At 41.0% G+C, this 42151-nt stretch carries 37 protein-coding genes (1 of these 37 only partly in view); 20 read left to right on the top strand and 17 right to left on the bottom strand.

All coding sequences use genetic code 11. The annotated features are described in order from the left end of the window. Nucleotides 1-357: 357 nt before the first annotated feature. Nucleotides 358-1338, bottom strand: coding sequence for a Tim44 domain-containing protein (locus F993_RS08920; RefSeq protein WP_004654688.1), 981 nt, complete (start codon nt 1336-1338; stop codon nt 358-360). Nucleotides 1339-1433: 95 nt separating this feature from the next. Next, complete coding sequence (gene radA, locus F993_RS08925) at nt 1434-2822, bottom strand: DNA repair protein RadA (protein WP_004654686.1); 1389 nt, start codon at nt 2820-2822, stop codon at nt 1434-1436. Nucleotides 2823-3180: 358 nt separating this feature from the next. Here radA and F993_RS08930 point away from each other — a divergent pair, with 358 nt between their 5' ends. The 5 genes from F993_RS08930 to dapF all read left to right on the top strand — a co-directional run bounded on the left by F993_RS08930 (nt 3181) and on the right by dapF (nt 8921). Continuing rightward, on the top strand, nt 3181-4689 hold the full coding sequence (locus tag F993_RS08930; RefSeq protein WP_004654685.1) for an alanine/glycine:cation symporter family protein: 1509 nt from the start codon (nt 3181-3183) through the stop codon (nt 4687-4689). Between the two features lie 304 nt (nt 4690-4993). Next, nucleotides 4994-6406 carry an amino acid permease gene (locus tag F993_RS08935; protein WP_004654682.1) on the top strand — a complete coding sequence of 471 codons (1413 nt, stop codon included), beginning with the start codon at nt 4994-4996 and terminating at the stop codon, nt 6404-6406. Nucleotides 6407-6547: 141 nt separating this feature from the next. Then, nucleotides 6548-6787 (top strand): LPS translocon maturation chaperone LptM, encoded by a 240-nt coding sequence (gene lptM, locus F993_RS08940; protein ID WP_004654681.1) that lies wholly within the window; start codon nt 6548-6550, stop codon nt 6785-6787. 22 nt (nt 6788-6809) lie between these two features. Beyond that, nucleotides 6810-8060, top strand: coding sequence for a diaminopimelate decarboxylase (gene lysA / locus F993_RS08945; protein WP_004654680.1), 1251 nt, complete (start codon nt 6810-6812; stop codon nt 8058-8060). Nucleotides 8061-8066: 6 nt separating this feature from the next. Continuing rightward, on the top strand, nt 8067-8921 hold the full coding sequence (dapF, locus tag F993_RS08950) for a diaminopimelate epimerase (protein ID WP_004654678.1): 855 nt from the start codon (nt 8067-8069) through the stop codon (nt 8919-8921). Nucleotides 8922-8970: 49 nt separating this feature from the next. On the opposite strand, the gene F993_RS08955 is transcribed toward dapF, so the two are convergent. Then, complete coding sequence (locus tag F993_RS08955) at nt 8971-9582, bottom strand: LysE family translocator (protein WP_032812720.1); 612 nt, start codon at nt 9580-9582, stop codon at nt 8971-8973. A 162-nt stretch (nt 9583-9744) separates the two neighbouring features. Here F993_RS08955 and xerA point away from each other — a divergent pair, with 162 nt between their 5' ends. From xerA to gyrA, 4 genes are all read left to right on the top strand, one after another. Beyond that, nucleotides 9745-10632: a site-specific tyrosine recombinase/integron integrase gene (gene xerA / locus F993_RS08960; protein ID WP_171066052.1), complete on the top strand. Its 888-nt coding sequence runs from the start codon at nt 9745-9747 to the stop codon at nt 10630-10632. Between the two features lie 438 nt (nt 10633-11070). After that, entirely contained in the window at nt 11071-11820 is a 750-nt protein-coding gene (locus F993_RS08965; RefSeq protein ID WP_004654672.1) for an electron transfer flavoprotein subunit beta/FixA family protein, read from the top strand. A gap of 17 nt (nt 11821-11837) precedes the next feature. Further along, nucleotides 11838-12773 carry an FAD-binding protein gene (locus F993_RS08970; RefSeq protein ID WP_004654671.1) on the top strand — a complete coding sequence of 312 codons (936 nt, stop codon included), beginning with the start codon at nt 11838-11840 and terminating at the stop codon, nt 12771-12773. A gap of 778 nt (nt 12774-13551) precedes the next feature. After that, nucleotides 13552-16281 carry a DNA gyrase subunit A gene (gene gyrA, locus F993_RS08975; RefSeq protein WP_004654670.1) on the top strand — a complete coding sequence of 910 codons (2730 nt, stop codon included), beginning with the start codon at nt 13552-13554 and terminating at the stop codon, nt 16279-16281. 46 nt (nt 16282-16327) lie between these two features. Here the strand turns inward: gyrA and F993_RS08980 are convergent, their stop codons facing one another. From F993_RS08980 to F993_RS09015, 8 genes are all read right to left on the bottom strand, one after another. After that, nucleotides 16328-17974, bottom strand: a complete 1647-nt coding sequence (locus F993_RS08980) for an ArnT family glycosyltransferase (protein ID WP_004654668.1) — start codon at nt 17972-17974, stop codon at nt 16328-16330. Between the two features lie 14 nt (nt 17975-17988). After that, nucleotides 17989-18372 (bottom strand): GtrA family protein, encoded by a 384-nt coding sequence (locus F993_RS08985; protein ID WP_004654667.1) that lies wholly within the window; start codon nt 18370-18372, stop codon nt 17989-17991. Further along, nucleotides 18372-19352 (bottom strand): glycosyltransferase family 2 protein, encoded by a 981-nt coding sequence (locus F993_RS08990; protein ID WP_004654665.1) that lies wholly within the window; start codon nt 19350-19352, stop codon nt 18372-18374. Before F993_RS08990 ends, F993_RS08985 begins: the two co-directional genes overlap by 1 nt. Continuing rightward, nucleotides 19349-20143 carry a ChbG/HpnK family deacetylase gene (locus tag F993_RS08995; RefSeq protein ID WP_004654663.1) on the bottom strand — a complete coding sequence of 265 codons (795 nt, stop codon included), beginning with the start codon at nt 20141-20143 and terminating at the stop codon, nt 19349-19351. The genes F993_RS08990 and F993_RS08995 overlap by 4 nt, the downstream gene beginning before the upstream one ends. 117 nt (nt 20144-20260) lie before the next feature. Continuing rightward, entirely contained in the window at nt 20261-21349 is a 1089-nt protein-coding gene (locus F993_RS09000; protein ID WP_004654660.1) for an ABC transporter permease, read from the bottom strand. After that, nucleotides 21346-22476, bottom strand: coding sequence for an ABC transporter permease (locus F993_RS09005; protein ID WP_004654658.1), 1131 nt, complete (start codon nt 22474-22476; stop codon nt 21346-21348). Before F993_RS09005 ends, F993_RS09000 begins: the two co-directional genes overlap by 4 nt. Before the next feature lie 3 nt (nt 22477-22479). Continuing rightward, the gene (locus tag F993_RS09010) at nt 22480-23643 is read right to left on the bottom strand and encodes an HlyD family secretion protein (protein ID WP_004654656.1); all 1164 of its coding nucleotides are present in this window, start codon (nt 23641-23643) and stop codon (nt 22480-22482) included. A 12-nt stretch (nt 23644-23655) separates the two neighbouring features. Further along, nucleotides 23656-25152: a TolC family protein gene (locus F993_RS09015; protein ID WP_004654654.1), complete on the bottom strand. Its 1497-nt coding sequence runs from the start codon at nt 25150-25152 to the stop codon at nt 23656-23658. Between the two features lie 349 nt (nt 25153-25501). Here F993_RS09015 and serC point away from each other — a divergent pair, with 349 nt between their 5' ends. Continuing rightward, nucleotides 25502-26581 (top strand): 3-phosphoserine/phosphohydroxythreonine transaminase, encoded by a 1080-nt coding sequence (serC, locus tag F993_RS09020; RefSeq protein WP_004654653.1) that lies wholly within the window; start codon nt 25502-25504, stop codon nt 26579-26581. Nucleotides 26582-26928: 347 nt separating this feature from the next. Here serC and F993_RS20525 read toward each other — a convergent pair whose 3' ends face one another. Continuing rightward, nucleotides 26929-27072 carry a hypothetical protein gene (locus F993_RS20525; protein ID WP_004654651.1) on the bottom strand — a complete coding sequence of 48 codons (144 nt, stop codon included), beginning with the start codon at nt 27070-27072 and terminating at the stop codon, nt 26929-26931. A gap of 36 nt (nt 27073-27108) precedes the next feature. Further along, nucleotides 27109-28047 carry a hypothetical protein gene (locus F993_RS09025; protein ID WP_004654650.1) on the bottom strand — a complete coding sequence of 313 codons (939 nt, stop codon included), beginning with the start codon at nt 28045-28047 and terminating at the stop codon, nt 27109-27111. 231 nt (nt 28048-28278) lie between these two features. Between F993_RS09025 and F993_RS09030 the strand changes: the two genes are divergently transcribed. Further along, nucleotides 28279-28749, top strand: a complete 471-nt coding sequence (locus F993_RS09030) for a YaiI/YqxD family protein (protein WP_004654648.1) — start codon at nt 28279-28281, stop codon at nt 28747-28749. Nucleotides 28750-28756: 7 nt separating this feature from the next. Continuing rightward, nucleotides 28757-29650 carry a DMT family transporter gene (locus F993_RS09035; protein WP_004654647.1) on the top strand — a complete coding sequence of 298 codons (894 nt, stop codon included), beginning with the start codon at nt 28757-28759 and terminating at the stop codon, nt 29648-29650. 14 nt (nt 29651-29664) lie between these two features. On the opposite strand, the gene F993_RS09040 is transcribed toward F993_RS09035, so the two are convergent. Continuing rightward, complete coding sequence (locus F993_RS09040; protein WP_004654645.1) at nt 29665-30246, bottom strand: PilZ domain-containing protein; 582 nt, start codon at nt 30244-30246, stop codon at nt 29665-29667. Nucleotides 30247-30271: 25 nt separating this feature from the next. On the opposite strand from F993_RS09040, the gene F993_RS09045 reads away from it, so the two are divergent. The 4 genes from F993_RS09045 (at nt 30272) to F993_RS09060 (ending at nt 35932) form a co-directional block, all read left to right on the top strand. After that, nucleotides 30272-31507, top strand: a complete 1236-nt coding sequence (locus F993_RS09045) for a lipoprotein-releasing ABC transporter permease subunit (protein WP_004654643.1) — start codon at nt 30272-30274, stop codon at nt 31505-31507. Beyond that, the gene (lolD, locus tag F993_RS09050; RefSeq protein ID WP_004654642.1) at nt 31500-32189 is read left to right on the top strand and encodes a lipoprotein-releasing ABC transporter ATP-binding protein LolD; all 690 of its coding nucleotides are present in this window, start codon (nt 31500-31502) and stop codon (nt 32187-32189) included. Before F993_RS09045 ends, lolD begins: the two co-directional genes overlap by 8 nt. Continuing rightward, nucleotides 32182-33417, top strand: a complete 1236-nt coding sequence (locus tag F993_RS09055) for a lipoprotein-releasing ABC transporter permease subunit (protein ID WP_004654640.1) — start codon at nt 32182-32184, stop codon at nt 33415-33417. The genes lolD and F993_RS09055 overlap by 8 nt, the downstream gene beginning before the upstream one ends. Nucleotides 33418-33505: 88 nt before the next feature. After that, entirely contained in the window at nt 33506-35932 is a 2427-nt protein-coding gene (locus tag F993_RS09060; RefSeq protein ID WP_004654639.1) for a DNA internalization-related competence protein ComEC/Rec2, read from the top strand. Between the two features lies 1 nt (nt 35933). Here F993_RS09060 and F993_RS09065 read toward each other — a convergent pair whose 3' ends face one another. After that, nucleotides 35934-36890: a lysophospholipid acyltransferase family protein gene (locus F993_RS09065; RefSeq protein ID WP_004654637.1), complete on the bottom strand. Its 957-nt coding sequence runs from the start codon at nt 36888-36890 to the stop codon at nt 35934-35936. Nucleotides 36891-37029: 139 nt separating this feature from the next. On the opposite strand from F993_RS09065, the gene sppA reads away from it, so the two are divergent. Then, complete coding sequence (gene sppA / locus F993_RS09070; RefSeq protein WP_004654636.1) at nt 37030-38052, top strand: signal peptide peptidase SppA; 1023 nt, start codon at nt 37030-37032, stop codon at nt 38050-38052. A 157-nt stretch (nt 38053-38209) separates the two neighbouring features. Continuing rightward, nucleotides 38210-39001 (top strand): alpha/beta fold hydrolase, encoded by a 792-nt coding sequence (locus F993_RS09075; RefSeq protein WP_004654635.1) that lies wholly within the window; start codon nt 38210-38212, stop codon nt 38999-39001. 36 nt (nt 39002-39037) lie between these two features. On the opposite strand, the gene purN is transcribed toward F993_RS09075, so the two are convergent. Both purN and purM read right to left on the bottom strand, forming a co-directional pair. Further along, nucleotides 39038-39667, bottom strand: coding sequence for a phosphoribosylglycinamide formyltransferase (gene purN, locus F993_RS09080; protein ID WP_171066051.1), 630 nt, complete (start codon nt 39665-39667; stop codon nt 39038-39040). Then, on the bottom strand, nt 39664-40734 hold the full coding sequence (purM, locus tag F993_RS09085; RefSeq protein WP_004654631.1) for a phosphoribosylformylglycinamidine cyclo-ligase: 1071 nt from the start codon (nt 40732-40734) through the stop codon (nt 39664-39666). Before purM ends, purN begins: the two co-directional genes overlap by 4 nt. A gap of 133 nt (nt 40735-40867) precedes the next feature. Here purM and cxpE point away from each other — a divergent pair, with 133 nt between their 5' ends. Both cxpE and F993_RS09095 read left to right on the top strand, forming a co-directional pair. Continuing rightward, entirely contained in the window at nt 40868-42061 is a 1194-nt protein-coding gene (gene cxpE / locus F993_RS09090) for a chloramphenicol efflux transporter CxpE (protein WP_004654628.1), read from the top strand. A 20-nt stretch (nt 42062-42081) separates the two neighbouring features. Next, nucleotides 42082-42151: the 5' portion of a DnaA regulatory inactivator Hda gene (locus F993_RS09095; RefSeq protein ID WP_004654626.1), read on the top strand. It continues 629 nt past the right edge of the window; the window shows 70 of its 699 coding nt (coding positions 1-70); the start codon lies at nt 42082-42084; its stop codon lies off the right edge, out of view.

Below are 42151 nucleotides of genomic sequence, written 5' to 3'. Positions count from 1 at the left end.
GCTGAATGGCTGAATGGCTGAATGGCTGAATGGCTGAATGGCTGAATGGCTGAATGGCTGAATGGCTGAATGGCTGAATGGCTGAATGGCTAGATAAGAGGTGAGGTAGGGATAAATGATCGCAATAAAGTTGCTTTTATTCCCCAAAAGAGGAATAGTTTTTCCATAACTATATCCGTTAATATCAATAAACTGATCGTGCTAGGTTGTGTTTTCACACTTATAATAAGCATAAAGTATGGTTCTATTTACACTCCGCCATTCTCCGATATAGAGAGTGGCTTTTTTTATATGTATAAAGTAACAGGCAATAAAAAAGAGCTGTCGAAACAGCTCTTTTAGAATCAATAAAACAGGTTAAGCTTGTTGAATACCTGCAACAACCCAATCTTGCTGTGAACCAGCAGGCTTCACAAAATGCCAGATTTCAGCAAAGGGTTGAGGCAAGCTATTTAAGTCTTCGCTGACTGTACCTGTAAAGCGAACGCTCACGATGTATTGACCATTTTCAGTCGAACTTTCTACAACCATTGCATTGAGATTACTAAATTCAGCAACATCTTGGTCTTGGTTCGACATAATGTCGTTGTACATTGAGCTATATAGCTCAGGTGTTAAGTAACGGCGAATTTCTTCGACATTGCTTGCACTGTTCACTGACTGAATGTGGTTAAAACGTTGACGTGCAATACGCAAGAATGCAGCAGGTTCTGTACCATCTGGTAATTGATTGCCACTGCTCATTGACGCGCCACCAAATGGTGCTTGGGTTGGTGCACCACCACCGACAGACTGACCAAAGATATTGGTGTTGTCGCCAGTCTGGCGAGCAGTCGGTTGAGGTGGAGTTTGACGACCAAAATTATTTTGACCGCCATTGTTTGGAGCGTATGGGTTATTGGCTGCTAATTTTTTTTTTGCGCCTAATTTGCGGAAAACAAAGAAGGCGATCGCTGCAGCAAGAAGTACCCAAAGCCAGCTAGGGATGCCGCCTTTTTCTTCCTGTTGTTGCGCTTGTTGAGCTGCTTGTTGCTCAGTTGCAGTTGGGTTCTGTTGTTTGTCATCTGCCAACGCATTCGCTGCTACAGCACCGACTGCAGCACCTGCGACACCCGCAGCAACCATTGTACCAACCCCTGGACCAGATTTCTGTGGTGCAGTTTGTTGTTGAGGTGCTGGAGTTGCTTGGCGTGATGGTTGGTAAGATTGGCTAGATGAACTAGATCTGCTCATGCCGTGGCTTTTACCGCCACCTGCACGTTTTGCTTCCGCAAGCGGTGCAGCAACCAAAGTTGCCATTAAAAGAGCTGCCATCAAGCCACGCTGGTGTACTTGCATCGAAAATTCCTATTTAAATCCAATTTGTAAATGTATTTATGCATGTATTTCGATGCAATTTCAATAACAAAAGTATGTTTTTTTATGTCAAGCGATTAGCCTAACTCATCACTTAGCTGCATGGCTTCCGTTAGGGCTTCATGCAAACGCGCTACCGCAATGATTTGTACACCATCAATCGACTTCTGTGGTGCATTTCCTCGAGGTAAGATCACATACTTAAAACCATGTTTTGCCGCTTCTTTTAAGCGTTCTTGACCATTCGGTACAGGACGAATTTCACCTGAGAGCCCGACTTCACCAAACACAGCCAATTGCTGCGGTAAGGCTTTACCTCTTAAACTGGAAGCACATGCCAATAGCACGGCTAAGTCAGAACCCGTCTCTGTAATTTTTAGACCACCGACCACATTGACATAGACATCTTGTCCCGAAGTTTGTACGCCACCATGTCTGTGCATCACAGCCAGTAGCATATTTAAACGGTTTTGTTCTAAACCGAGAGCGACTCGACGAGGTTGCCCGTGTGCATCATCAACCAGTGCCTGTACTTCAACCAAGAGTGGGCGAGTCCCTTCACGGCTAATCATGACGATAGAACCGGGAATGGCTTCATCATAACGACTCAGGAAAATCGCCGATGGATTGGCAACTTCACGTAAACCTTTGTCAGTCATACCAAACACACCGAGCTCATTGACTGCACCAAAACGGTTCTTCACTGCACGGATCATGCGATAACGTGAATCTGATTGACCTTCAAAATACAGCACACAATCGACCATATGTTCTAAAACACGCGGACCTGCCAGAGAACCTTCTTTGGTGACGTGGCCGACAATGAATAAGGCTGTACCGCTATTCTTGGCGAAACGGGTCAGTAAAGCTGCAGACTCCCGAATCTGTGAAACACCCCCAGGGGCAGATTGTAACGTTTCGGTATAGAGCGTTTGAATTGAGTCGAGGATGGCCACTACAGGACGCTCTTGTGCCAACACTTCACAAATACGTTCGACACAGGTTTCGGCCATCACTTTGAGTGAGTCCGTCGGTAGATCCAAACGCTGGGCACGTAAAGCCACTTGCGAAAGTGATTCCTCACCTGTGACATAAAGGGCTGTGCTTTTTTTACTAGCCATATGAGTTGCTGTTTGCAACAGGATGGTAGATTTACCAATCCCTGGATCACCGCCAATTAAAACCACTGAACCGATGACTAGGCCACCCCCGAGCACGCGATCAAATTCGCTAATTCCTGTTGGTACACGGGTTTCATTGGAGACTGTGACTTGATTGAGCGTGGTAATACTGGCTGCTTGCCCCGCATAGCCGCCTATTTTTGCTTGGCCGCGATGTGTTACTGCTGGCTCAATTCGAACCTCAAGCAGGCTATTCCATTCGCCACATTCCGTACATTGACCTGTCCATTTGGGATGATCTGCACCACATTGTTCACATCGGTAAACGGTTTTAATTTTTGCCATAAGATAAAATTGAAAACTTTCTTAAAATTAGATAAAAAAGAATCAGGACGAAAATTTTTAACAATGCTGATCGTTCTTTATGGAATAACAAAACGAAGACGGCATGATTTCGTCGCAGATTGGTTAAAGGGAAGTGCTCAGAAAAATAACATGATATACAACTTTTACAAGTTATAGACAGTGTGTTTTTAGCAATCACTTTTTTTGTTCAATTCACTTTTTCCATGGATGGTGTTGGTGTGTTCGCTTATTTGTTGTCATGAGATTTTGATCGAATGGCATAGATATTGCTCATGCTCAGACGAACGGAAATTTAGCAGCGGCTATTTTTCAAAATATATAATAAAGGTTGATGTCTATGAGTGCAGCAGAAATTGTAAATTGGATCAATGGAATTATCTGGAGTCCAGCGCTGATCTATTTATGCCTCGGTGCTGGTTTATTTTTTTCTATTTTAACTCGGTTTGTTCAGGTTCGCCAAATTAAGGAAATGGCAAAGCTATTAATTAATGGTTCATCCTCCGCACAGGGAATTTCCTCATTCCAAGCGCTGTCAGTGTCCTTATCTGGACGTGTCGGGGTCGGTAATATTGCGGGGGTGGCGGCAGCAATTGGATTCGGTGGTCCAGGTGCTGTGTTTTGGATGTGGTTGGTTGCATTTTTGGGTGCAAGTACCGCGTATGTCGAATCCACCCTTGGTCAAATTTATAAGGTCGAATATCAAGGTGAATATCGTGGTGGGCCTGCATTTTATTTTGACCGTGGCTTAGGTCAGCGTTGGTTAGGGATTCTCTTTGCGATTGCTGCGATTGTTTCTTGTGGTTTGTTCCTGCCGGGTATTCAAGCCAATGCAGTCGGTAATGCATTTACCCAAATTACAGGTCAGGGCGCCATCGTATTTGGCAATGTCGGTACTTATAAATTATTGGCCTTAATCGTGATTGTTTCTTTATTGGCAATCATTATTTTTGGTGGAATTAAGCGTATTGCCCGTTTCGCAGAGCTGGTTGTTCCATTTATGGCCTTGGGTTATATCTTGATGGCCGTGATTATTGTGGCGATGAATATCCAAGAATTACCTGGCGTGATCAAACTCATCTTTGAAGATGCATTTTCGCCAATGGCAGGGATTGGTGCCGCCATTGGTTGGGGAGTAAAACGTGGTGTTTATTCCAATGAAGCAGGACAAGGTACTGGACCGCATGCCGCTGCAGCCGCAGAAGTTCAGCATCCAGCGCAACAAGGGTTTGTGCAAGCTTTCTCCATTTATGTCGATACGCTATTTGTGTGTTCTGCAACAGCCTTTATGATTTTGATTACTGGCATGTATAACGTACAGGGTACCTTAGAAGCAGGGCAATTTATTGTGCAGAATGTTGCACCAGCAACTGAAATTGGTTCACCTGCATTTACGCAAATGGCTGTTAGTACCGTGTTTGGTGGTTTTGGTCAGATCTTTGTTGCCTTAGCTGTATTCTTCTTTGCCTTTACCACGATTGTGGCCTATTACTATATTGCTGAAACAAACATCACTTATCTGAGCTATATTACCAAAACGCCATCTCTTTTATTTATCACCAAATGTTTCATTATGATTTCTGTGGCCTATGGTGTCCTTAGTGCAACAGGTTATATCTGGGGGATCGGTGATATTGGGGTGGGGCTGATGGCATGGATCAATATCATCGGCATTATCGTAACCTATTTTGTATGGAAACCGACCATTAAAGCACTTCGAGATTATGAAGAGCAGCAAAAGGCGGGTGTCAAGGAGTTTATATTTGATCCAGTTAAACTTGGGATTCAAAATGCGACGTTTTGGGAAGAGCGTTTGAAGAAGAAACAGCAACAATCATCTAATGATTGAATTATAAATCAATTTTTGGATGAATGTTTTGGAATAGAAAAGAACAGTTCGAGTGAGTTCACCGTTCTTTTCTATAATTCGGTTTTGTCTTACCTGCGTTGTCCTGATAAGTTCATTGTATTGTTTTGGCCTTGTGCGTATGATCGAATTCAATTGTATTTAACTTGAAAAATACAGGTAAAAAATTGCTTAGCTGAATTCAGCCAATCTATAGATAACGAGAAAAGATATCGAAAATGGTACGAATCGTTATTGAGAGCTGATCTTAGCTAATGAACTAAAAACACTGGAGAGTTTTTGTAAAATGTCGAATCAAAATCTGAGTGAGGCTGCTGAGCAAAGCGGACTTCACCGTAGTCTATCTAATCGACATCTACAGTTGATTGCGATTGGCGGTGCAATCGGAACAGGGTTGTTCATGGGGTCTGGTAAAACCATTAGTTTGGCTGGACCATCTATTCTGTTTATTTATATGACCATTGGTTTGATGGTGTTCTTCGTAATGCGTGCATTAGGGGAACTGTTACTATCCAACCTTAACTACAAATCTTTTATCGATTTATCGACGGATTTAATTGGTCCTTGGGCTGGTTATTTTGTTGGTTGGACCTACTGGCTTTGTTGGGTCACGATTGGTATCGCAGATTTATCAGCCATTATTTACTATCTGGAATTCTTTAATGGTGGCGAGTCATTTACACCTTTAGGTGGTCTACTGATTAGTACTGTGGCGATCCTGTTTGTACTGGGTTTGAACCTGGTCACCGTAAAACTGTTCGGTGAAATGGAGTTCTGGTTTGCAATGGTGAAGATCACCGCAATTATTGTCTTGATTGCTGTTGGTCTATGGATGATCTTTACTGGATTTACCAATGCTTCTGGTACGGTTGCAAGTGTTTCGAACCTTTGGACACATGGTGGCATGTTCCCGAAAGGTCTTGATGGATTCTTGGCAGGCTTCCAGATTGCGATTTTCGCCTTTGTTGGTGTGGAGTTGGTCGGGACTACGGCTGCAGAAACGCAAGATCCGAAACGTAACTTACCGAAAGCGATTAACTCGATTCCAATCCGTATCATTATTTTCTATGTATTGGCATTGTTCGTGGTGATGTGTGTAACCCCTTGGGATCAAATCAATCCTAAAGTGAGTCCATTCGTAAATATCTTCTCACAAGCAGGTATTGCTTCTGCCGCGATTATCATGAACTTGGTGGTATTGTCGTCAGTGATGTCATCAATGAACAGCGGTGTATTCTCAACTAGCCGTATGTTATTTGGTTTATCAACGGATGAGCAAGCACCAAAGCTATTTGGTAAATTATCAAAGTCTGCAGTTCCTGCAAAAGCTTTGATTTTCTCATCAATCTGTATCTTCATTGGTGCGTTTGTTCAGTTCGTTTATAAATTACAAACGGGTACTAACGATGAAGTAACAGCATTCACGCTTGCAACAACACTATCAACGATTCTGTTCATCTGCGTATGGATCATTATTATGTGGAGTTATATCAACTACCGCAAAAATCGTCCTGAACTGCATGCGCAATCAACATTTAAACTGCCTGGCGGTGTGTTTACCTGTTGGGTGGTGATTTTATTCTTCCTTGCAACAATCTACTTCCTTGCCTTGGATGAAACCACGTTGGAATCACTCAAAGTTAGCCCGATCTGGTTTGTTATTTTGGCAATTGGTTATTTCTTCTATAAGAAAAAGTAATTCTTTATCCGATTTAACACAAAACGCCGACCTCAAAGTCGGCGTTTTTTTATGGTTATTGTTTGATTCATTCAAGTTTAGACTTTAGCCAATCTAATGATCACGCTATACTGCTCCGAATTGTAAAAGTTAGGTGCACAGATGCTTAAAGTCATTTGTTCTATCAGTGTATTGCTGAGCAGCGTTATTTTAACTGCATGTGGTCAGTCAGGTGCATTGCAATTACCATCTGATCAAAATCAGGATAAGCGCGCTAAATATCTGCTTTATAAAAATGAAGCACCTCAGGCTAAGGCTTCATCTGATGCAAAAGCAGATCAAGCAGAGGTAGAACGCCAAGCAACATCGTCAACGACTCAATCACAGACCATCTCACCTTAAGTTTGTAAATAAGGACATCTTCATGAGTTTCACCCGCATTAATGGAGTATTGCACGCTGAGCAATGTTCACTGGATCAGCTCGCACAGCAATACGGCACGCCTTTATATGTGTATTCAAAAGCAACTTTTGAAAAGCATTATTTGGATATGCACCGTGCTTTTGATTTTATTGATCATCAAATCTGTTTTGCGGTGAAGTCAAACTCAAACTTAGCTGTTCTTCGTGTATTGGCAAGGGTCGGTGCCGGTTTTGATATCGTGACGGGTGGAGAACTGGCGCGTGTACTTGCTGCAGGCGGCGAACCATCGAAAATCGTATTTTCAGGTTTAGGTAAATCTGAAGCCGATATTGAAAAAGCCTTAAATGTTGGGATTGCTTGTTTTAATGTCGAATCACATGCCGAACTAGATCGCATTCAAAAAGTCGCAGCAAAACTTGGGAAAAAAGCACCAATTTCGTTACGGGTAAATCCAGATGTAGATGCCAAAACCCATCCTTATATCTCTACGGGTTTGAAAGAAAACAAGTTTGGTATTCCAAGTGATACCGTTGATGAAACTTATCAATATGCAGCATCGTTACCGAATCTTGAGATTGTTGGGATTGATTGTCATATCGGTTCACAGTTGACTGAGACCAAGCCTTTTGTGGATGCACTTGATCGTGTCATTTTGATGATTGAGCAATTGAAAAACTTGGGTATCAACCTCAAACATATTGATATTGGTGGTGGTTTGGGTGTGCGTTATAAAGATGAAACCCCGCCAAGTGTTGAAGAATATGCCAATTCAATGCGCCCAGCTTTAGAAAAGTTGGGTCTCAAAGTCTATATGGAACCAGGGCGCAGTATTTCTGCCAATGCAGGTGCATTAGTCACCAAGGTAGATTTGTTAAAACCAACAAACCATCGTAACTTTGCCATTATTGATGCGGCGATGAATGATTTAATTCGTCCTGCTTTATATGAAGCATGGATGGATATTCAGTCGGTCAATCCAAATCCTGATGTCGAAGTTAAAACTTGGGATTTGGTTGGTGCGATCTGTGAAACTGGCGATTTCTTGGGTAAAGAACGTGATTTAGCACTTCAGGAAAATGATGTGTTGGCGGTATTGGGTGCGGGTGCTTACGGTTTTGTGATGAGCTCTAACTATAATAGCCGTGGCCGTGCTGCTGAAGTTATGGTCAGTGGTGATCAAGCCTATTTAATTCGTGAACGTGAAACCATAGAATCACTCTGGGAAAAAGAGCGTTTGTTGCCTGAGGAGTAAATTAAGATGTATTTAGAATTTACCAAAATGCATGGTCTTGGCAATGATTTTATGGTCGTTGACCTTGTGACCCAGCGAGCTTATTTAGATACAGTCACGATTCAGCGTTTAGCTGATCGTCATTTCGGTGTGGGTTTTGATCAACTACTGATTGTTGAGCCACCTGATTTGCCAGATGTCGATTTTAAATATCGAATTTTTAATGCCGATGGTTCTGAAGTCGAGCAGTGTGGTAATGGGGTACGTTGTTTTGCTCGCTTTGTACATGAGCGTCAACTCACGACCAAAACCAAAATCCGTGTGCAAACCAAAGCAGGGATTGTTGAACCTGAGTTGGGCGCCAATGGTTGGGTTCGTGTCAATATGGGGCCACCAAAATTTCTGCCAGAAGAAATTCCGTTTGTGACCCAAGCGCATGAAGATATTGAAGGTTTATATGCACTGGAGCTTGCAGATAATCAGAGCATTAATATTGATGTTGTGAATATGGGTAATCCGCATGCGGTGACCATTGTTCCTGATGTATTAACTGCTGATGTTGAGCGTATTGGTCCACAAGTGGAATCACATGCGCGTTTTCCTGCACGTGTGAATGCTGGATTTATGCAAATTCTGGATGAAAAGCATATCCGTTTACGTGTGTTTGAGCGTGGTGTCGGTGAGACTTTGGCCTGTGGTACAGGGGCTTGTGCAGCAGCAGTCAGTGGTATGCGCCGTGGTCTACTTGCCAATGAAGTTGAAGTGCAGCTTGCTGGCGGTAAGTTACATATCGCTTGGCGTGAAGGTGATGTGGTGTGGATGACTGGTCCAACCACGCATGTTTATGATGCACGTTTGGATTTAAGATATTTCCAAGGCTGATGATCTAAGATTTAAAAAAGCGCGTTATTTGAAACGCGCTTTTTATTGTTTATCTTTTGCCGAAAGCCAGTTTCAATGCAAACAAAATAAAAATACTGCCTGTGATGCGATCCATATAGCGAATGAATTTAGGCTGTTTTAAATAAGCAGAAATGGACTGCATCGCAGCGATCAAAAAAATTGACCAGATCAACCCGATTAGCACATGAATCATCACCAGTCCCATGGTCCAAATAATTGGAGAGGAAGACTGTGGAATGAACTGGGGCAAGAAAGAAATATAAAAAATACCGACTTTCGGATTCAGTAAATTGCCCCAGAAACCTTTAATAAACCAGTTTTGGGTCGTTGTAGAATCATTTAAACCTGCGAGCTGGCTACGAGGTTTTAGAATAAGATTGAGTCCTAACCACGTGAGATAAACTGCGCCCATCCACTTCAAGGCATTGAAGGCCAGATCCGAAGTCATCAGCAACGCACCTAAACCACAGGCCACAATGATTCCCCATACAATACAGCCAAGATTAATTCCTAAAGCAGCTTGGAATGCCTTCGCTTTACCTTCCAAGGTCGCAGTGCGAATAATCAGCGTGGTATCTAGACCTGGAGTAATGGTTAAGATAGTAATTGCGAAGAGATAGGGAATAAGCATTGTTGTCATCATAGTAGCGCCACTCAAAACTTTAAAATGATTGTATTACACAGGCATCAATTCTTCGATATTGGTTTAGCGATAAATCGCAGTAAAATTTGCTAGACTATCGTTGTTGGTATCGGCATAACACTGGAGAGCAATTTGGAAAGCCCTGAAAAACTGCTATCCATGTGGTTAAAAGAACGGATCATTCAAAATCAGTCTGAGCATACAATTGCAGCCTATCAACGTGATTTAACCGATTTTTTTAAATTTTGCGAATATAAACAATTACAACTACCAGATGTTGAGGCTTCTGATTTGCGGGAGTATTTGGCTGCGCGTGTCGAACGAGACCAATTAAGCTCTAGTAGTTTACAACGTCATTTAACATCGATTCGCCAATTTATGAAGTGGGCAGAACAAGGTCAATATCTGGAGCAAAATCCATCCGAGGATTTTAAATTAAAACGTCAACCACGACCTTTACCCGGTATGATTGATATTGAGACTGTGCATCAAATTTTAGATCAAGCAGCGCCAGAAAAGCCGATCGAACAACAATTATGGTTACGTGATAAAGCCATGCTCGAACTGCTTTATTCCAGTGGTCTTCGTTTGGCAGAATTACAAGGATTGACGATTAAAGATGTTGATTTTAACCGACAGCTTTTACGTATTACGGGTAAGGGCAATAAAACTCGAATTGTCCCATTTGGTGGCAAGGCCAAGGACAGTTTGGTGGAATGGCTGAAAATCTATCGAATTTGGCAAGGTGGTTTTAATGCGGATTCAGCTGTTTTTATCTCGCAGCGTGGCAATGCTTTAACACCACGCCAAATTGAAAATCGAGTCAAATTGCAAGCACAGCGAGCAGGTGTCAATGTTGATTTACATCCACATTTATTAAGGCATTGTTTTGCCAGTCATATGCTGTCTGCCAGTGGGGATTTACGTTCTGTGCAGGAGATGCTAGGGCATAGTAATCTATCGACCACCCAAATTTATACCCACGTTGACTTCGAACAACTGGCTAAAGTGTATGATCAAACCCACCCAAGAGCGCAAAAAAGCTAAATTTTGATATATTATGTTGCAAAATTGAGCATTTAATCATCGACTACTTTTCCACTTTATTTGTGAGATTTGTTGAATTGATGTTCTTACTTAATTGACGCCTTTTTTTAAAAGTGAAAAGACAGGAAAATTTATCAGAAACGATCCGTTACAGATCATCCTTATTTACATAAAAAAGCCTGTTTTAGATTGTTGAATTTTATAAAATATTAAAAAAATCAAAGTTTAATATTCATCAGGTTGATAAACTAAATTTGTAGTGCCAATCACTATTTTCAATATGTGAACTGAGCGTTTCATCTTTTTTATGGCTGTAGCGGAAATTGTGACTTGACCGAAATGCCAAATACATTGCAAGATAGGGCACCTAAAAAGTTTCAATCGAAGAGTTAGAATGCTCTTCATTACATTTACTTGCTTAGAACAGCCGAGGATTACATGAAGGCTCTTGTCGCTGTAAAACGTGTGGTTGATGCCAACGTTAAAGTTCGTGTTAAGCCGGACAATAGTGGGGTTGACCTTACCAACGTTAAGATGTCAATCAACCCATTCTGTGAAATCGCAGTGGAAGAAGCGGTTCGCTTAAAAGAAAAAGGAACAGTTTCTGAAATCGTTGTTGTTTCAGTGGGTTCTAAAGACGCTCAAGAACAAATTCGTTCTGCAATGGCTTTAGGTGCTGATCGCGGTATTTTAGTTGAAACTGCTGATGAAGTTGGCGCTTTAGAAGTTGCTAAAATCTTAAAAGGCGTTGTTGATGCTGAAAAACCAGAACTTATTCTTCTTGGTAAACAAGCAATTGATGACGACTCTAACCAAGTAGGTCAAATGCTTGGTGCTTTACTTGGTGCTGGTCAAGGTACTTTCGCATCTGAAGTTAAAGTTGACGGCGGTAAAGTTCAAGTAACTCGTGAAGTTGACGGCGGTTTGCAAACTGTTGAGCTTGCACTTCCAGCAATCATCACGACTGACTTACGTTTGAATGAGCCACGTTACGCTGCTCTTCCAAACATCATGAAAGCGCGTAAAAAGCCACTTGATACCAAATCACCTGCTGATTATGGCGTTGCAACAGGCACTAAGCTTAAAACAATTAAAGTTGAAGCTCCTGCTGAACGTAAAGCTGGCGTACAAGTGAAGTCTGTAGACGAGCTTGTTGAAAAATTGAAAAACGAAGCGAAAGTGATCTAATACAGAAGGATAAAATCATGAGTATTTTAGTTATCGCTGATCACAACAACCAGACACTTAACGGTGCAACTTTAAACGTTGTTGCGGCAGCTCAAAAAATCGGTGGTGATATTACTGTATTGGTTGCTGGTTCTGGCGCTCAAGCAGTTGCAGACGCTGCTGCTAAAGTTGCTGGTGTGAGCAAAGTATTACTTGCTGACAATGCTGCTTATGCAAACCAATTGGCTGAAAACGTTGCTGGCTTGGTTGCTGACATCGCGAAAGGCGGATACAAATACGTATTAGCTGCTTCTACTACAACAGGTAAGAACGTTCTTCCTCGTGTTGCTGCGCTTCTTGACGTAAGCATGATCTCAGACATTATCGCTGTTGAATCTGCAAATACGTTTAAGCGCCCAATCTACGCAGGTAACGCAATCGCAACTGTTCAATCTGACGAAGCAATTATCGTGGGTACAGTTCGTGGTACAGCGTTTGACGCAGTTGCTGCTGAAGGCGGTTCTGCTGCAATTGAAGCAGTTGCTGAAGTGAAAGATGCGGGTATTTCTACGTTTGTAAACGAAGAAATCGTGAAACTTGATCGTCCAGAATTAACTGCTGCGCGTATCGTTGTTTCTGGTGGTCGTGGTGTAGGTTCTGGTGAGAACTATCACAAAGTACTTGACCCATTAGCTGATAAGCTTGGTGCTGCTCAAGGTGCTTCACGTGCTGCGGTCGATGCTGGTTTCGTACCAAATGACTTCCAAGTTGGTCAAACTGGTAAAATCGTTGCGCCAGATCTTTATATGGCGATCGGTATCTCTGGTGCGATTCAGCACTTGGCAGGTATGAAAGATTCTAAAGTTATTGTTGCAATCAACAAAGACGAAGAAGCGCCAATCAACAGTGTTGCTGACTACTGGTTAGTGGGCGATTTGAACACTGTAGTACCTGAATTGGTATCTAAACTTTAATTCGCTCTGAATAAAAGTTGAAGAACGCTCCGAAAGGGGCGTTTTTTATGCCTTAAACGCTTGGATAATTGTGATCACAGTTTATTTTGTTGTTTTAGCCATCATTGGTGGGATATGGCTATTTTTAATGATCTGGGTTAACTAAAGATCGTGTTGAGCATAATGTGCGTCGTATTGAGGTTATCCGAACAATACATCCCATGTGTACTGGAATCCCCAATTGCTGTTTCAATGACACTAGAATCAAAAATAAGAGCTATTTGTCGTGGGGGGTGGGATGGAGCTATAGCGGGTTTATTTACGCCGATTAGCATATCATTCATTTTAAGGTGGCTTTTATTAAACAAGCTTTGGGTTACCTTTTGCTATTTTATAAGTCAGCGACAGAATTCCATATATAAAATGTTTTAAATAAGGCTCGGATTTGTCGGCCTGTAGACTAAAACTTAATATGTATTATCGCGCTGAAACAACCAGCTAAATCTTATTTGATTCAACACTTTTATTGAATCATTTGATGAACTTTTGCTCAAAAAGTCTTCGAATCTATTTTTATCAATGCATATGATATTTGATAATTTTAAGTTGTTAATTTATATAATTTTTTTATTGTAAAAAAATGCTATTTTTAAATACTTAAACTCACAGTTGGTTTGTGCTTTATGCTATAATTTTTCGCTGTATTTTTTATTTTTAGTTCAAGTCTTTGAGCTGAATTTTTGCAAGATTGAAGACATAAAAACAGGTACAACTCTCTACCTGTAAACAAGGAGTATGCATGAGCGTATCGGAAATCAGACCGATTGCCATTGAGGACGAACTCAAGCATTCATATCTAGATTACGCGATGAGCGTAATCGTATCTCGTGCATTGCCAGATGTGAGAGACGGTCTAAAACCTGTTCATCGTCGCGTATTATATGCGATGCACGAATTGGGCAATGATTATAACAAAGCGTACAAAAAGTCTGCTCGTGTTGTCGGTGACGTGATCGGTAAATATCACCCTCATGGTGACAGTGCAGTATACGAAACAATTGTTCGTATGGCGCAGGACTTCAGCTTGCGTTATATGTTGGTTGATGGTCAGGGTAACTTCGGTTCGGTCGATGGGGATAGCGCAGCAGCAATGCGTTATACCGAAGTTCGTATGCAAAAACTTACCCATGAAATTTTGGCCGATCTAGAAAAAGATACGGTTGATTGGGAAGATAACTACGATGGTTCTGAGCGTATTCCTCAGGTGATGCCAACGCGTATTCCAAATCTACTGATCAATGGTACGACGGGTATTGCGGTGGGTATGGCGACCAATATGGCGCCACACAACATGACTGAAGTGGTGAATGCATGTTTGGCTTATGCCAATAACCCGAATATCTCTGTAGAAGGTTTGATGGAGCACATTACTGGCCCAGATTTCCCTACAGGCGGTATTATTTACGGTAAATCGGGCATTGTAGATGCTTACCGTACGGGTAAAGGTCGTTTGCATATTCGTGGTAAGTATCACTTCGAAGAAGACCAGAAAACAGGTCGTACCACGATTGTCTTTACTGAAATTCCTTATCAAGTCAACAAGGCAAAAACCATTGAGCGTATTGCCGAGTTAGTCAAAGAAAAGAAACTTGAAGGAATTTCTGAGCTTCGTGATGAGTCTGATAAAGAAGGGATGCGTATTGCCATCGACTTGAAGCGTGGTGAAAACGCTGAAGTTGCAGTCAATAATTTATTCTTGCATACCCAATTACAAAACTCGTTCAGCATCAACATGGTCTGCCTTGATAATGGTCAGCCAAAGTTGATGAACCTGAAAGATATTATTGCGGCATTCATCCGTCACCGCCAAGAAGTGGTGACACGCCGTACCATGTACGAATTACGTAAAGCACGTGAGCGTGGTCATATCTTAGAAGGTTTGACAGTTGCCTTAGCCAATATTGATGCGATTATTGAAACCATCAAATCTTCTGCCAACCCAGCTGAAGCGCGTGAGCGTTTACAAGCAGGTGAGTGGGCTGGCGGTGGTGTTGTTGCTTTATTGGAAAAAGCAGGCGCAATTTCTGTTCGTCCAGATGAAATTGAAGGTGAAGACCCAGCACGTCCATTTGGCTTGTCGGGTGATATCTATCGTTTGTCACCAACTCAGGTTGGCGCGATCTTAGAATTACGTTTACACCGTTTAACAGGTCTAGAACAAGACAAGTTACACGCAGAATATACTGAAATTTTAGGTCAAATTGCTGAATTAACTGCAATTCTAAATGACTTTAACTTGTTGATGAATGTGATTCGTGAAGAACTTGCGTTGATCTTGCAACAATATGGTGATGGTCGTCGTACTGAGATTGTCGAGTCTGGTGTTGATTTCTGCCGTGAAGATTTGATTCCTGAAGAGCAAGTTGTATTGACTGTGTCTCAAACAGGTTATGCAAAAACTCAACCACTGTCTGATTATCAAGCGCAACGTCGTGGTGGTCGTGGTAAGTCTGCAACAGCCATGAAAGATGATGACATCATCCAGCATTTAATTGTGGCATCAAACCATGCAACGGTACTGTGCTTTACCAATGTGGGTAAAGTCTACCGCTTACGTGTATTTGAAGTGCCACAGGCTTCGCGTGGTGCAAAAGGTCGTCCGATTATTAATTTGCTTCCATTGGATGCGAATGAAACCGTGACTGCGATCTTGCCGTTGACGGAGTTCCCTGAAAATCACTATGTGTTTATGGCAACTGCGTCAGGTACGGTAAAACGTGTTGAACTTGCTCAATTTAGTAATGTCCGTTCAAACGGTTTACGTGCGATTGAGCTAAATGAAGAAGATACCTTGATCGGTGTTGCGATTACCGATGGTAATCAGCAGATCATGTTGTTCTCGAATGAAGGTAAGGCAATCCGTTTTGCTGAAACTGATGTTCGTGCCATGGGTCGTACTGCCAAAGGTGTCCGTGGTATGCGCGTAAGCTTCGCCAGCAATACCATTGAAGCTGAAGATGCTGATGTTGAAAATGATGACAGCGATGACAATGATGATTCATCAGATTCAAATGTTGTTAGCCGTATTGTCTCCTTGGTTGTCGTCCCTGAAACGGGTGAAGTGCTGTGTGCATGTGCCAATGGTTATGGTAAACGTACCCCAGTCGATGACTTCCCGACCAAGAAACGTGGTGGTAAGGGTGTAATTGCGATTAAGACCAGCGAACGTAATGGTGAGCTTGTTGGCGCAGTATCGATTGATGAAAGCAAAGAACTGATGTTGATTTCTGATGGCGGTACATTGGTACGTACTCGTGCAGCGGAAGTTGCAACTACAGGTCGTAATGCACAAGGTGTTCGTTTGATCCGCTTGAGTGATGCTGAAACCCTAGTTGGTGTGGTATCTATTGAAGCAGTAGAGGATGACGAAGAGTTAGATACGATTGATGAAGTAGAAAATACTGAAGCCGAAGCAATCACTTCTGAAGAAGTGGCAGCTGAGCCGAAAGATGATACACCTGAGGCGTAACTCTTTTCAGTAAGAAAAAAGGAAGCTCATGAGCTTCCTTTTTTCTTTAGATATTCTGGTTAAACAAAAATACATCATAGTTACGGTAATGCAGAGTTTTGACGTTTGGATGATCTGGTTTGTAGCCTCCAGGGTTGCTCACAACGACTACGGGATGCTTCTGCTCTATCATGTTTTGGAGTTGCTGCTTATTCCATAAATATTGTTTACGCTCAGGTTCAAATAACAGCCCATCTTTAAGTTCTAGTGAGGAATTATCTGTCTTCACACTCTCCCAATCATTGACGATATAAACTGGTGTTTTTAAGTTTAATAAAAAGGGAAGGTCATAGAAGTAATTGTAGTAGAAAACGATGTCCGAATTGGGGTTCATCGATTTTGCAAAATCAATTTGATCAGCATTGTTCTTGGCGTCGAGAACGCTTACTGCTGCTGAAATTGAGGTGCAGAAGACAATTAAGCTTAAAAAGATTGCAGTTAAATAATCTATTTTCTTCTGTTTAAATAACAGCATTAAGCAAAATGGTACGAAACATAAAATTGCGCCTATCGTGTAAATCTGAATTGCGCGAGCTTGATAGAAAACATGATTATTCTTTATCAAATGTGGTGCAAAGGAAATCCCAATCCCGAGGACAAAAATAAAAACAGCAGTCCCCCAGATTTGCAGTTTAGTTTTATCTGAATTCTTCAATGCAGCACGTACAGCAACAGCAAGTAAGATTGCGATTGGTGCTACCGCAGGTAAGATATAGCCTGCCAATTTTGAGGGAGGGATAGAGAAAAAAATACTCACAGATATAAACCACCAAAGGCATAGCGCGAGTAAAGAAGAAGAGAGTGATGTTTGAAAAATATGTTTTGAGAATTGAAACCGACTCACAAACAACCACGGTAAAAAGCTTATAAACAGAATGAGATAATAGAAAAACCAAGGTTGTTTATTGTTAAATGCATTGGAGCTGAAGCGGCTGAATTGTTGATCGATAAAAAAATAGTGTAAAAATTGTGGGTATTTTAATTGAACTAAATAGACCCATGGCGCAGTGAGGGCAAGAAAGAATAGAATAGCAAATGGGTTGAGTAAGGCCGGAATTTTTCTCCATTGCTGGGTGTAAAGTAACCATGGCAGTAAAACCATGCCGGGGATTAACACGCTAATTAAGCCTTTGCTTAAGAAGCCGGCAGCTGCGGCAAAGTAAGCTAAAAATAAAACTGACTTTTTCCCTGAGAGAGTGAAGTCAACAAAACTTAAAATACAAACCGTCATCCATGATGCAACCAGCAGGTCATGGTTGATATATTCACTGCTACCATAAAATAATAAACTGGTTGATAGGATAATGATGCTCAGTTGGGCTATTTGTTCTGAAACATGCTTTTTTAAAAAAACAAAAAGGCTGATTAGCATCAGGCAGCCAGCTAAAGTTGGAACCAGTCGTAGCACCCAAATGTGTACCCCAAACACTTCCATTAAAGCTGTTGAAAGCCAATGCAGTAACGGGGGTTTGTGCATAAATGGTAAACCATTGAGGCGTGGAATCAGCCAATCCCCAGATTCCAACATGAAACGGCTGATGTCACCATATCGTCCTTCATCTGGGACTGATAGCGGGCGTATCCATGAGCTGATCAATAACCAAAACGGTAAAAAAAGAAGTAAAAACTTGGATGAGCGCAGCCATTGTTGCATATATCGAATCCCTATTATTGAAATGCAAAATAACGGTTGAGAAAAAAAGTAAAAATTGAAGTAAGACCAATACTAAAAATCACCAATATGGAAATTGGGGTATTGAGGTAATGATGGCTAACTAATAAAACCGATTCATTCAACATGAATCCTAGCCCAGCAACGACCATAAACTTCTTCAGTGTTTGACTGTGCAGTAGATGTGTGGCTTGAAAAGTAAAAATACGATGACCAAAATAGCTGATCCAGAAAGCCACTAGAAAGGCGAGCAGATTTGCGTATTTTAATGAGATTTGGTATTGCGGCTGTATCAGTAGAATGACCACAAGATAGTGGGTACATGCAGCAATTAAACCAACAATACCAAAACGGAAAAACTGTAGGAAATGAGTTTGCATCAGAGAGAAGCGACATTATTTTGTTTATCTTGTATTAGAGATTTGGGCTGAATATGTGAGTATTCTGCTGAGACAATATATTTCGGTCGGTTTTTAACTTCGGCATAAATACGACCAATATATTCACCTAAAATACCAATGCAAAGTAGTTGAATGCCACCTAAGAGGGTCATTCCTGCTGCAAGCGTGGCCCAACCAGGGATACGGATACCTTCAAGCATTGTTTCAATAATGATCCAGAATCCATAACTCATTGCAAATACAGCAAGTAGGGCGCCGAGGTAAATACATAAACGTAAGGGTAAATCTGAAAACCCTGTTAATCCTGACATTGCCAGCTGGAACAAGGCTTTAAAGTAGAAACTAGATTGTCCATATTGGCGTTGTTGCTCGCTAAAATGAATCCCTATACTTTTAAAACCGACCCAAGCAAATAGTCCTTTCATATAGCGGTTTTTTTCAGGTAAGTTTTTGACAGCATTAACAACCTTTGCATCGAGAAGACGAAAATCACCTGCATTTTCAGGAATATCAACTGTAGAGCTGAGATTTAATATCTGGTAAAAGCCCAGTGTAAAAAGCTTTTTCAACCAAGATTCGGTACTTCGATCCCGAATGCCATACACCATCTCATAACCACTATTCCAAAGCTGAATCATGGTTGGAATGGCATCTAAAGGGTGCTGGAAATCGGCATCAATCAATAAGGCTGCATCACCCGTTACGTGATCCAGACCTGCACTTAAGGCTGCTTCTTTGCCAAAATTCCGTGATAGAGTAAGGATACGCAATGGATAGTCGTCGAGCATTTGCTGTAAAACTGCAATACTATGGTCTTGGCTACCATCATCTACAATGATGATCTCATAGCGTAAATTTTGTTGTTCCAGTTGCTGTGCCAAAGCAGGGATAAAATTTTTCAAATTTTCTGCTTCGTTATAAGCTGGGACGACACATGATAAAAATGGACTGTTTATCATAATAATATATCCATTGGGGTCAGCGAAATTTGATAGATTCGACAATCATCACGAAACTGAGATGAACTGAGGTATTGGAATTCTCGGACACGTGCTTGAGCAATTGGATCCTGCCGATCAACTGCTTGCATGGCTGGATGACACATGATTAATAAATTATCTTGCGCACGCATTAACCACTGCTGATTGAGTTGCGCATAGTTTTCGTATTCAAAATCATATATACCTGCGAAATACTGATTTTGAGGAATATTTTTTTGCTTGCACTGACTTGCTAAGCTTGCAGCCCCCAGTGCTGAAAGCAAACGTGTTTTGATGGTGTAATTAGGTGTGCTGAGGGGATGTTGCAGGTTTCTGATCCATCCTTGAAAATTTGTTTGCTTGAGGAAGGAAAGTAAAGCATCTCGAATGATCGGAAATTGATGGATATGCTGATGTCCATCGATAAAATCGGGTTGTTTTCCCATCGCTGCAACAAACGCATTCCATTGTTGCTCAATACTTTGTTGAATAAGCTTGCTGTCTAGCTGTCGGCTCCATGCTTTGAGCATTAATCTTGGCAGTGAGAATGTTGTGGTTGTTGTGCTAAATCTATGGGTGAAATTTAGGTGTAAACCGACATTAATATTGTTGGAGATTGGCTTGAGTTGCTGTGCTGCAATAGGCCAATGCTCCGCTTGTGTCATGCAGGAAGTTGCATGTAAAGCACCTGTTTCGATCAGTAATAGAATCGCATCTGAAATTTCAGGATTCATTGCGAAGTCATCAGCGCAATAGCAGATTTTAGCCATATCCATGCCTCAATTCAGATGGACTAAAAGGTAAGCTAAATTTAGTCTTACCTTTTAATATCTACGATTGAAGCAATATGCCAAGAGATCCTTAATATCAACTTAAAGCGGAAAACACTATTTTTTAACCAGTCGATGATAAGAAATCGCCAATAATATAGCAGCGACTGTCGTAAGATAAATCAGTTTTGGCACCACAATTGAGGTAGGTACACCCATCTGATTCAGTTGAACAAAGAGTTGTACGCCGTGGGTTGAGGGCAGTGTCCATGCAAACCATTGCATCCATATCGGCATCGCTTCATGTGGCCATGCGGTACCTGTCAGCAAGAACAAGGGTACTGAAGTCACTACAATCAAATGACCAACCCGCTCTGGCATATCAACCAGTGAACCGACCAACATACCCAAACCAATCACGCAGCTGACATAGATTGGCACGGCAAGTAGCATGCCCCAGAAATTACCGCCATGTGGATATTCATATAACCAGAAGGTAAAGCCAAATAAATACAGGCAGCCTAAACAACCTGAGGTAAAGATCGCTGCAAAAGTTGCCCAGAACTCGATGGGTTTTGCCACCCAGCCTTGTTCACGGTAACTGGCGATCAGCATCGCCAGACCGAGCAGAATAGTCTGATGAATAATTAAACTAGCCACAGCAGGGAAGATATAACTGCCATAACCCGACATGGTATTAAACAAAGGAATTTGGTGGATCGAAATTTCTGGTTCAAAAGCAGAAGCACTTCCAAACTTTTCGAGATGCTCTTTCAGGGTATATTCAATCGAACCAGCTAAACCGACACCTACTTCTTTGGTCCGGATGAAATAAGCTGTACTCAAATACAAGCCAATACCGCCCATTTCACCGCGTTTTAAGCTATTGGTCAGGTTTTCAGGAAGTAGCAAAATACCTTCAGCTTGCTGGTTTTTCACCATGCGCTGTGCTTCGAGAAAGTTATCTGTCACGGTGGTGATCTGGATATGCGGACTATTCGATGCTTGGCTGATGATTTTTGAGGTCAAAATGCTCTGTTCTTCATCCACAATCACAATCGGAATATCTTCTGCGGATTGTGCTTTATAGGCAGTTGGATAGAAAAAACTATACAGCAAGATCGCGGCAATTAGGGTGGTAAACACGGAGCTATTGGCGAAAATGTTTTTAAAGGTCTGTAGGTAATAACCGAAAAATGATTTCATGAGCATAGCTCCTGAGTATTTTTCCTTAACAGACGCACGCTCAGTGCAAAGAATAACCCTGCAAAAATCAGCAATATCCCCAATGGAACCAGTGAAACATACAGATCACTACCAATAATCCATTGTTCAGTCTGTAGTTTGGCATAAGGCGTGTAAGGAATAATCATCGACCAGAATTGAGTAAATGCGGGTGCATTATTCAAGGGCAGGGTAATGCCTGAGAAGCTCGGTGATGATCCTCCGTAGAGTGCAATAAAACCAAAGGTTTTAGGTAAATTCTGTGTTGCCAAAACTACAGTACTGCTAATCACGGCATAGGCAAAATACAGCAAAAACTGTGCAACAAGGATCAGTGTAAGTGAACCTGCGATAAAGTAACCACGAATATGTGCCAGCCAGAACATCCAGCACCAAGTCCAGGCACAGAAAATAAAGACATAGAGCAGGATTTTACCGAATAGGCTAGAGATGATTTGTTTTGAGTTTACCCATTCACCGACGGTCTTGCGTTTAAATTCCTGACCGATGGCAAAAGCCACACAGCAACACAGTAATAAATGTAAAACTGCTGGCACCATAAAAGGTTCCAGAAACAGTTCATAACTCATGCTTGGATTATACAGAGTTGAGATTTTGATATGCGGCGTGGGCATATCTAAATAGGGAATGCTATTGGCTAAATAACTGTGCCCCATATAATCCGCCATACCATTCAAGGTGCTAATCAACATGGCTGAGGAAATGGTATTCCCGATACTAAAAAAAGACTGGTTATATGCAATACTGATCTGCGCATCTTGGGCTTTGACCAGACGTTGTTCAGCACCTTCAGGGATCATCACGAATCCCCAAGCTTCGGTTTTATTGATCAGTCGTTCGGCTTCATCTTGGCTGGCAGTAATAGTGTTAACCTTCAAGGTGTGATTGATGCTCAGTGCGTGAATCACTTTACGGCTCATTTCACTTTGATCTTGATCAATCACCACTATCGGTAAATGTTCGGCTTTACCCGCGGAAAACATGCTGCCAAACAACAGAATCACCAGCAAAGGGGCAATGACCGCCATAAACAAATCAACTTTATGGCGTTTTAAATAGCGCAATTCCCGCAGCATCACTGCAAACATCGCTTATTTTGCCTCTTCAATTTTAAACAACACACTCATACCGACTTTTAAATCTGGAATACTTTGCTCTGGGACTAAATGAAACTTAAAACTGCGAATATCATAACCGCCTGTTTGGCGAGTGGTTTTGATGGTCGCAAAGTCACCTTCGGCATCAATATTCTTGACTTTAAAAGTGGCTTTTCTATTTAGGGCAGGAATAAAGCCTTCAATCGTTTTCATTTTATAAACAGAGCTATACATGTCTTCGCGGACATTTAAGCTGACCCACAAATCATGATCTTCGATAATACTGACCACAGGAACCGCAGTTGCTACCAATTCTGTTGGTTTACCATAGGTCTTAGATACGGTTCCATCTGTTGGTGAATACAGCTTAGTTTCTTCAGTTAAGGCATTGGCTTCTTTCACTGCCGCTTGCGCCATCGCAACTTGTGCATCGGCCGTTGATTTTTGTTGTTCAGTACTACCGCGTTTGGCACGTGCATATTGTTGGTACGATGCTTCGGCTGTTTCACGGGCAGAGGTTTGGGCCGCTAGCATTTCGTCACGGCGTTGACGGGAAATGACCCCTTGTTGAAATAAGGTTTCACCACGCTTGTAAGTTGTTGCTGCTAACTCCGCTTGAGTTTTCATCGCTTGCCAATTGGCGTACAGTGTCTCGATATTTTCTTGCTGTGCACCACGATATACCGTTGAATGAAAAGCAGTCGCGCTTTGTAATGCCGCTTGAGCCTGTTCTTTTTTCGCTTCTAACTCAGGACTAACAAAACGAACCAGTGCTTGACCTTTTTTAACAGCTTGACCTTCAGACACATAAAACTCTTCAATCCGGCTCGGGACTTTGGTGCTGATATGAACGGTTTCTGATTCAACCCGACCTTGTAATTCAATCGCTTGTGGCTGATAGGCTTTCCATAAACCAAATGCAATCAGACCTAACAGCAGAATTAGAATAATTAAGCCGATGATTTTCGCCTTGCCTTTTTTGGGTGGCTCGGCGGGTGGTTGCTGTGTATTTAAGTTTGAGGTCTCAGGTCTCGGCTGTTCTACCTTTTCTGTAGAGGTCACTTGTGCTTGAGAGGGCTCAGAAGCTTGAGTCTCAGTCTTATTTTCCACTTGATCTGTATCGCGTTCTGAATTAGATGATGATTGATCTTGGCTCATAAAATTCTCCAATTAACGGATATAGTCTGTACGTGGTTGATTAACATAAAGCTTGAATTCATCAATCGAACCATAGCTTTGTAATAAGGTGGCTAAAGATAAAATATATTTATATGAATTTATCGCCATCTCACTTCTTAACGCGCTGAAGGCATTTTGTGCATCGATGACTTGAGTCGCTGTGCCCATACCTTCTTTAAATGAAAGCTGTTGGATACGTAAATTCTCTTGTGCGGCTTTGGTGTTCTGAGTTAACAGTTGATGGCTGGTCTGAGACGCATTTAATTCGCTATAAGATTTGTACAGTACGTTTTCGACTTCTTGCTTGGTGCGCTCTGTCATGAGTTCAGCGGCATATTTTTTCAGTTCGGCAGCACGGATATTTTTATTGTTATCAATACCCGAGAATAGATTGTATTTGGCCATCACACCGACAATCCAGTTCTCTTTATTGTCCAACCCATATTCACCAAAGGCAAATAGGCTTGGTTTTTTCGCAGATTGTTGTACTTTGATATTTTCATTGGCAAGCTGGGTGTCCATTTGCAGCTTTTTAATCAAACTTGAATTTTGATCATAATTTGCCAGCAGCTTATCTAAAGAATGATTTTGGCTGGTATTTACAAATAGTGGGGTGGTGAGGTTTAAGCCTTCTTTAGTCTGCAATAGATTTTTTAGGCTAAATTGGCTCGCTTGCAGATTAGACTGCGCATTTTGATAGCTGCGTTCTGCATTATTGCGCGCCACTTCAAACTGCATACGTTGCCCTTTATTAATAAAACCTTGTTTCTCTAATTTAAGTGCATTGTTATAGTGTTCTTGCATCGCATTTAAATTAAACAGGCTGGAATTGAGTAACTGTTGTTGTAATTGCACATTAAAATAGGATTGAATCATCTCAAAACGTTGTGAGTCTTGTTGTTGTTTTTCACTGATGTTTGAGCGTTGTGCTTGAATTGTTGCAATTTGCTTGGCACTGTTAATCTTACCGCCGGTATAGAGCGGCATCACCATCGAGATGGAGGTGCGGACATCATGGTCTTTGACTGTAACATCTAAGTTATTAGGAACCTGATTTAAGCCTTCATTGACCGTCTGATCAAAACCTTGGCTGACTTGATCAATCACTTCTGGCGGAAGCACATTGCCCCATTGTGATAATTTGTCGTCAAAACCACGGGTGAGTGAGTTTTCGAGTCGACGTTTACTTGATTCTAAGGGCACGCTGGTTTCGCTATGAAATGAATAGGCACGAGCATTTAAATCAATACGGGGTAAACCGAGGTGTTTGACAGCTTCCATTTCAAGTTGGGACGCTTGTTGTAAGGCCTGTTGGGCTTGTGTTGAATAGGCATTTTCCACAACATATTGTTCAGCTTGGCTATAACTCAATGTTTGTGCAAATAGGGCCGTAGGAAATAGGGCACAGCTGATTAAGCCTATACTGAAGCTTAACATTTTAGGAAAGCGCTGGACCTTAAAACTCGGTCGATCATGTCGTTTCAACATTTGGTTATGTCGCAATTTAATAATATCCTGAGTAAGTCTAAATTCTTTTTATAAAATTGAAATAATATGTTTTTAATTAAATAGTTATATCGACACTTTTGGTGTAGTGAAATTGTAAAAAGTAGAGTTTTTAATCTAAATAAATCTCAGAAAAAACATGGAAATGTGCTGTTTAAATCGACTGTTGAGACTTGGCCTAAAATATCATTTATGAACCCAACAGGATTGAAAAATTAATATTATTTTCTCGGTTAAATTGAAATATTTAGGTGATAAGCTGCTGCAAGCTTCGCCAATCTATGGTTAAATTCCCATTCCAATTTGTTCCACTTTAACAAGGGAAAAACTCATGCGTGCTTATAATTTCTGCGCTGGTCCTGCTGCATTACCTACTGCCGTTTTAGAAAAAGCTCAACAAGAATTGTTGAATTGGCAGGGCAAAGGTCTGTCGATCATGGAAATGAGTCATCGTAGCAATGACTATGTTGCTGTGGCAGAGAAGGCTGAAGCTGATTTACGTAAGCTCATGAACATCCCTGAGAATTATAAAGTCTTGTTTTTACAAGGTGGTGCATCGTTGCAGTTTTCAGCGATTCCACTGAATTTATTGGGTAAAAACAACAAGGCTGATTATATCCATACGGGTATCTGGTCTGAAAAAGCGCTCAAAGAAGCCAAGCGTTATGGCGATATTAATATCGTTGAAGCGGGTACGCTCATTGATGGTAAACATGCGATCACTGAACAGAGTACTTGGAATCTTTCAAACGATGCTGCTTATGTGCATTATGCTGATAATGAGACCATTGGTGGTTTGCAATTCGCGGCTATTCCAGATGTGAATGCACCGTTGGTTTGTGATTATTCATCTAGCATTCTGTCTGCACCATTGGATGTCAGCAAATTTGGTTTGATCTATGCAGGTGCACAAAAGAATATTGGCCCAGCCGGTTTAACTATTGTCATTATTCGTGACGATTTACTTGATCAAGCAAAACCTGAAATTCCAAGCATCTTAAAATATGCCGACCAAGCTAAAAATGGTTCAATGGTGAATACGCCGGCAACCTACGCATGGTATTTATCTGGTCTTGTGTTTGAATGGCTGCTTGAACAGGGTGGGGTAGATGCGATCTATAAAGTGAATCAAGAGAAAGCAAAATTACTTTATGGTTATATTGATTCTAGCGATTTCTATAACAACCCAATTGCCATTCCAAATCGTTCTATGATGAACGTACCTTTTACTTTGGCGGATGAAGCACTTGAAAAGACCTTCTTAAAAGAAGCTGAACAAAATCACTTATTGAACTTGGCAGGCCACCGTTCAGTGGGCGGTATGCGTGCAAGTATCTACAATGCTGTACCTTTAGAAGGCGTTCAAGCATTGGTGAACTTTATGGATGAGTTTGCGAAGCGTCATGGTTAAATAGGGGCTGTTGATATTTCACAGATGCTTGCGACAGAGGATGTTTTTTAGGCGGTACAAGGCATGTTTTGCGAAATTTAGCCATTCTAAATAAGCAAGACATAACGCAGTAGAGACAAAAAATATCCCTGTCCCGAAGGGTTATGACTAAAACTGCCTCAAACCGCGTTGTGAAACTTGACAAGGGGGACACCATTGTATGCATTTCACGCCTTGTTTGAGTGGTTTTAGCCTATAACGCAATGCATGGCTGAAATGTCAAAAGACCCTAATATTAAAGTATCGCTAAAATAAAAGCCCTCAACATTGAGGGCTTTTATATGTGAATAGGGTAGTGGTCAAAAAGTTTAAAAAAAGCCAATTCGATGAAACATGAGTGCTGCTAAAAACATACCAAGTAAAAAAAAGCAAAAAGCACCAACATCAAGTTTAAGACCTTGATCACTCGAATGAATCAGACTGGTGGTCGTTTGTTCTGGTATAATTTTCATTAGAACGCCTAAAAATGCCATTTATGTGATTTTTTGTCACTTAAGTGCAGTTTTAGCATAAATATTGGCCTGAATCCATAGGTTGCCACGAATATATTGGCCAATGTTAAAGTTTTTATACAATTCATTTTTGGTGGCAATACGAATTAAGATTGCGGGTAAATCATCTTCTAATACCAGCGTGACATCATAAAGGGTATATTCATCCTGCATAAACTGCATTGAGGTTTTACCGACGATATTACCTTGGAACCACGCTTCATCTTCTTGACCAAGCGTTTCTCCGAATAAGTAAGCCACCATTTTAGAAAAGTCGACAGTGACAGGTTCTTGATCTTCTGGCGTTTTTGGTTGCCAGTCATTAATCAGTTCCTGTAAGTTTTCTGGTGCAATTCCATTATGTTCTGCCAAAATTGCATTTAATGCACGGTGATGTTTAATTGAAGCAGGGTCGTCAACAATGATTTTCTCATCATCAGATACCGTTTCTAATTCATATGCCCAAGCATTAAATTGAACTTGATAAGTTTGATTCTTGTCATATTGACAGCTATTTACACTGAATAAATTATCAAAGGCATAAATAATGGTATTTTTATTTAAGTTTAAACGTAATACCGCTTGAGTCGAAGAATTACAGCTAATAATCCGTTCGATTTGCGCATCATATTTATATGGACTTTCAAAACTTGGAAATGCTGTTTTTAATGCACGTGGTTTTTGATCTTCAACGGCAATAATCTGGTTGATCGAAACAGCTTGACCACTGGGGCCTTGAATCAGCCAAAATGATTGATCCATCTCGTGTTCATCTTGACATAGTCCCATTGGCATTACTGGTGCATCAAGTGCCAATCCTAACCATTTGGGAACATCTGTTTCGGGTGTATCGGTCAATAGGTTCCAATGCTCGACATGATTACCGAAATTTTGATCTTGAATTTTAATGGTTTCTGGACTGTTTTGATTTTTCATAAAGCGTAATGCTAAAAAGATTGAACTTACTCTATTAAATCGAGGGTAACTGTCATATTTCAAGTCTGAATCTGTAATTCAGTACAAATTAATTTATTTTTAGCCTGAAATATCAATATGCTGTTCAAGTGTAAGTAAAAGAGGGAAACGGACTGCTCACATGTATGATCTTCACTCTACTTTTACCGTAATCTGTTACACTATATTTTTCTTTCATGAGCTTTCGCTAACGTGCTGCCATTTAAATTGTGGGTAGATGCTGATGCTTTGCCTAAAATTTTACGTGAAGTGATTTTACGTGCATCTGATCGTTATCAACTCGAAGTAATTTTTGTTGCCAATCAAAATGTGGGGATTACGCCGTCACTGCGGATTAAATCCATTCAAGTGATGAGTGGCGCAGATCAAGCTGATCAGGAAATTGTTGATCGCATGCAGGAGAATGACATTGTCATTACACAAGATATTCCGCTTGCAGCACAAGTGATTGAGAAAGGCGGTATTGCGATTCATCCCCGTGGTGAAATCTATACCACAGCCAATGTGAAAGCGCGTCTGCATTTGCGAGATTTTATGGATACTTTGCGTGGTGCAGGGGTCCAAACGGGCGGCCCACCGCCAATTTCAGAACGAGACAAGCGAGAGTTTTCCAGTTCACTGGATCAGACCATTTTAAAACAAAAACGTAAAACAGCGCTTTGAGTGGATTATGCCATCACGTCTTAATTTAATGCTGACTTATGGATTGCTGGTTTTTATCTGGGCAACAACACCTTTGGCGATTGTTTGGAGTGTTTCTGATTTACATCCAATGTGGGCACTGGTGATCCGCTTTTTTATTGCTTTACCCTTGGCTGTCAGCTTTGTTTTGCTTTTAAAGGTTGAGTTTCCGACGCATAAAACAGCTTGGTTGAGTTATAGTGCGGGGGCATTAAGCTTGATTGGTTCCCAAATCTTTACTTATGCTGCAACGGCATATCTGAGTTCAGGTTTGATTGCCTTGATGTTCGGTTTGGCACCGATTATGGCGGGATTGATTGGGCGTTTTGGCTTTCAACAGAAACTGGCGGGATTGCAGTGGCTGGGCATGGCTACCTCAATCGTAGGTTTAGCCATGATTTGCTTAAGTGGCAGTCAACAGCATGTTCAACCGATTGGCATTATTTTGATGCTGATCAGTGTTTTTTCTTATTCATTATCCATTTTCTTAGTGAAAAAGATTAATGCTGACTTACCTGTTATGGCGCAGGCGACGGGTTCAATTTTGGTTTCAACGTTATTGGCGGTGATGTTATTACCGTGGATTTGGTCATTTGCACCGACACATATTCCATCGGCTAAATCATTATTGGCGCTGACCTATACCGTGATCATGGCATCACTGATTGCCATGTTCTGTTACTTTAAATTGGTACAGAATTTGAAAGCAACCACCTTGTCACTGACCACGGTGATGACACCCATGTTGGCAATTCTAATCGGCGCTTACCTGAACCATGAACAGTTGTCTGCTCAGGTCTTTATTGGGGCGAGCATTATTTTAATCGGTTTACTTCTTTATTTCTTTAAAGATCTGCGCGCAAATCGCCGTTTAAAAATATAACAGATCTTTGCTTTTTAACTGGCCTCTGCGGGTTGAGCTTCACGAATACTCGCCGCTAATTTAGCCCGATCTTGCGGATTTAAAGTAATGAAATAAGCGCCAATACGGAATTTTCCTTGTTCTTCTGCAGTGCTATGCGCCACTTGCGCTGTTGCCGCAATATGGAAAAAGTTTTCTGGATGGCTCAGGGTAATATGAATATAGGTGCCTTCATGAATCTCTTGTGAACTAAAGAAACTTAAGCCATTCTCGGAAAAGTTGACTTGCTCAGGTACAGGCAACAGAGATTGCACAATATTGTCGTAAAAAGAGCCTGTGATCAGATTCAATTTTTGGTTAAAAAGGGATAAGATGCGAGCAATTTGTTGATCTTTTTCATTTAATTGTTCTAATTCGTAGCGAAACGCGTGATCAAATTGATCTAATTCTGCAAGTAGTAGAAAATAGCGAGGCAATACGAAATGAGAATCATACGGATCATTCAGCGCCACATCATCTGGAATGATTTGATAGTTGATTCTCAACACGGCATCAATACGAGACATCACTCGACGTTCAGTGTTGTCGTCAACAAGATGATGTTGTGAATTTTCCATAATAAATCACCTCGGACTAGATGGTATGTTTAAGCCAATTTCGCTGTATATAGGGTTGAGATACACTCGTGCTCAGCGGAGTAATCATTTTATTTCTTTTGTTGCTTTAGTTTCCATGATCGGCTTGACACTTGGTGTTGCCGTTCTCATTACAGTGTTATCTGTCATGAATGGTTTCGATCGTGAATTAAAAAATCGTGTCCTTGGAATGGTTCCACAAGCCACTGTTTCTTCTACTCAAATTCTAACAGATTGGCCTGAGCTTGTAAAAAAAGTTGAGAACCACCCGCATGTCACTGGTGTTGCACCTTTTACTCAATTGCAAGGCATGTTGACTGGGCAAGGTCAAGTTGCAGGTATTATGGTGACGGGGATTGATCCTGAATATGAAAAGAAGGTTTCGATTATCCAGAACCACATGGTTTCAGGTGATTTAAATGCATTGAAGAAAGGGGAGTTTGGGATTGTCCTCGGCAAGGATATGACCGATGCGCTGGGTCTTGGCCTAAATGACAGTGTGACCTTAGTGTTACCCGAAGCTACGCCGTCACCCGCAGGTGTTGTGCCACGTTTTAAACGTTTTAAAATTGTCGGTATTTTTAGTGTCGGTGCAGAAGTGGATTCAATGGTCGGTTATATCGCCTTGAATGATGCCTCTACTTTATTGCGTTTACCAGATGGTGCACAAGGTGTGCGTCTTAAAGTGGATGATATTTTTACTGCTCCCGAAGTAGTCAACCAGATTGTTAAACAATTACCTGATAATTTTTATGCAACAAGCTGGAAAGAAACACATGGAAGTTTATTCAGTGCAGTGAAAATGGAAAAGAACCTTGTCGGTTTACTATTATTTCTGATTATTGTGGTGGCAGCATTTAATATCGTATCGTCATTGGTCATGGTGGTTACCGATAAAAAGGCAGATATCGCAATTCTGCGTACGTTGGGGGCTTCTCCAAGATTTATCACGTCTGTTTTTATTGTACAAGGCACCATCATTGGAGTTGTTGGGACTGTAATCGGGGTTATTTTAGGCAGCAGTTTTGCATTAACGATAAGTGATTTGGTCGGCTGGTTAAATCATACCTTTGGACTGAATTTATTCAGTGGTTATGTCATTGGCTATTTACCCTCATATTTACGTTGGCAAGATGTCCTCATTGTTGTGACAGCATCTTTGTCGATCAGTTTTTTAGCAACAATTTACCCCGCTATTCGTGCAGCGAAAACGCAACCAGCTGAGGCATTACGTTATGAGTAAGATCGTTCTAGAATCAAAAAATATCTTTAAGCATTTCGATGATGGCAAAAGTAAAGTTGAAGTGATCAAAGGCTTATCCCTTCAAGTCAATGCGGGCGAGTTCGTTTCAATTGTGGGTTCAAGTGGCTCAGGTAAAAGTACCTTATTGCATGTGTTAGGTGGCTTGGAGCAACCTTCACAAGGACAAGTATTTTTACAAGGCCAACGCTTTGATAATTTAGGCGAGGCGGAACGTGGTTACAAGCGTAATCAATACCTTGGTTTCGTTTATCAGTTCCATCATTTACTTCCTGAATTTTCAGCTTTGGAAAATGTGGCGATGCCGTTAATGTTGCGTAGAGAAAGCAACTTTAAGGATGTGAAAAAGCAAGCTGAATATTTACTGGATCGTGTAGGTCTATCTCATCGTATGGATCATAAACCAGGCGAATTGTCGGGTGGAGAACGTCAACGTGTGGCGTTGGCCCGTGCATTGGTGACCAAACCAGCTGTGGTGTTGGCAGATGAACCCACTGGAAATCTGGATCGTAAAACAGCGCTCAATATTTTTGAATTGCTCACCGATTTGAAAAAAGAGCTTAACATGGCGATGTTGATCGTGACCCATGATGAGCAATTGGCACAGTCAGCGGATTCAATTTTGCATATGCAAGATGGTATATGGGTGGGTGAGCATGTTTAAACCCATTTCATTTTATATTGGGCTGAAATATACACAAGCGAGAAAAAAAAGCCGTCTGGTGTCTTTTATTTCGTTGATGACAATGATTGGTCTAACTTTGGGGGTGGCAGTACTGATTACGGTTTTATCCGTGATTAATGGTTTTGACCGGGAATTAAAAAACCGTATTTTAGGTATCGTGCCGCAAGCGACCATTGCATCAACACAAATTATGACCAATTGGGACGGTCTGGCGAAAGATATCGCTAAACAGCCTCATGTTGTTGCAGTTGCGCCTTATACCCAGTTACAAGGGATGCTAACTGCACATGGTCAAGTGACTGGGATTTCGATCTCGGGGATTGAGCCAGAATATGAAAAACAAGTCTCTATTGTTCATAACTATATGAAAGCAGGGAGCTTGGATGCGCTGGAAAAAGGGAAATATGGAATTGTATTAGGGCAAGATTTAGCAGATAGCCTAGGACTCAAGTTACATGATCCTGTGACCCTGGTTTTGCCTGAAGCGACGAGTTCTTCGGCTGGGGTTGTGCCTCGATTTAAACGTTTCGAAGTGGTTGGAATATTTAAAATTGGCACTCAAGTCGATTCGATGGTGGGTTATATTGCACTCAATGATGCATCAACCTTATTACGCTTGCCAGATGGTGCACAAGGTATTCGCTTAAAGCTGGATGACATTTTTGCTGCTCCAGAGATTTCCGAGAGCATTATCAAAAAATTACCAAGTAATTTTTATGCTTCGAATTGGACATATACCCAAGGTAATTTATTCAGTGCCATTCAAATGGCAAAAAATATGGTGGGATTATTGCTTTTACTGATTATTATCGTGGCGACTTTTAATATTATTTCATCCTTAATGATGTTGGTCACGGATAAAAAATCAGATATTGCAATCTTACGTACTTTAGGGGCGTCTCCCTTATTGATCACTCAAATTTTCATGGTGCAGGGGACAATTATTGGTGTGATTGGAACGGGTTTAGGGACTGTTTTAGGCATTATTTTATCTTTAAGCATTGGTAATATTGTGTCATGGATCAATACCACCTTTGGCTTGAATCTACTCGATGCGTATTTTGTGCATTATCTGCCTTCCTATTTACGCTGGCAAGATGTCTTACTTGTTGTGAGTGTCTCGCTACTGTTAAGCCTACTCGCAACAATTTATCCGGCATTACGTGCAGCTAAAGTTCAACCTGCGGAAGCATTACGTTATGAATAGTGCATAAATATTGAATTAGACCTCTTGTTAAAGCCCTGAAAAAGGGCTTTAATTTTGTCTTTAGAAAAACTAAATCTAATTTTAAGAAATGTTGAAAATTGTTTTAATCAGCTGGATTGCTGGTATTGCCCTGATGGGACATGATCTTAGTTTTGTAGCCCATACTTGGTGGATTTGGCTAGCGCTAGCGAGCGTGATGTTCGGCATTGGTTTATATACAAGAACGTTATATCCTCAATCTGTTGCCTATAGGTTGTTACTCTTATGCAGTGTCAGTTGGGCCTTGTTCTGTACAGGTTTTTATTATGCCGATTCAGCCTTGCAGCAACGGCTAAAACTCAAAGAAATTGAAGCGCAGCCCTTTGAAGCCATTGTATATATCAAAAAGATCGACGAGTTAAGCGAAGATGGGCATAAACAAATCGCAGAAGTACTTAATCGGCACACGCAACCTATTAATTGGGTGCTTTATATAAAACAACAAAATAATCCAATTGTTCAACAGCAAGAGTTGCAATTAGGTCATTATTATCGTTTATCTGGGAAGATTAAACCTGCACATAGTTATGCTGTCGCAGGTGCATTTGATCAGGAAAAATGGTTTTTACAACAAAATGTCATGTCTGCTTATCAGGTCAAAGACATCCAGCCCTTAAGTCAAGATCAGATCTACCGTTTGGGTTATTACCAACATCTCAAGCAGCAACAAACCCTACAAGAAAAATTTTTGCTGAATGTCGAAATGCTGCGATTGTCATTCCGTGAAATGCTGCAAGCGAGTACGCTACAGCACAAAGGTTTGTTATTGGCTTTGCTGACCGGTGACGAAAGCCTGTTATCAAATCATTTAAAGCAACAATTCCAACAATTAGGTATTTCTCATTTATTGGCAATTTCTGGTCCACATGTCTTGGTTTTTGCGCTGATGCTGACTTGGGTATTAAAGTGCATGGTTCAGCGTTATGCGCCAAAATTATATTTATGGCAACCACGACAGGTGTTAGTACTGTTGCCTTTTGGATTCAGTGTACTGTTGTATGTGGCCTTTGTCGGTTTTGAAATTCCAGCACTGCGAACTTTATTAACCGTAGTTATTGCCAGTATTTTTCTATGGTTTAGACAGTCGATTCAACCATTCGCATTATTGATTTATAGTGCAAGCTTATTGCTGATCTATGATCCATTCAGTATTTTGTCTGCCGCATTTTGGTTGTCTTATGGGGCGTGCTTTATTCTGCTGCGCATCTATCAAACCATCAGGGATGTACCTCAAGAACAAGTTATCACAACGACTCAAAAACTACTTCTAGCGGTGAAGCTTCTAATTGAGTCGCAATGGAAAATCTTCATCGCATTACTGCCTTTGGTGCTTATTTTCTTTCAGCAAATTTCATGGCTTGCACCAATCAGTAATTTGATTGCCATCCCATTGCTTAGTGGTGTAGTTGTGCCTTTAGGGATTATCGCAGCATGTATTTGGTTGTTGATTCCTACGCTTAGGCAACTACTATTTCAGTTGAATGATGGATTACTGGCTATTTTGTTATGGTTACTCAATAGCCTACAGCGCATTTCACCTGTGTTATATGGTGTCAGTTACACTCCCTTGATGATGTTGGGTTTTATTATTGGTATCGTGATTCTATTTCTACCAAGAGGCATAGTTCCCAAGATCTGGTCGCTGGCGTGCTTCTTACCGATTTTTCTCGGGATAAAAGTTCAATCAACGGTATTCTCTATTCTTGATGTGGGGCAAGGACAGGCCGTATTTTTACAGCATCCAGAACTGAGCTTAATGATCGATACGGGTGGGTCATATGATGAAACTAAGTTTAGCTTGGGCGAGCGAGTGATTATCCCTTTTTTAAGGCAGCAAGGGATACGGACATTGGATCATGTGATTTTGTCTCATCTAGATCAAGATCATAGTGGTGCATTTGCAGCAATTCAAAATGCTTTTGTAATCACTCAAGTGCAGTCCAATGAGCATAATGAAAAAATGCCATTTAAAAATAATTTCTCATTGTGCCAACAAGGTCAGACTTGGTCATATTCAAATCTAAAAATAGAAATTTTATCACCCGATCAGGAGGGCTTGGCTGTTGCAACACACCAGCAAAATGAACAGTCTTGTGTGGTATATCTGCAATTCTTAAATGCACAACCGTATCAAAGTTTTCTGATTATGGGGGATGCGGGGTGGGAAACCGAATATAAGCTATTGCAGCACTATCCTGATTTAAAAGTGGATGTTCTAGTTTTAGGGCATCATGGCAGTAAGCATAGCTCTGCCTATGATTTTTTAGCGACATTAACCCCTAAATTAGTGGTCGCATCAGCTGGCTTTAATAATCGTTATGGCCATCCTAGTCGAGAATTACAAAGTCGCCTTCAAGCTTTAAATATTCCTTTGCTTAATACTGCACAGGCAGGTAGTTTAAGTTTTATCTTTAACAGTGGTACCGTTGAATTAAAACAACAGCGGCAGCAACGGAAATGGTTACTAAGAGAATAGCCTAGACCTCTTTATTTTTTTGAGTTCGTTGACGCACTTCGGTCACTTTCGTCAGCGCTTCATTTTCATCAATATCGTAGATTTTCTTTAAGGCGGGATTAGCGCGAAAACGTTTGTAGCTCCAGTGGTAATGTTCTGGATAACGTCGAATCAGTTGCTCTAAAGTTTGATGGATAATTAAAGTACCATCTTCTGCTGTACCTTGATAAATCTGGGGATTGATTGGCTCGATATACATATCAAAGCCATCTTGATCATTTCTTTTTGTGTAGATGAGAAGAGCCTTTGCCTTGGTTTTTTGAATCAGTTTGGCACTGAGGCTACTGGAGGCAAGCGGAATACCAAAATAGTTGACCATGTCACCACCGTGGTCAGGGGTATGGTCAGGTAAAATCGCTGTAGTTCCACCTTGTTTCAAAGCCTTAAAAATCTGTCTGACTCCACTTTCATCGGTAGGAACCAGATGAGCTTGTTCACGACTACGCGCGTCACGGACAAACTGATCGGCATCGGGATTTTTAACTGGTTTATAGAGGATCGTCATTTGGGTATATTGCGATAACCATGCATTCATCACTTCCCATGTACCAAAATGAGGAACAACTAAAACAACGCCTTTTTTCTCTGCGAGTGCTTCATGCAAATAATATTCACCCTGAATGCGATGAATACTTTTGATATTTTTTTCATTTGTGGAACCCCAAATACTCAAAAACTCGAAATAAGAAGTCAGTTCGTTTTGTATAGCTTGTTTGGTGAGTTTTTGTCTTTGTTGTTGCTCCATGTCTGGAAAAGCAATTTGTATATTCAAGCTGATAATTTTTGAAAGCTTAGAAAGCGGGAATGTATTGACTAAGGCTGCAACCAAGCGTGCAAAAAACCGTCCCAATTGGATAGGCTGACGGCTAATAAGTTTGATAAGGTAATAACTTGAACTGTTTGATTTGTGTTGGGTCATGTATTCAAAATTAGAAAAATTACAAAGGGAAGTATAAAGCAAAAAATAATTATAAGTTAAAACAAGTTATTTAAACAGTTTTGCGTAAATCCGCGTATATAATAAAGTCACTTTTTAAAATATATTGGATTGGAATCTTATGTCCGATTGGCCACCAAAACCACAAAATGAATCTACAAATAGTAATAATGTGACAGGCAAAGAATGGCAAATTTTAGAAAAAGCTGTTCTTGCTTCCGTGGAAGAGCAACGTCGTAGCCGTCGTTGGGGCATCTTTTTTAAATGTCTAGGCTTTGCATATTTGTTAATCGTACTCTTAGCAATGACCAAGAGTTGTACCTCGTCATCAGATAAAGCGACCACCAGCATCAGCAGCAATCACTTGGCTGTTATTGATATTATGGGAACCATCGATTCATCTGCGGGTCAGTCTACAGTGAATAGTGAAGATACCAACAAAGCATTAAAACGTGCATTTGAGGCGAGTGGAAGTAAGGCCATTGCTTTGAACATTAATTCACCTGGTGGTTCGCCAGTACAGTCGGATGAAATCTGGCAAGAGATTCGTTACCTGAAAAAACAGCATCCGGATAAAAAAGTCTATGCTGTGATTGGGGATATGGGTGCATCGGGTGCGTACTATATTGCTTCTGCGGCAGACGAAATTATTGTCAACCCATCAAGTCTCGTCGGTTCAATCGGTGTGATCATGCCGAATTACGGTCTAAGTGGCTTAGCACAAAAACTGGGTATCGAAGACCGAACCTTGACTGCAGGTAGTAATAAAGACATTTTAAGTATGACCAAACCACTTGACCCAGCACAGAAACAACATGTGCAGTCGGTGCTTGATAATGTGCATACTCATTTTATTAATGCAGTTAAAGAAGGTCGTGGTAAACGTTTGAAGTCGAATGATCCTGCTATTTTCTCAGGTCTTTTCTGGACAGGTGAACAGGCTGTTGCTTTAGGTGTTGCTGACCGTAGTGGTAGTTTGACCACATTGATGCGTGATCTGAAGATTGAGCAAAAAGTGGATTATACCGTTCAACGTAATCCGTTAGAATCAATTCTAGGACGTATGGGCGCGCAGCTTGGTGCAGGTATTAGTAGTTCGCTTGCAGCACAGCTAGAAACTCAGCAAAACGCGAAAATACAATAATATCTATGCTTTGATCAAAGCACTACGTTGATTTTAATGAGGCTGTGTATATCACAGCCTTTTTTATCCTAAAATAACTGGACAGTTATCCTTTTAATTTGCAATACATATGTAGAGCAGGATAATTGACCAATCAGTGAAAATAAAAGACAAGCTTATGAAACCTTTGATTCATTTTGCCCATGCCAATGGTGTTCCATCTAAAGTTTATCAAAAGCTGTTTGATCAATTAAAAGATCAATACGACATTATTTATGTGGCAGAAATTGGAAACGATAAACGCTATCCAATTACCCATGGCTGGGCTCATTTGGTTGATCAAATTATTGATAGCATTGTGCAGCAAGCCCAAGGGCGTAAAGTGATTGGCTTGGGACATTCTTTGGGTTCAGTTTTGACACTGATGGCGGCTTATCGTCGTCCGGAGTTGTTTTCACAAGTCATCATGCTTGATCCACCACTTATTATTGGTAAAGCATCTTTTGTTTTTCATCTTGCTAAAATCTTTAAGCCTAAACTGGTGGATAAAATCACCCCAGCTGGCTTGTCGGTACGTCGTCGTGATCATTGGGAGTCGCGTGAGCAAGCTGCTGAGTTGTTAGGTTCGAGAGGTTTTTATCAGCACTTTGATCCAGATTGCTTTCAAGCTTATATCGACTATGCACTGACAGATGATCCACAAAACGGCGGTGTCACACTGACCATTGCTAAAGATGATGAAGTGGCTATGTTTAGAACCACACCGTCGATGTGGTGGTTACCCATGCCGAAACCTCCTGTTCCTGTACATTTGGTTGTGGGGCAAGAGAGTATTTTCTTAAAAGAAAAGTTTCCGCAAGTGGCGAAAAAGAAATTAGGTATTCCTTTTTCTGTTCTGAATGGTGGGCATATGTTCCCCTTGGAACATCCAGTGGAAACGGTTGAGAAAATAAAAAGCTTAGTAATTTGAGCTAATAAAAACACATCCGAAGATGTGTTTTTATTTTTAAAACTGAGCAAATTGAATCGGTCGTTCTAAGGGCTTCTGATTAAAATAGGCTTGACCATTTTGCCAGCTCAGTTGACCTGTACAAAACCATTGCGCGACTTGAGGATAAATGAAATGCTCAAGCTCATGCACACGTTGTGCCAGGCTTTCTACGGTATCGCGTAAACCGACTTGGATTGCTGATTGTGCGATACTTTGTCCCGCATCGAGCTCAGCTGTGACAAAATGAACTGTACAGCCATGCAAACGATCTCCGGTATTTAATACACGTTGATGTGTATTAACGCCTTTATAAAAAGGCAGCAGAGAAGGGTGGATATTTAACATTTTACCTTGCCATTGACTGACAAAGTTTGGAGTTAAAATCCGCATAAAACCAGCGAGAATCACCAGATCAACTTGCCATGTCAATAATTGTTGATGCATGGCTTCATCGAAGCTTTCGCGATTTGGATAATCTTTATGTGAAATAACAGCGGTCGCAATATTGGCTTTCTCAGCGCGCTGCAATGCGTATGCATCAGCTTTATTTGAGAGGACACCAATGATTTGCCCTGACAGATTTGCATCTATCAGGGCCTGTAAGTTGCTACCGTTGCCAGAGACAAGGACAGCAATTCTCATTATGCAAAGATCACGCGAATTTTTTCGTCAGCGCCTTCAACTGATTCAGCATTTTCTTGGATATAACCAATTTTCCATGCTTTTTCGCCTTGAGCATTTAATAGATCAATCGCTTTGTCGGCTTCACTTGCATCAACTGCAATCACCATACCTACGCCACAGTTAAATGTGCGGTACATTTCAAAGCGTTCTACATTGCCTTCACGTTGTAACAACTGGAATAATTCAGACCATTCCCAGCTTGATTCATCAATGACCGCTTGTGCACCATTTGGAAGTACACGTGGTAAGTTACCCGGTAAACCACCGCCAGTGATATGTGCCATTGCATGAACATCAACTTGTTTGCAAAGCTCAAGGACTGGTTTTACATAGATACGTGTTGGTTCCATCGCCACGTCAGCAAGTGGACGACCATCAATAATTTGAGTTAAGTCTACATTCTTAACATCTAAAATTTTACGTAACAATGAGTAACCATTAGAGTGTGCGCCACTTGATGCTACACCCAAAAGTACGTCACCAGACTTCACTTTAGTTCCATCAATAATTTTGCTGTGTTCTACAACACCTACAGCAAAACCAGCAAGATCGTAATCTTCACCTTCATACATGCCTGGCATTTCAGCAGTTTCTCCACCGACCAATGCACAACCAGCAAGTTCACAACCTTTACCAATACCTGTTACTACATCTGCTGCTACATCAACATTTAAATGACCAGTTGCATAATAGTCGAGGAAGAATAATGGTTCGGCACCACAAACAAGTAAGTCGTTTACACACATTGCAACGAGATCTTGACCAATAGTGTCGTGACGATTGAGGTTTAGTGCTAAACGTAATTTAGTACCTACACCGTCTGTTCCAGATACCAATACAGGTTCTTCATAACCTTTTGGAATTTTGCATAAAGCACCGAAACCACCAAGACCGCCCATTACTTCAGGACGAGTGGTACGTTTAGCGACAGATTTGATACGATCGACCAATGCGTCTCCCGCTTCAATGTCGACGCCAGCATCTTTATAGCTTAAACCAGTATTTGGGGTAGAAGTTGAGTTGCTCATAGTGAAGTCTCCGCAGTGGCGGCAGATTATAACCTGAATATACGAAACTCTTATGTTATTTATGCTCGAAAATGCTATCTTTAATTAAATTTTTTTTCATTTATAACGATTACACGAAAAAAGGCTAGATTTTATGCAAGATCAGGTACTACGTCGTATCTTTATCCTCGCTGGGCTCGCATTATTTCTCTGGGTGCTCTATCTACTCAAGCCCATTGTGATTCCTTTTGTGGGTGCTTTTTTTATTGCCTACTTATTCAGTCCGCTTGTGGATGTTCTTGTCAGAATCAAATTACCGCGTTGGTTAGCAATCAGTATCGTATTTATTGGTATTGGTGTGACTTTAACTATGGTTTTATGGTTTCTGGTACCGCTGATTTGGAAACAATTGATGTATGCGCGGGATAGTATTCCTGCTGGAATTCATTGGATTAATGCGACCTTCTTACCCTGGGTATCACATACCTTTAACGTAGTGCCAATGGAAATCGATACTGAGCAGATTTCCAAAGCAGTAATGGATTATATCCAGACCAATTACAGCGCCGATAGTATTCAAACCATGGCATTAAGGGTTGCTCAATCTGGCTTGAATTTCATCCAAATTGGTGGAGTAGTGATCCTTATTCCGATTATCTCTTTCTACTTTTTGTTGGATTGGGAGCGAATGCTACAAAGCTTGAGACGTTTAATTCCACGTCCTTATGAAGCTTCAACTTTAACCATTGTTCGTGAATGCCATAGCGTATTAGGCGCTTTCGTGAAAGGTCAATTCCTCGTTATGCTTTTATTAGGAATTGTCTATGCTGTTGGTCTACAACTGATTGGCCTTGAAGTCGGTCTGATTATTGGGATGATTGCTGGTTTAGCAAGCATTATTCCTTATTTGGGTTTTGGTGTTGGTATTATTGCTGCAGTGATTGCTACCCTGTTTCAGTTTGGATTGGATTGGACACAACTGCTTCTCGTCGGTGTTGTATTTATGATTGGGCAAATGGTCGAAGGTTATATTCTTCAGCCATTCTTATTAGGTGACAAAATCGGTTTGTCTCCAGTCGCAGTGGTTTTTGCTGTCTTAGCTGGTGCACAATTGGGTGGCTTTCTTGGCATGCTAATAGCCTTACCCGTGGCTGCTGTGATTGTGGTGCTATTAAAACATGCACGGGATAATTACGAAAAGAGTCGCCTATATGGATTACCAACCGAAGTTGTGTTGGTAGAAGGTGAAACTCAACATATAAATGTTGAAACAGGCCATGTAGAGCTTGATATTCAAATTAAAAACTCTCAAGATACAGAGACTTCACACTCGAATGACTTAAAGTAATTGAGGAACAAATTAAGTATATGCGTCAACTACAACTGGATATAGAACCTCAACTCGATGCTCGAATCAGTGATTTTTCGGGACCGGGAT

This window comes from Acinetobacter proteolyticus, assembly GCF_000367945.1.
Taxonomy (GTDB): Bacteria; Pseudomonadota; Gammaproteobacteria; order Pseudomonadales; family Moraxellaceae; genus Acinetobacter; species Acinetobacter proteolyticus.
Note: the sequence above shows the minus strand (reverse complement) of the source record. Positions and strands in the feature narration are given on the sequence as shown.

Coding starts and splice junctions, on each gene's coding strand:
- F993_RS08920 (WP_004654688.1), bottom strand. CDS start 1,338: ATGCAAGTACACCAGCGTGGCTTGATGGCAGCTCTTTTAATGGCAACT.
- radA (WP_004654686.1), bottom strand. CDS start 2,822: ATGGCAAAAATTAAAACCGTTTACCGATGTGAACAATGTGGTGCAGAT.
- F993_RS08930 (WP_004654685.1), top strand. CDS start 3,181: ATGAGTGCAGCAGAAATTGTAAATTGGATCAATGGAATTATCTGGAGT.
- F993_RS08935 (WP_004654682.1), top strand. CDS start 4,994: ATGTCGAATCAAAATCTGAGTGAGGCTGCTGAGCAAAGCGGACTTCAC.
- lptM (WP_004654681.1), top strand. CDS start 6,548: ATGCTTAAAGTCATTTGTTCTATCAGTGTATTGCTGAGCAGCGTTATT.
- lysA (WP_004654680.1), top strand. CDS start 6,810: ATGAGTTTCACCCGCATTAATGGAGTATTGCACGCTGAGCAATGTTCA.
- dapF (WP_004654678.1), top strand. CDS start 8,067: ATGTATTTAGAATTTACCAAAATGCATGGTCTTGGCAATGATTTTATG.
- F993_RS08955 (WP_032812720.1), bottom strand. CDS start 9,582: ATGACAACAATGCTTATTCCCTATCTCTTCGCAATTACTATCTTAACC.
- xerA (WP_171066052.1), top strand. CDS start 9,745: ATGTGGTTAAAAGAACGGATCATTCAAAATCAGTCTGAGCATACAATT.
- F993_RS08965 (WP_004654672.1), top strand. CDS start 11,071: ATGAAGGCTCTTGTCGCTGTAAAACGTGTGGTTGATGCCAACGTTAAA.
- F993_RS08970 (WP_004654671.1), top strand. CDS start 11,838: ATGAGTATTTTAGTTATCGCTGATCACAACAACCAGACACTTAACGGT.
- gyrA (WP_004654670.1), top strand. CDS start 13,552: ATGAGCGTATCGGAAATCAGACCGATTGCCATTGAGGACGAACTCAAG.
- F993_RS08980 (WP_004654668.1), bottom strand. CDS start 17,974: ATGCAACAATGGCTGCGCTCATCCAAGTTTTTACTTCTTTTTTTACCG.
- F993_RS08985 (WP_004654667.1), bottom strand. CDS start 18,372: ATGCAAACTCATTTCCTACAGTTTTTCCGTTTTGGTATTGTTGGTTTA.
- F993_RS08990 (WP_004654665.1), bottom strand. CDS start 19,352: ATGATAAACAGTCCATTTTTATCATGTGTCGTCCCAGCTTATAACGAA.
- F993_RS08995 (WP_004654663.1), bottom strand. CDS start 20,143: ATGGCTAAAATCTGCTATTGCGCTGATGACTTCGCAATGAATCCTGAA.
- F993_RS09000 (WP_004654660.1), bottom strand. CDS start 21,349: ATGAAATCATTTTTCGGTTATTACCTACAGACCTTTAAAAACATTTTC.
- F993_RS09005 (WP_004654658.1), bottom strand. CDS start 22,476: ATGTTTGCAGTGATGCTGCGGGAATTGCGCTATTTAAAACGCCATAAA.
- F993_RS09010 (WP_004654656.1), bottom strand. CDS start 23,643: ATGAGCCAAGATCAATCATCATCTAATTCAGAACGCGATACAGATCAA.
- F993_RS09015 (WP_004654654.1), bottom strand. CDS start 25,152: ATGTTGAAACGACATGATCGACCGAGTTTTAAGGTCCAGCGCTTTCCT.
- serC (WP_004654653.1), top strand. CDS start 25,502: ATGCGTGCTTATAATTTCTGCGCTGGTCCTGCTGCATTACCTACTGCC.
- F993_RS20525 (WP_004654651.1), bottom strand. CDS start 27,072: ATGAAAATTATACCAGAACAAACGACCACCAGTCTGATTCATTCGAGT.
- F993_RS09025 (WP_004654650.1), bottom strand. CDS start 28,047: ATGAAAAATCAAAACAGTCCAGAAACCATTAAAATTCAAGATCAAAAT.
- F993_RS09035 (WP_004654647.1), top strand. CDS start 28,757: ATGCCATCACGTCTTAATTTAATGCTGACTTATGGATTGCTGGTTTTT.
- F993_RS09040 (WP_004654645.1), bottom strand. CDS start 30,246: ATGGAAAATTCACAACATCATCTTGTTGACGACAACACTGAACGTCGA.
- F993_RS09045 (WP_004654643.1), top strand. CDS start 30,272: ATGTTTAAGCCAATTTCGCTGTATATAGGGTTGAGATACACTCGTGCT.
- lolD (WP_004654642.1), top strand. CDS start 31,500: ATGAGTAAGATCGTTCTAGAATCAAAAAATATCTTTAAGCATTTCGAT.
- F993_RS09055 (WP_004654640.1), top strand. CDS start 32,182: ATGTTTAAACCCATTTCATTTTATATTGGGCTGAAATATACACAAGCG.
- F993_RS09060 (WP_004654639.1), top strand. CDS start 33,506: ATGTTGAAAATTGTTTTAATCAGCTGGATTGCTGGTATTGCCCTGATG.
- F993_RS09065 (WP_004654637.1), bottom strand. CDS start 36,890: ATGACCCAACACAAATCAAACAGTTCAAGTTATTACCTTATCAAACTT.
- sppA (WP_004654636.1), top strand. CDS start 37,030: ATGTCCGATTGGCCACCAAAACCACAAAATGAATCTACAAATAGTAAT.
- F993_RS09075 (WP_004654635.1), top strand. CDS start 38,210: ATGAAACCTTTGATTCATTTTGCCCATGCCAATGGTGTTCCATCTAAA.
- purM (WP_004654631.1), bottom strand. CDS start 40,734: ATGAGCAACTCAACTTCTACCCCAAATACTGGTTTAAGCTATAAAGAT.
- cxpE (WP_004654628.1), top strand. CDS start 40,868: ATGCAAGATCAGGTACTACGTCGTATCTTTATCCTCGCTGGGCTCGCA.